Origin of the sequence: Mycolicibacterium lutetiense, assembly GCF_017876775.1 — a bacterium.
GTDB classification, from domain to species: domain Bacteria; phylum Actinomycetota; class Actinomycetes; order Mycobacteriales; family Mycobacteriaceae; genus Mycobacterium; species Mycobacterium lutetiense.
On sequence record NZ_JAGIOP010000001.1, the window covers coordinates 453,516 to 509,185 of the forward strand.

58 protein-coding genes (2 of these 58 cut by a window edge) are annotated in these 55,670 nt (G+C 66.5%); 35 read left to right on the top strand and 23 right to left on the bottom strand.

Features of this window, described 5'->3' with window-relative positions; translation table 11 throughout:
* The 3 genes from JOF57_RS02265 to JOF57_RS02275 all read right to left on the bottom strand — a co-directional run.
* A protein-coding gene (locus tag JOF57_RS02265; protein WP_209915727.1) for an alpha/beta hydrolase crosses the window boundary here: on the bottom strand, positions 1–1,301 show its 5' portion. It extends 340 nt beyond the left edge of the window; 1,301 of the gene's 1,641 nt are visible here — the first part of the coding sequence; it begins with the start codon at positions 1,299–1,301; the stop codon falls past the left edge of the window.
* Positions 1,302–1,379: 78 nt separating this feature from the next.
* The gene (locus JOF57_RS02270; RefSeq protein ID WP_209913233.1) at positions 1,380–2,156 is read right to left on the bottom strand and encodes an enoyl-CoA hydratase; all 777 of its coding nucleotides are present in this window, start codon (positions 2,154–2,156) and stop codon (positions 1,380–1,382) included.
* The gene (locus JOF57_RS02275; protein ID WP_209913235.1) at positions 2,153–3,202 is read right to left on the bottom strand and encodes an enoyl-CoA hydratase/isomerase family protein; all 1,050 of its coding nucleotides are present in this window, start codon (positions 3,200–3,202) and stop codon (positions 2,153–2,155) included. Before JOF57_RS02275 ends, JOF57_RS02270 begins: the two co-directional genes overlap by 4 nt.
* Positions 3,203–3,377: 175 nt before the next feature.
* Between JOF57_RS02275 and JOF57_RS02280 the strand changes: the two genes are divergently transcribed.
* Entirely contained in the window at positions 3,378–4,220 is an 843-nt protein-coding gene (locus JOF57_RS02280; protein ID WP_209913237.1) for a Bax inhibitor-1/YccA family protein, read from the top strand.
* Between the two features lie 234 nt (positions 4,221–4,454).
* Positions 4,455–5,315 carry a DUF559 domain-containing protein gene (locus JOF57_RS02285; protein WP_209913239.1) on the top strand — a complete coding sequence of 287 codons (861 nt, stop codon included), beginning with the start codon at positions 4,455–4,457 and terminating at the stop codon, positions 5,313–5,315.
* A gap of 73 nt (positions 5,316–5,388) precedes the next feature.
* Here JOF57_RS02285 and JOF57_RS02290 read toward each other — a convergent pair whose 3' ends face one another.
* Positions 5,389–6,606: an acetyl-CoA C-acetyltransferase gene (locus tag JOF57_RS02290; protein ID WP_209913241.1), complete on the bottom strand. Its 1,218-nt coding sequence runs from the start codon at positions 6,604–6,606 to the stop codon at positions 5,389–5,391.
* 42 nt (positions 6,607–6,648) lie between these two features.
* The gene (locus tag JOF57_RS02295) at positions 6,649–7,599 is read right to left on the bottom strand and encodes an SGNH/GDSL hydrolase family protein (protein WP_209913243.1); all 951 of its coding nucleotides are present in this window, start codon (positions 7,597–7,599) and stop codon (positions 6,649–6,651) included.
* Between the two features lie 193 nt (positions 7,600–7,792).
* Between JOF57_RS02295 and JOF57_RS02300 the strand changes: the two genes are divergently transcribed.
* From JOF57_RS02300 to JOF57_RS02320, 5 genes are all read left to right on the top strand, one after another.
* Complete coding sequence (locus JOF57_RS02300; protein WP_209913245.1) at positions 7,793–8,830, top strand: alpha/beta hydrolase; 1,038 nt, start codon at positions 7,793–7,795, stop codon at positions 8,828–8,830.
* A gap of 29 nt (positions 8,831–8,859) precedes the next feature.
* Positions 8,860–10,266: a cystathionine beta-synthase gene (locus tag JOF57_RS02305; protein ID WP_209913247.1), complete on the top strand. Its 1,407-nt coding sequence runs from the start codon at positions 8,860–8,862 to the stop codon at positions 10,264–10,266.
* Positions 10,267–10,444: 178 nt separating this feature from the next.
* A complete protein-coding gene (locus JOF57_RS02310) occupies positions 10,445–11,437 on the top strand; it encodes a DUF2189 domain-containing protein (RefSeq protein WP_209913249.1) in 993 nt (330 codons plus the stop codon).
* 147 nt (positions 11,438–11,584) lie between these two features.
* Positions 11,585–12,118, top strand: coding sequence for a TM2 domain-containing protein (locus tag JOF57_RS02315; protein ID WP_234937687.1), 534 nt, complete (start codon positions 11,585–11,587; stop codon positions 12,116–12,118).
* A gap of 44 nt (positions 12,119–12,162) precedes the next feature.
* On the top strand, positions 12,163–13,320 hold the full coding sequence (locus tag JOF57_RS02320) for a cystathionine gamma-synthase (protein ID WP_209913253.1): 1,158 nt from the start codon (positions 12,163–12,165) through the stop codon (positions 13,318–13,320).
* A gap of 9 nt (positions 13,321–13,329) precedes the next feature.
* Here the strand turns inward: JOF57_RS02320 and JOF57_RS02325 are convergent, their stop codons facing one another.
* The 3 genes from JOF57_RS02325 to JOF57_RS02335 all read right to left on the bottom strand — a co-directional run bounded on the left by JOF57_RS02325 (position 13,330) and on the right by JOF57_RS02335 (position 15,192).
* Positions 13,330–14,001: a GOLPH3/VPS74 family protein gene (locus JOF57_RS02325; RefSeq protein WP_209913255.1), complete on the bottom strand. Its 672-nt coding sequence runs from the start codon at positions 13,999–14,001 to the stop codon at positions 13,330–13,332.
* 35 nt (positions 14,002–14,036) lie between these two features.
* Positions 14,037–14,531 carry a transcription elongation factor GreA gene (gene greA, locus JOF57_RS02330; protein WP_209913256.1) on the bottom strand — a complete coding sequence of 165 codons (495 nt, stop codon included), beginning with the start codon at positions 14,529–14,531 and terminating at the stop codon, positions 14,037–14,039.
* A 238-nt stretch (positions 14,532–14,769) separates the two neighbouring features.
* Positions 14,770–15,192, bottom strand: coding sequence for a DUF4307 domain-containing protein (locus JOF57_RS02335; RefSeq protein ID WP_209913259.1), 423 nt, complete (start codon positions 15,190–15,192; stop codon positions 14,770–14,772).
* 127 nt (positions 15,193–15,319) lie between these two features.
* Between JOF57_RS02335 and mca the strand changes: the two genes are divergently transcribed.
* Genes mca through JOF57_RS02355 form a run of 4 tightly spaced genes read left to right on the top strand, consistent with a single transcriptional unit; the run spans position 15,320 to position 18,878 of the window.
* The gene (gene mca / locus JOF57_RS02340; RefSeq protein ID WP_209913260.1) at positions 15,320–16,186 is read left to right on the top strand and encodes a mycothiol conjugate amidase Mca; all 867 of its coding nucleotides are present in this window, start codon (positions 15,320–15,322) and stop codon (positions 16,184–16,186) included.
* A complete protein-coding gene (locus tag JOF57_RS02345) occupies positions 16,183–16,497 on the top strand; it encodes a hypothetical protein (protein WP_209913262.1) in 315 nt (104 codons plus the stop codon). The genes mca and JOF57_RS02345 overlap by 4 nt, the downstream gene beginning before the upstream one ends.
* On the top strand, positions 16,478–18,496 hold the full coding sequence (locus JOF57_RS02350) for a thioredoxin domain-containing protein (protein ID WP_209913264.1): 2,019 nt from the start codon (positions 16,478–16,480) through the stop codon (positions 18,494–18,496). Before JOF57_RS02345 ends, JOF57_RS02350 begins: the two co-directional genes overlap by 20 nt.
* Positions 18,497–18,506: 10 nt before the next feature.
* On the top strand, positions 18,507–18,878 hold the full coding sequence (locus tag JOF57_RS02355; RefSeq protein WP_209913265.1) for a nuclear transport factor 2 family protein: 372 nt from the start codon (positions 18,507–18,509) through the stop codon (positions 18,876–18,878).
* Between the two features lies 1 nt (position 18,879).
* Here JOF57_RS02355 and trhA read toward each other — a convergent pair whose 3' ends face one another.
* A complete protein-coding gene (trhA, locus tag JOF57_RS02360) occupies positions 18,880–19,623 on the bottom strand; it encodes a PAQR family membrane homeostasis protein TrhA (RefSeq protein ID WP_209913267.1) in 744 nt (247 codons plus the stop codon).
* 56 nt (positions 19,624–19,679) lie between these two features.
* Between trhA and JOF57_RS02365 the strand changes: the two genes are divergently transcribed.
* The 5 genes from JOF57_RS02365 (at position 19,680) to JOF57_RS02385 (ending at position 24,563) form a co-directional block, all read left to right on the top strand.
* Positions 19,680–20,474 (top strand): (2Z,6E)-farnesyl diphosphate synthase, encoded by a 795-nt coding sequence (locus tag JOF57_RS02365; protein ID WP_209913269.1) that lies wholly within the window; start codon positions 19,680–19,682, stop codon positions 20,472–20,474.
* A gap of 12 nt (positions 20,475–20,486) precedes the next feature.
* Entirely contained in the window at positions 20,487–21,860 is a 1,374-nt protein-coding gene (locus JOF57_RS02370) for a hypothetical protein (RefSeq protein ID WP_209913271.1), read from the top strand.
* Positions 21,861–21,997: 137 nt separating this feature from the next.
* On the top strand, positions 21,998–22,423 hold the full coding sequence (locus tag JOF57_RS02375; protein WP_209913273.1) for a hypothetical protein: 426 nt from the start codon (positions 21,998–22,000) through the stop codon (positions 22,421–22,423).
* Between the two features lie 119 nt (positions 22,424–22,542).
* Positions 22,543–22,956 (top strand): hypothetical protein, encoded by a 414-nt coding sequence (locus JOF57_RS02380; protein ID WP_209913275.1) that lies wholly within the window; start codon positions 22,543–22,545, stop codon positions 22,954–22,956.
* A gap of 134 nt (positions 22,957–23,090) precedes the next feature.
* The gene (locus tag JOF57_RS02385; RefSeq protein WP_209913276.1) at positions 23,091–24,563 is read left to right on the top strand and encodes an NAD(P)/FAD-dependent oxidoreductase; all 1,473 of its coding nucleotides are present in this window, start codon (positions 23,091–23,093) and stop codon (positions 24,561–24,563) included.
* Here the strand turns inward: JOF57_RS02385 and coaA are convergent.
* The gene (coaA, locus tag JOF57_RS02390; protein ID WP_209913278.1) at positions 24,535–25,473 is read right to left on the bottom strand and encodes a type I pantothenate kinase; all 939 of its coding nucleotides are present in this window, start codon (positions 25,471–25,473) and stop codon (positions 24,535–24,537) included. The two genes, JOF57_RS02385 and coaA, sit on opposite strands and share 29 nt — an antisense overlap.
* 30 nt (positions 25,474–25,503) lie before the next feature.
* On the opposite strand from coaA, the gene JOF57_RS02395 reads away from it, so the two are divergent.
* From JOF57_RS02395 to JOF57_RS02455, 13 genes are all read left to right on the top strand, one after another.
* Positions 25,504–26,751 carry a DUF885 domain-containing protein gene (locus tag JOF57_RS02395; RefSeq protein WP_209913279.1) on the top strand — a complete coding sequence of 416 codons (1,248 nt, stop codon included), beginning with the start codon at positions 25,504–25,506 and terminating at the stop codon, positions 26,749–26,751.
* A gap of 189 nt (positions 26,752–26,940) precedes the next feature.
* Positions 26,941–27,399, top strand: a complete 459-nt coding sequence (locus JOF57_RS02400) for a hypothetical protein (protein ID WP_209913280.1) — start codon at positions 26,941–26,943, stop codon at positions 27,397–27,399.
* A gap of 304 nt (positions 27,400–27,703) precedes the next feature.
* Entirely contained in the window at positions 27,704–28,030 is a 327-nt protein-coding gene (locus tag JOF57_RS02405; RefSeq protein WP_209913282.1) for a hypothetical protein, read from the top strand.
* Between the two features lie 67 nt (positions 28,031–28,097).
* Entirely contained in the window at positions 28,098–28,631 is a 534-nt protein-coding gene (locus JOF57_RS02410) for a hypothetical protein (protein WP_209913284.1), read from the top strand.
* 24 nt (positions 28,632–28,655) lie between these two features.
* Positions 28,656–30,119 (top strand): glycine hydroxymethyltransferase, encoded by a 1,464-nt coding sequence (locus tag JOF57_RS02415; protein WP_209913286.1) that lies wholly within the window; start codon positions 28,656–28,658, stop codon positions 30,117–30,119.
* Between the two features lie 65 nt (positions 30,120–30,184).
* The gene (locus tag JOF57_RS02420) at positions 30,185–31,012 is read left to right on the top strand and encodes an acyl-ACP desaturase (protein WP_209913290.1); all 828 of its coding nucleotides are present in this window, start codon (positions 30,185–30,187) and stop codon (positions 31,010–31,012) included.
* A 200-nt stretch (positions 31,013–31,212) separates the two neighbouring features.
* Entirely contained in the window at positions 31,213–32,526 is a 1,314-nt protein-coding gene (locus tag JOF57_RS02425) for an RNA 5'-3' helicase PhoH2 (protein ID WP_307869946.1), read from the top strand.
* A 78-nt stretch (positions 32,527–32,604) separates the two neighbouring features.
* The gene (locus tag JOF57_RS02430) at positions 32,605–33,489 is read left to right on the top strand and encodes a polysaccharide deacetylase family protein (protein ID WP_209913292.1); all 885 of its coding nucleotides are present in this window, start codon (positions 32,605–32,607) and stop codon (positions 33,487–33,489) included.
* A gap of 77 nt (positions 33,490–33,566) precedes the next feature.
* Complete coding sequence (locus JOF57_RS02435; RefSeq protein WP_209913294.1) at positions 33,567–34,547, top strand: Acg family FMN-binding oxidoreductase; 981 nt, start codon at positions 33,567–33,569, stop codon at positions 34,545–34,547.
* 9 nt (positions 34,548–34,556) lie between these two features.
* The gene (locus JOF57_RS02440; protein WP_209913296.1) at positions 34,557–34,991 is read left to right on the top strand and encodes a universal stress protein; all 435 of its coding nucleotides are present in this window, start codon (positions 34,557–34,559) and stop codon (positions 34,989–34,991) included.
* A 10-nt stretch (positions 34,992–35,001) separates the two neighbouring features.
* Positions 35,002–35,640, top strand: a complete 639-nt coding sequence (gene dosR / locus JOF57_RS02445; RefSeq protein WP_209913298.1) for a hypoxia response regulator transcription factor DosR/DevR — start codon at positions 35,002–35,004, stop codon at positions 35,638–35,640.
* Positions 35,641–35,730: 90 nt separating this feature from the next.
* A complete protein-coding gene (locus JOF57_RS02450; protein WP_209913299.1) occupies positions 35,731–36,153 on the top strand; it encodes a pyridoxamine 5'-phosphate oxidase family protein in 423 nt (140 codons plus the stop codon).
* 42 nt (positions 36,154–36,195) lie between these two features.
* Positions 36,196–37,920, top strand: a complete 1,725-nt coding sequence (locus JOF57_RS02455; RefSeq protein ID WP_209913301.1) for a sensor histidine kinase — start codon at positions 36,196–36,198, stop codon at positions 37,918–37,920.
* Between the two features lie 63 nt (positions 37,921–37,983).
* Here the strand turns inward: JOF57_RS02455 and JOF57_RS02460 are convergent, their stop codons facing one another.
* Positions 37,984–39,393: a class II fumarate hydratase gene (locus tag JOF57_RS02460; RefSeq protein WP_209913303.1), complete on the bottom strand. Its 1,410-nt coding sequence runs from the start codon at positions 39,391–39,393 to the stop codon at positions 37,984–37,986.
* Positions 39,394–39,411: 18 nt separating this feature from the next.
* Entirely contained in the window at positions 39,412–40,440 is a 1,029-nt protein-coding gene (glpX, locus tag JOF57_RS02465; RefSeq protein WP_209913306.1) for a class II fructose-bisphosphatase, read from the bottom strand.
* A gap of 55 nt (positions 40,441–40,495) precedes the next feature.
* Between glpX and JOF57_RS02470 the strand changes: the two genes are divergently transcribed.
* Positions 40,496–41,134, top strand: a complete 639-nt coding sequence (locus JOF57_RS02470) for a DUF4245 domain-containing protein (protein WP_209913308.1) — start codon at positions 40,496–40,498, stop codon at positions 41,132–41,134.
* A 23-nt stretch (positions 41,135–41,157) separates the two neighbouring features.
* The gene (locus JOF57_RS02475) at positions 41,158–41,961 is read left to right on the top strand and encodes a dienelactone hydrolase family protein (protein WP_234937688.1); all 804 of its coding nucleotides are present in this window, start codon (positions 41,158–41,160) and stop codon (positions 41,959–41,961) included.
* Here the strand turns inward: JOF57_RS02475 and JOF57_RS02480 are convergent.
* From JOF57_RS02480 to JOF57_RS02495, 4 genes are all read right to left on the bottom strand, one after another.
* Complete coding sequence (locus JOF57_RS02480) at positions 41,958–43,169, bottom strand: AI-2E family transporter (RefSeq protein WP_209913312.1); 1,212 nt, start codon at positions 43,167–43,169, stop codon at positions 41,958–41,960. The two genes, JOF57_RS02475 and JOF57_RS02480, sit on opposite strands and share 4 nt — an antisense overlap.
* Positions 43,170–43,234: 65 nt before the next feature.
* The gene (locus JOF57_RS02485) at positions 43,235–44,080 is read right to left on the bottom strand and encodes an SDR family NAD(P)-dependent oxidoreductase (protein WP_209913314.1); all 846 of its coding nucleotides are present in this window, start codon (positions 44,078–44,080) and stop codon (positions 43,235–43,237) included.
* Positions 44,077–44,841, bottom strand: a complete 765-nt coding sequence (locus tag JOF57_RS02490; RefSeq protein ID WP_209913316.1) for an SDR family NAD(P)-dependent oxidoreductase — start codon at positions 44,839–44,841, stop codon at positions 44,077–44,079. The genes JOF57_RS02485 and JOF57_RS02490 overlap by 4 nt, the downstream gene beginning before the upstream one ends.
* Positions 44,838–45,917 carry a cholesterol dehydrogenase/isomerase gene (locus tag JOF57_RS02495; protein WP_209913318.1) on the bottom strand — a complete coding sequence of 360 codons (1,080 nt, stop codon included), beginning with the start codon at positions 45,915–45,917 and terminating at the stop codon, positions 44,838–44,840. The genes JOF57_RS02490 and JOF57_RS02495 overlap by 4 nt, the downstream gene beginning before the upstream one ends.
* A 398-nt stretch (positions 45,918–46,315) precedes the next feature.
* Here JOF57_RS02495 and JOF57_RS02500 point away from each other — a divergent pair, with 398 nt between their 5' ends.
* Positions 46,316–46,591, top strand: a complete 276-nt coding sequence (locus JOF57_RS02500; RefSeq protein ID WP_234937689.1) for a hypothetical protein — start codon at positions 46,316–46,318, stop codon at positions 46,589–46,591.
* An 11-nt stretch (positions 46,592–46,602) separates the two neighbouring features.
* On the opposite strand, the gene JOF57_RS02505 is transcribed toward JOF57_RS02500, so the two are convergent.
* The gene (locus JOF57_RS02505) at positions 46,603–47,802 is read right to left on the bottom strand and encodes a cytochrome P450 (protein WP_209913321.1); all 1,200 of its coding nucleotides are present in this window, start codon (positions 47,800–47,802) and stop codon (positions 46,603–46,605) included.
* A 165-nt stretch (positions 47,803–47,967) separates the two neighbouring features.
* Here JOF57_RS02505 and JOF57_RS02510 point away from each other — a divergent pair, with 165 nt between their 5' ends.
* Positions 47,968–48,522: a TetR/AcrR family transcriptional regulator gene (locus tag JOF57_RS02510; RefSeq protein WP_209913323.1), complete on the top strand. Its 555-nt coding sequence runs from the start codon at positions 47,968–47,970 to the stop codon at positions 48,520–48,522.
* Here the strand turns inward: JOF57_RS02510 and JOF57_RS02515 are convergent.
* The 3 genes from JOF57_RS02515 to JOF57_RS02525 all read right to left on the bottom strand — a co-directional run bounded on the left by JOF57_RS02515 (position 48,519) and on the right by JOF57_RS02525 (position 51,930).
* Positions 48,519–49,403: a formylglycine-generating enzyme family protein gene (locus JOF57_RS02515; protein WP_209913326.1), complete on the bottom strand. Its 885-nt coding sequence runs from the start codon at positions 49,401–49,403 to the stop codon at positions 48,519–48,521. The two genes, JOF57_RS02510 and JOF57_RS02515, sit on opposite strands and share 4 nt — an antisense overlap.
* A gap of 78 nt (positions 49,404–49,481) precedes the next feature.
* Positions 49,482–50,375 carry an HAD family hydrolase gene (locus JOF57_RS02520; RefSeq protein WP_209913329.1) on the bottom strand — a complete coding sequence of 298 codons (894 nt, stop codon included), beginning with the start codon at positions 50,373–50,375 and terminating at the stop codon, positions 49,482–49,484.
* Between the two features lie 4 nt (positions 50,376–50,379).
* Complete coding sequence (locus tag JOF57_RS02525) at positions 50,380–51,930, bottom strand: arylsulfatase (protein ID WP_209913332.1); 1,551 nt, start codon at positions 51,928–51,930, stop codon at positions 50,380–50,382.
* A 143-nt stretch (positions 51,931–52,073) separates the two neighbouring features.
* Here JOF57_RS02525 and JOF57_RS02530 point away from each other — a divergent pair, with 143 nt between their 5' ends.
* Together JOF57_RS02530 and JOF57_RS02535 are read left to right on the top strand one after the other, a co-directional pair.
* Complete coding sequence (locus tag JOF57_RS02530; protein WP_209913334.1) at positions 52,074–53,156, top strand: tellurite resistance/C4-dicarboxylate transporter family protein; 1,083 nt, start codon at positions 52,074–52,076, stop codon at positions 53,154–53,156.
* On the top strand, positions 53,149–53,424 hold the full coding sequence (locus JOF57_RS02535; protein WP_163668383.1) for a dsRBD fold-containing protein: 276 nt from the start codon (positions 53,149–53,151) through the stop codon (positions 53,422–53,424). The genes JOF57_RS02530 and JOF57_RS02535 overlap by 8 nt, the downstream gene beginning before the upstream one ends.
* A gap of 7 nt (positions 53,425–53,431) precedes the next feature.
* On the opposite strand, the gene JOF57_RS02540 is transcribed toward JOF57_RS02535, so the two are convergent.
* From JOF57_RS02540 to xseA, 3 genes are all read right to left on the bottom strand, one after another.
* Positions 53,432–54,511, bottom strand: a complete 1,080-nt coding sequence (locus JOF57_RS02540; protein ID WP_209913336.1) for a 3-beta-hydroxysteroid dehydrogenase — start codon at positions 54,509–54,511, stop codon at positions 53,432–53,434.
* Positions 54,512–54,574: 63 nt separating this feature from the next.
* Complete coding sequence (locus JOF57_RS02545; protein WP_019347571.1) at positions 54,575–54,787, bottom strand: exodeoxyribonuclease VII small subunit; 213 nt, start codon at positions 54,785–54,787, stop codon at positions 54,575–54,577.
* Between the two features lie 19 nt (positions 54,788–54,806).
* Positions 54,807–55,670, bottom strand: the 3' portion of a protein-coding gene (gene xseA, locus JOF57_RS02550) for an exodeoxyribonuclease VII large subunit (protein ID WP_209913338.1). Its footprint extends 366 nt past the window's final position; only the last 864 of its 1,230 coding nucleotides appear in the window; its start codon lies beyond the right edge, outside the window; its stop codon occupies positions 54,807–54,809.

The window sequence follows — 55,670 nt, forward strand, 5'->3', positions numbered from 1 at the left end:
TCCAGATTCTCGGCTTTCGCGCTGAACCGCACGTTCTGGCCGTTGTCGTAGATCGGCAGCCACTCCGGCGAACCGGCGTCGCGGTCGCGGGTCAGCGTCGTCCAGATCGTGTTCTTGAACGTCGGACCCGAGAACAGCGCACCGTCGGTACGGGCGATGAGATTGTTCAGCGACAGGAAGGGCGTCTCGCCACCGAACGACCCGAGGCTCTCCCCGAACACCACCAGCTTGGGACGCTTTTCCTCCGGCATCGCGCGCACCAAGGCGTCGACGGCCTCGAACAACGCCTGCCCGGCCTGCCGGGCGTTCTCCTGGTCGACCAGGAACGACAACCAACTCGGCAGGAATGAGTACTGCATCGACACGATCGCGGTGTTGCCGTTGTACATGTACTCAAGCGCCGAGGCCTCCGCCTCGTTGATCCAGCCGGTACCCGTAGTGGTGGCCACCGCGACCACGGCACGGTTCAGGCCGCCGGTGCGCTGCAACTCCCTGGCCGCCAACTCAGCGGTGGCCTTGATGCCGTCAGCGGAATGCAGGCCCGCATAGGCGCGGATCGATTCGGTCGCGGGTTTGCCGTTGAACCGCGAAAGCTGTTGCACGGTAGGGCCTGCCGAGACGAAGATCCGGCCCTGATGCCCCAGCGACTCCCAGCTGGCCAGCGACTGGGGGCCGCCCGAGCGCAGGGGCGACATGGGGGCGGGGAAGTCGGGATCGCTCTCGTCGTTGACCGACGCGAACGTCCGGTTGATGGTGTCCATCGCCACCCGGACCACTACGCCGTTCAGCAGGGCGATGGACAGCGCCAGCAGCAATGCCACCGCGACCACGGCCGAAACTCGCGGCGGCAGAAAGCGATCCAGCTTCAGGTCCAGGAAACGCACCAGCTTGCGGACCAATTGTCCGATCTCGACGAACGCGAACAGCACCACGATCGACAGCACGGCGGTCAGCGGGTGATCCCAGAACTTCAGCCGGGGCACACCCATGAAGTCCCGGACCTCGTCCTGCCAGATGTGGAAGTAGACGATCATCAGGATCTGCCCGACGACACCGACGACGAGCAAGGTCAGCCAGGCCCACTTGGGGGCCCTCGGGCTGGTCTCCTTGGATCGCATGTATCGAACCAGCCACACCCCGAAAACGCCGAGGCCGTAGCCGGTTGCGCCGGCCCCGCCGCTGACCAGGCCCTGGAACAGTGGCCCTCGGGGCAGCAGCGACGGGGTCAGCGAGAACCAGATGAACACCAGACCCACCGCGGTGCCGAAGAACGTGTAGTGGCGCGCCCACCACACCGGCATGGCATCCGGTTCGGTGGCAACTTCGTCGACGGGATCGGCGGCCGGTGCGGGTGAGTCGGTCTCGGTCACCCGTCGACCTTAGCGATGGGTGAAGTTCGCGGCGCGCTTCTCGGAGAACGCCGCCATGCCTTCCTTCTGGTCGGCGGTGGCGAAGGCCGAGTGAAACAGCCTGCGCTCGTAGAGCAATCCTTCGGTCAGGCTGGACTCGAACGCGCGACTGACCGCTTCCTTGGCCATCCGCGACGCCGACAGCGACATCCCCGCGATGGTCGCGGCCACGGCCAGAGACTCGTCGATCAGGGTGTCGGCGGGCACCAGTCGCGACACCAGTCCGGCGCGCTCGGCCTCGACGGCGTCGATGGTGCGGCCGGTGAGGATCAGGTCCATCGCCTTGGCCTTGCCGATCGCCCGGGTCAACCGCTGGCTGCCGCCCATCCCCGGCAGCACGCCCAGCTTGATCTCGGGCTGACCGAACTTCGCCGAGTCCGCGGCGATCAGGATGTCGCACATCATCGCCAGCTCACAGCCGCCGCCCAACGCGTATCCGGCGACCGCGGCGATCGTCGGAGTGCGGGTGGCGGCGAACTTCGACCACAGTTCGAAGAAGTCGGCCGAGTACACGTCGGCGAACGACAGCTCGGCCATCTCCTTGATATCGGCGCCGGCGGCGAACGCCTTCTCATTGCCGGTGACGATGATCGCACCGACGCTCGGGTCGCCGTCGAGTTCGGCTGCGGCCGTCGTTACCTCGGTCATCACCTGGGTGTTGAGCGCGTTGAGCGCCTTGGGCCGGTTCAACTTGATGGTGGCGACCCGGTCGGTGCGGGTCACCAGGATCGTCTCGAACTCACTCATTGGTTGTCCTCCTGGAAGGTCAGATCAGGGCTGGTCGGAACGAAGTACGCCTCGATGTCGGCGGGGGTGACCGCTGCGACCGAGGCCGGGGACCATTGCGGGTTGCGGTCCTTGTCGACGAGTTGAGCGCGGATGCCCTCGACGAAGTCATGAGATTTCACCGAGGCGGACGAGGTTCGGTACTCCTGGCGCAGCACGTCCTCCAGTGTCGCCAGCTCGGCGGCCCGGCGCACCGCTTCCAGCGTGACGGCCAGGGCGATGGGGGAGCGGGTGGCGATCAGATCCGCAGCAGCGTGCGCGGCCGGTTCGTCGTGCCCGCGCAGTGCGGCGATGATGTCGGCCACGGTGTCACCGGCATAGCACTCGTCGATCCAGCCGCGCTGTTCGAGCAGTGGGCTGGCCGGCGGTTCGGTGGCGTAGGTGGCCAGGGCGTTCTTCACGCCGCCGTTGACGATGGCCTCGGCGAAGTCGGCCAGCTGGTCGTGCGACACGTAATGGTCGGCGAAGCCCATGGCGATGGCGTCGGCTCCGGAGAACGGGGCGCCGGTGAGCGCGGCGTGCAGGCCGAGCGCGCCGGGGGCGCGCGAGAGCAGATAGGTGCCGCCGACGTCGGGGATGAAACCGATGCCGACCTCGGGCATCGCCATCTTGGTGGTGTCGGTCGCGACCCGGACGCTGCCGTGGGATGCGACGCCGACGCCGCCGCCCATCACGATGCCGTCCATCAACGCGACATATGGTTTCGGATAGCTACCGATATAGGCGTTGAGCAGGTATTCGTCGTACCAGAACCGCTGCGCAGCCCCGTCGTCGGCCTTCGCGCTGTGATAGAGCGCCACCACGTCACCACCCGCGCACAACCCGCGTTCGCCGGCACCGGTCAACAGCACGGTGTGGATGGAGTCGTCGTCCGCCCAGGCGTGCAGCGCTTCGGAGATGCCCGCGACCATGGCGTCATTGAGCGAGTTGATCGCCTTGGGCCGGTTCAGCGTGAGGATGCCGACGCCGTTGCGGACACTTACTAGGACGTCCTCGTTTTCTGTCACGAGTTGCAATCTAGTTCGGACCCCCTGTTGTGGTGCGCTACGGGTAGGGTTTGCCTCAAGATCAAACCTGGACGTTTCCTGAAAGCTTTCTGGAGTCGACGGGAACCCAGCCGGACCATTGATCGTTGAGCTACTAGTTCGTACTCGAACACATCTCATCAGAGAGGACCCGACGGTGCGCGAAACCAGCAACCCGGTATTCCGCAGCCTGCCAAAGCAGCAGGGCGGATACGCACAATTCGGTACCGGAGCCGCCGGCTTCGGTGCACAGCAAATGCAGCAGCATGCGCCGGAGTACTTGGACCAGCAGCAGGCCGGCGTTTCTCGCCCGCTGACCATTGATGACGTCGTCACCAAGACCGGCATCACCCTGGCCGTGCTGTCGGCCGTCGCGGTGGTGTCCTACTTCCTGGTGTCGGGCAACCTGGGCCTGGCGACGCCGTTCGCGCTGATCGGCGGTCTCGGCGGCCTGGCGCTCGTCCTGGTAGCCACCTTCGGCCGCAAGCAGGACAACCCGGCGATCGTGCTGAGCTACGCGGCGCTGGAGGGCCTGTTCCTCGGTGCGGTGTCGTTCATCATCGCCAACGTCGCCTCGGTCGGCGGACCCGGCATGATCGCGCAGGCGGTTGTCGGGACCATGGGTGTGTTCTTCGGAATGCTCGTCGTCTACAAGACCGGGGCCATCCGCGTCACGCCGAAGTTCACCCGCATGATCGTGGCCGCCATGTTCGGCGTCCTGGCACTCATGCTGCTCAACTTCGTGTTGGCGATGTTCGGCGTTGGCGGCGGTGCCGGTATGGGCCTGCGCGACGGCGGCATGATGGCCATCATCTTCTCGCTGGTGTGTATCGGCATCGCGGCGTTCAGCTTCCTGATCGACTTCGACGCCGCCGACCAGATGGTCCGTGCCGGTGCTCCGGAGAAGGCCGCGTGGGGCATCGCCCTGGGCCTGACCGTCACCCTGGTCTGGCTGTACATCGAGATCCTCCGGTTGCTGTCGTACTTCAACAACGACTAGCAACCCTGCCCCGAGAAAGGCGTCCGCGATTGCGGGCGCCTTTTTCTTTTGGGTTTTGGCGACCGAGCCTGCGCTGACGGCACCGAGTCTGCACTCAGGGCGTGAAATCGCACGAATCCGCACTCCGAGCGCAGGCTCGACGCCCTGTACACAGAGTCGATTTCATCCACAGCTGTGGCTCGCCGACGCCTTCGTGAATGCCCGCTGTCGGAGATGGCTCGCAACGTCGACACCATGACCATCTTCGACAGTCCGTTCATCGGTTCAGAAGCGTTGCGGGCCGGTCTGATCCGCAAGCATCAGTTGCGCGCGAATTTCCGCGCCATCCTGCCCGACGTCTATGTGGCCCGGGACTTCAGTCCGGGGCTGCTTGATCGGGCCAGGGCAGCATGGCTGTGGTCGCACCGCCGGGGAGTGCTGGCAGGTGCCACCGCTGCAGCGTTGCACGGGGCGAAATGGGTCGACGATTCCGCGCCGGTTGAGTTGATCTGGACCAATGCCAGGAGCCCGCTCGGCGTGCGGACATCCGCAATGCGCTTGCAGCCGAACGAGATCGGACAGGTCCGCGAACTGCCCGTGACGACACCCGAGCGGACTGCGTTCGACATCGGCCGCACGCCAGGCCTCGGTCGCGCGGTGGCCCGGCTCGATTCCCTCGTCAGGGCAACGGGATTGAAGGTTCGCGATGTGGAACAAGTGGCGGCCCGGTATCGCGGAGCGCGCGGACTGCGCCAAATCGAGAGGGCGCTTCCGATGCTCGATGCCGGGTCGCAATCTCCGAAGGAAACCTGGCTGCGCCTGCTCCTCATCGATGATGGTCTACCGCGCCCGCAGACTCAGATCCCAGTGATCGGGGCAAACGGCTATGCGTTCGCCTACCTCGATATGGGCTGGACCGAATGGATGGTCGCGGTGGAGTACGACGGGGACCAACATCGCAGTGATCGCATGCAATACGTGAAGGACATCCGCCGGACAGCCGAGCTGGAGCGGATGGGCTGGATCATCGTCAGGGTGGTGGCAGAGGACCGGCCGTCCGACATCCTAAGAAGAGTGCGGGCAGCGATCGCCAGTAGGCAAGTCACGCTGCTCTGAGTACAGCGAGTCTGCGCACAGATCGCGAAATCGCGTGAAATCGCGATCTGTACGCAGACTCGGCGAGAAGCAATTAGGAGAGACGCTCCACAACCATCGCCATACCCTGGCCGCCGCCGACACACATCGACTCGATGCCGAAGGTCTTGTCGTAGGTCTGCAGGTTGTTCAGCAGCGTGGCGGTGATGCGGGCACCGGTCATGCCGAACGGGTGGCCCAGCGCGATCGCGCCGCCCGAAACGTTCAGCTTGTCCTCGTCGATGCCGAGCTCACGAGCCGAACCGATCACCTGGACGGCGAAGGCCTCGTTGATCTCGACCAGGTCGATATCGGAGATCTTCTTTCCGGCCTTGGCGAGCGCCCTCTTGATGGCCTCGATCGGACCCAGGCCCATGATCTCCGGCGACAGGCCGGACACCCCGGTGGACACGATCCGAGCCAGCGGGGTCAGGCCCAGCTCCTTGGCCTTGGTGTCGCTCATGATGACGACGGCGGCAGCGCCGTCGTTCAGGGGACACGCGTTGCCGGCGGTGATCGTGCCGTTGGCCCGGAACACCGGCTTGAGCTGGCTGATCTTCTCGTACGACGTGCCGGCACGCGGGCCGTCGTCGGTGGAGACGACGGTGCCGTCGGGCAGCGTCACGGGTGAGATCTCGCGCTCGAAGAAGCCGCTCTTGATGGCTTCCTCGGCGCGGTTCTGCGAGCGCACGCCCCAGCGGTCCTGGTCCTCGCGGCTGATGCCGGTGTAGGTGACGACGTTCTCGGCCGTCTGGCCCATGGCGATGTAGACGTCGGGGATGAGGCCGTCCTCGCGCGGGTCATGCCACTTGCTCTCGTCCTCAGCCTGCTTGAGGGTGCGCGCCTGTGCCTCGTCGAACAGCGAGTTCTTCGAGTTCGGCGCACCGTCGGCGGCACCGACGCCGAACCGCGACACCGTCTCGACACCTGCGGAGATGAACACGTCACCCTCGCCGGCCTTGATGGCGTGGAAAGCCATCCGGGTGGTCTGCAGCGACGACGAGCAGTACCGGTTGACGGTGGTGCCGGGGAGGAAGTCGTAGCCGAGTTCGACGGCCACCGCGCGAGCGATGTTGTAGCCGGCCTCACCGGCGGGCTGGGCGCAGCCCATCATCAGGTCGTCGATGTGCCGGGGATCCAGGGACGGCACTTTGTCCAGAACGGCTTTCACCATCTGCGCGGCGAGGTCGTCGGGACGCATGGTGGCCAGCGACCCCTTGACGGCGCGGCCGATCGGTGAGCGGGCGGTGGCAACGATGACGGCTTCAGGCATGACGGCTCCTGCTAATCGAATGGCTTGAAAACTCAGTTGAAACTAGCCCGCGGGCACCACGATGGGTGCGGGCACCCCGGTTGAGCGGCGCCACAGCCGGCTGACACTGCCCAGTCGGGTCCACAGGGCTCCGTTATGCGCGGTCGCGGATTCCAGTGCCTCGTCGCCGTCCCATTCGCCCAGGACGCTGCACAGCGCGGGCAGCAGCTGCGTGGCCGCAAGTGCATATCCGGCCGCCGACGGATGGAACATGTCCTCGGAGAACAGCAGGTCAGGGGCTTTGTGGAACTCCGGAGTCAACAGATCCGAGAATGGCACCGGGACGCCTCCCGCGGCCCGTACGGCAGCGGCCTGGGCGCGGGCCAGCCGTAGGCCACGGGCGCGGGTGAAAGCGCGCAAGGGCTGCGGGATTGCGGTGATCACCCCGAAATCCGGGCAGGTGCCGACCACGACGACGGCTCCTGCCGCCCGCAGTCGGCGCACTGCGTCGCCGAGTCGGCGGGCCGACGGACCGAGGCCGTTGGGTTTGGTGATGTCGTTGGCGCCGATCATGATCACGGCGGCGTCCGGTGGTGGGCCCGCCACGAACATGGCATCGATTTGGCCGGACAGCCCCTTCGACGTGGCGCCGACGATCGCCTTCGTGCTCAACCGGATTCGTTTGTCGAACTGATCGGCCACACCCCGGGCGATCAACACCCCGGGCACCTCGTCGGCAACCCGGCAGCCGTATCCGGTGGCGGTCGAGTCGCCGAAGATCATCAGGTGCAGGTCGAAGGGGACGTCGCGCTCCCACTTCTCCACCGGCCCGCCACCGGCGAGGTACACGCCGTCGGCGCGGGGCGGGACGTCCCAGGACTTGGGGATGACCTGCCGGGCCTTGTCCGCCTGCCCGCTCAACAGATTGCGCGCACCGATGTAGGCCGAAGCCGTAGATGCCACCACCGCAGCGGCGAGGCTAATGGTCGACCGACGCGCCATGCGTATGCCCACGAGCTGAGTCTAGGCGGATGCCACGGGTTGTCCGCGTGGCGCATCGCCCGTGCCGGTCACGGTGCTGTATCAAGTCCGGTATCAAATCAGTTTATTTGACTGTTGAACTGTTTACGAATGTCAAGCTAAGTTACCCGGGTTGTCTGAGTGACGAAGCTCACCTAGCACTACAAAGACGTAGGAAGTGGTGACCATGACTGCACCGAGCAAGGTATCCAGGGCCCATCATGCTGGCATAGGCCCAGCTAGGCCCTATCGCGGGCGTAGGTTTCCGGTCAGTGATGGCGCCCCCGTCGAGGTGGTCGAGGACGGCCCGAGCCTGGCAGGCCGATTGGCTTCGCTGGCGGCGACGCTGACAATCAAGCCGGCCTTGGCAATCGGTAGCCACGTACCGCATCTGCCGTGGCCGTTCGGGCTGATCAATTTCGCCGCGCGGCTGATCCGGCCGGCACCCGGGACCATCAAAGCGACCATCGCGCTGCCGCACTGCACCGCGCATCTGGTGCGCGCCGACGGTGTGCTGCCCGCCGACGGGAAGCGCAGCGTGATCCTCTATCTGCACGGCGGTGCGTTCCTGGCCTGCGGGGCCAACACGCACTCGGGCGTCGTCACGGCGCTGTCCGAGTACGCCGACAGCCCGGTGCTCGTGGTGGATTACCGGATGGTTCCCAAGCACTCGGTCGGCACCGCGATCGAGGACTGTTACGACGGCTATCAGTGGCTGCGCCTGCGTGGCTACGAACCGGATCAGATCGTCCTGGCCGGTGACTCGGCGGGCGGCTACCTGTCGCTGGCGCTGGCCGAGCGACTGGTCGATGAAGGCGAGATGCCCGCGGCTTTGGTGACGATGTCACCGCTGTTCGAGATCGACAACGAGTCACGGGCCAACCACCCCAACATGCACACCGACGCGATGTTCCCGCCCAAGGCGTTCGACGCCCTCGTCGAACTCATCGAGCGCGCCGCCGAGCGCAAGGGCGAGGACGTCTACGAGCCCCTCGACCACATCGAGCCCGGTCTGCCGCGCACGCTGATCCACGCGTCGGGCTCGGAGGTTCTGCTCAGCGATGCACGAAAGGCCGCGCACATGCTGGCCGCTGCCGGGGTTCCCGTCGAGCTCCGGATCTGGCCCGGTCAGATGCATGTCTTCCAGCTCGCGTCGCCGGTGGTGTCCGAGGCGAAGCGCTCATTACGCCAGATCGGCGAATACATTCGAGAGGCCACCTGGTAAGCGATTCTCGGGCCTGAGACCATTGACGTATGCGCATCGCCAGGCACATCAGTGAGCTCATCGGCAATACTCCGCTGGTACAGCTGAACTCGGTTGTCCCCGAAGGCTCAGGCATGGTCTTGGCCAAGGTCGAGTACCTGAACCCCGGTGGCAGCTCCAAGGACCGCATCGCCGCCAAGATGATCGACGCGGCCGAGGCCAGCGGCGAGCTCAAGCCCGGCGGCACGATCGTCGAGCCGACGTCCGGCAATACCGGTGTGGGTCTGGCGATGGTCGCCCAGACCCGCGGCTACCGGTGCATTTTCGTCTGCCCTGACAAGGTCAGCGAGGACAAGCAGAACGTGATGCGCGCCTACGGCGCCGAAGTGGTGGTGTGCCCGACGGCTGTGGCCCCGGAGGATCCGGACAGCTACTACAGCGTGTCCAACCGCCTGGTCGAGGAGATCGACGGCGCCTGGAAGCCCGATCAGTACTCCAACCAGATGGGTCCGGCCAGCCACTACGAGACGACGGGCCCGGAGATCTGGGCCGACACCGAAGGCAAGGTCACCCACTTCGTGGCCGGGGTCGGCACCGGCGGCACCATCACGGGCACCGGGCGCTACCTGAAAGAGGTATCGGCCGGCCGTCCGGGAGGTCCGGTCCAGGTGATCGGCGCCGACCCGGAGGGCTCGGTGTACTCGGGCGGAACCGGACGCCCGTACCTGGTGGAAGGTGTCGGCGAGGACTTCTGGCCTTCGGCGTACGACCCCTCGGTTCCCGACGGGATCATCGCCGTCTCCGACGCCGATTCGTTCGATATGACGCGGCGGCTGGCGCGCGAAGAGGCGCTGCTGGTTGGTGGGTCCTGCGGCATGGCGGTCGTCGCCGCACTCGAGGTGGCCCGCAAGGCCGGGCCCGACTCGATCGTCGTGGTGCTGCTGCCTGACGGCGGACGCGGTTACCTCTCAAAGATTTTCAACGACTCGTGGATGTCGTCATACGGATTCCTGCGCAACCGGCTCGACGGTTCGATCGAGCAGTCGACCGTCGGCGACGTCCTGCGCGGCAAATCCGGGGCGCTGCCCGACCTGGTGCACACCCACCCGGCGGAGACGGTGCGCGACGCGATCGGCATCCTGCGCGAGTACGGCGTCTCGCAGATGCCGGTGGTCGGCGCCGAGCCTCCGGTGATGGCGGGCGAGGTGGCCGGCAGTGTGTCCGAGCGGGAACTGCTGTCCGCGGTATTCGAGGGACGGGCCAAGCTGGCCGACGCGGTCGCCGAACACATGGGCCCGCCGTTGCCACTGCTCGGCGCGGGGGAGTTGGTCTCCACAGCAGCCAAGACATTGCGCGAATGCGACGCGGTGATGGTCGTCGAGGACGGCAAGCCGGTCGGCGTGCTCACTCGCCACGATCTGCTGGGGTTCCTGTCCGAGGCCGGTGGGCGACACTAGACCCGGCTGGCTGCATTGTGCCGGCCCATTGTGCCCGGCGAACACGCTCGTTTTTGTCCTGCCAAAGGGGGTTGCCGGTGCGTAATCTTCCTGTGGAGCAGTCTGTCCATCTAGGTGCCGGCAGAACGTAGCGTCCGTCCGCGCGGAGCGCTATCGGCAGACGAGGAGAGCTTTCGACGTGACCGATCAACCGCCCCCGCCCGGGAACTACCCGCCGCCGCCGGAGGGTGGCTACCCGCCTCCGCCGCCGCAGCAGGGTGGCTATCCGCCGCCCCCCGGCGGCAGCTACCCGCCTCCGCCTCCCGGCGGTTACCCGCCCCCACCCCAGGGTGGCGGCTACGCGCCTCCGCCTCCCAGTGGCGCCGGTGGCTACCCAGCCCCGGGCGGCTACCCGCCTCCCGGCGGTTACCCGCCGCCCGGTGGATTTCCGCCTGCCGGCTACGGGGCCCCCGGCTACCCGCCCGCGGGCGGACCCGGATTCGGCGGCGCTCCCTACAGCGTGGGTGACGCCTTCTCGTGGGCCTGGAACAAGTTCACCAAGCATCCGGTCGAAATCCTGGTGGCGACGCTGGTGTACGGAGCCATTTACGGTGTGCTGCAGTTCATCTTCCGGATGATCGAGGCTCCGTTCACCGAGGTGGACAGCTCGGACCCGGACAGCTTCACCTTCTCGATGGGCGCCACCGGCCTCCTCGTCTCACTGGTGCTCGGCCTCGTGGGTGTGGTGATCGGCGCGGTGATCCAGTCCGCCTACATCGGCGGCATGCTCGACATCGCCAACGGTGCACCGGTGACGATCGGATCGTTCTTCCGTCCGCGCCAGGTCGGCAATGTCATCATCGCCTCGGTGGTGTCGTCGATCATCATCCTTATCGGTGTTGTCCTGTGCATCATCCCGGGCTTCATCGCCGCGATCATGCTGATGTTCACCACGGTTGCCGTACTTGACCGCAACCTGCCGGGTACCGAAGCCGTCAAGACCAGCTTCAACCTCTCCAAGGCGAACTTCGGACCGGTGGCATTGACCTGGCTCGTCACCGTCGCCCTCACCATCGTCGGCATCCTGCTGTGTGGTGTCGGCATGCTGGTGGCCTACCCGGTGGTCTCGCTGATCACGATCTACGCTTGGCGTCGGCTCAGCGGCGTCTCGGTGGCACCGCTGACCCCGTAGGAGAACCGACCTCAGCGCCCACGGCGCGTACGGCAGAAATGCCTGCGCCGTGGGCGCTGTGTTCCGTGACATCATTTCAGCTAGCCTGCCGACGCCGAATCCATTTCGGAGTTCGGCGTATTCGAGAAAGTCGGGGCCCTAATGTCGATGCCGAATCCGCCCGGGGATTTCTACGGGAAGCCGCCTCAGGGGATCCCGCCCCAAGGTTTTCCGCCCCAGGGGACTCCTGCCCAGGGAATGCCGCCGCAGGGTTTTCCGCCCCAGGGGATGCCTCCGCAGGGTTTTCCTCCGCAGGGCGCGCCGCAATACGGTGGATACCCGCCCCAGGGCGCGCCGGCCGGGTACCCGGGCCAGCCGCAGCCCTACGGTGCCTATCTCGCCGATCCGGCGGCGCCGTTCGGTCGCGATCCGCTCACCGGGGAGCCGCTCTCTGACAAGACCGCGATGACCGCCGGCCTGCTGCAATTCTTCCTGGGCGCTTTTGGTGTCGGACGCTTCTACCTCGGCTACACCACGATCGGCGCGATCCAGCTGGGGCTGACCCTCCTCGGCCTCATCACGTCGATCCTGATCGTCGGAATCTTCATCTGCCTCGGTGTCGGAGTCTGGGCTCTGGTGGATGCGGTCATGATGTTCACCCGATCGATGCCCGACGCGCAGGGGCGCAAGCTGCGTAGCTGACCGGCGGGGCGCGCTCGCGCCCATCCGGATAGGCTCGACACGTTATGAGTGAACAGCGCAGGTGGCACGGTCTGGCCACAAAAGCCATCCACGCCGGTTACCGACCCGACCCGGGCACCGGAGCCGTCAACACCCCGATCTACGCCAGCTCGACCTTCGCCCAGGACGGCGTCGGCGGATTGCGTGGCGGATTCGAGTACGCCCGTACCGGGAATCCCACCCGGCAGGCGCTGGAATCAGCGCTGGCCGCGGTCGAGGAAGCCGCCTACGGGCGCGCCTTCAGCTCGGGCATGGCCGCCACCGACTGTGCCCTGCGCGCGGTGTTGCGGCCCGGCGACCACGTGGTGATTCCCGATGACGCCTACGGCGGTACGTTCCGGCTCATCGACAAGGTGTTCTCGCAGTGGGGGATCACCCATACCCCGGTCCCGCTGAGCGACCTGGACGCGGTGCGTTCGGCGCTCACCCCGCGGACCCGGTTGATCTGGGTGGAGACGCCCACCAACCCGCTGCTGAGCGTGGCGGACATTCCCGGGATCGTCCAGATAGCGTCGGCCTCGGGCGTCAAGGTGCTGGTGGACAACACGTTTGCCTCACCGGCGCTGCAGCAGCCGCTGCTGCTGGGTGCCGACATCGTGCTGCACTCGACCACCAAGTACATCGGTGGGCACTCGGATGTGGTGGGCGGTGCGCTGCTGACCAACGACGAGGAACTCGACGCGGCATTCGCCTTCCTGCAGAACGGCGCCGGAGCCGTACCGGGACCGTTCGACGCGTACCTGACCATGCGTGGGCTCAAGACGTTGGTGCTGCGGATGCGCCAGCACAGCGAAAACGCCGCGCTGATAGCCGAATTCCTCGACGGCCACCCCGCCGTCGAGACCGTGCTCTATCCCGGTCTGGCCAGTCACCCCAACCACGATGTGGCGGCGCGGCAGATGTCCGGTTTCGGCGGCATGGTGAGCCTGCAACTACGTGGTGGACCCCGGGCGGCGCGTGAGTTGTGCTCGCGCACTGAGCTTTTCATTCTCGCCGAGTCGCTCGGCGGGGTGGAGTCGTTGATCGAGTACCCGGGTGCGATGACGCATGCGTCGACCGCGGGTTCGCAACTGGAGGTGCCCGACAACCTGGTGCGCCTGTCGGTAGGCATCGAACATGCTGCCGACCTGCTGGCCGACCTGGAGCAGGCGCTCGGGAAGTAGCGCCGAGCGTCAGGCCATCAGGGCCGGACGCAGCGCCGACGTCGTCACTGCCAGATTCATCTCGGGCAGTGCCGACGCGGTCTCTTCCACCCAGATGCCGGTGGCGATTTCGGTGGACCGCGCATGTACCCAGCGCCAGCCCCGGTCGTTGAGGCTCAGGATCGCGCCGAGTCCGTCGACCGCATGCAGCAGGCAGATGATCGCGGCGATGGCCGGCACCGGATTGTGGCCGTCGAACAGGGTGGCCATCAGGGCCGCCCGCGCCCGGCTGACCCGGTCCCGGTTGGTCAGCGGCCAGCAGTAGACCGGCTTGCCCGGAAACCCTTTGCCGGGCATGCGGACCCGACGGATCTCACCGACGCGTTCGAGATGCTGCTCAAGGTTGAGCTGGGTGTGCTTGCTCAGCTTGTTCAGCGCGGCCTCGGCCGAAATCGGCCGGCGTTGCAGTAGTTCGAACGCCGGGTCTCCGATCGGATCGGCGGGCCAATTGCCGGCCAGTGCGATCAACCGGCCGGCCTCGATCGGTTCGCCTGCCATGGCAGGGCGGACCCGGCAGGCGTACGCCAGGTCCAGCAGTACTGCGGCGCTGAGTACTTTCTCCCTGCGATGGCGGTCAAGCCCGGGCTGCGCGGCTGCGTTGTCCAGCAACAGCAAAAACAGGTCTTCGGCGATTTGCGCCATTTCCCCGACTGTAGTGCGTCCCCCGTGCCGACCCGTCAGTCGTGATAGGGCTCGGCGCTGACCAGGGTGACCTTGACGGTGTTGCCGTTCGGCACGGTGTAGGTGCGCGACTCGCCGACCTTGGCGTCGATCAGTGCACTGCCCAGCGGTGAGTTGGGGGAGTACACCTCGAGCTTGCCGACGCTGATGCCCTCCTGGCGGGTGGCGATCAGGAACGTCTCGGTGTCCTTCTTGTCGTCGTCGTAGTACACCTTGACGACCGAACCGGGCAGCGCGACACCGGACTGCTTGGGTGCCTCACCGACCTTGGCGTTGTTCAGGAGCTCCTGCAGCTGGCGGATGCGGGCCTCCTGCTGGCCCTGCTCCTCGCGGGCGGCGTGGTAGCCACCGTTCTCGCGCAGGTCGCCCTCTTCGCGACGGTCGTTGATCTCGGCGGCGATCACCGGCCGGTTGGCGATCAGCTGATCCAGCTCCACCTTCAACCGGTCGAATGCATCCTGAGTGAGCCAGGTGACCTGAGTATCGGTCATATTCTTGTGCTCCTGTCTGTTCTGGTCATGCGGCGCTCCCGCGCCTTCCTCGCACGCGAAGTCGTCGTTTCCGGGCCGGGCGCGGGTGCGTGTATTGCCGCGAGCGTCAGTACCTAACCGAGTGCTAATGCAGCAATACACGGCCCCAGCGAGGAACCGTGTATCGAATAATCGTACCACCGCACAGCCGACGAATCTTCATCTAATCGCTGTCGGACGTTTGTTGCAGGCGTCGAGATCAGGGCGCTACCAGGTAGGACGGCACATCCGTCCCGCAACCGTAGACATCGCCGATCACGGGGCGTTGGCTGGATTTCACGTCCGCGGTCACCTGCACCACCATTTGATCGGACGGGCCGACCAGGATCTCGCGCCTGCCGGTCTCGCTTCCGTCGATCGAGCGCGCCCGGACGATGCACACCACCGGTATCGATGGATCGGGACGGGTCACCCCGATTGTCACCGACACCGTCTGGTTGTCGACCAGTTTGTAGGCCGAGAGCTCGCCTTTGACCTCGCCGGTGCCCAACCGTTGGAACGCCACGACCGCAAGGATCACACCCGCCGTCACCACGAGGCCTACCAGTGCGAACGTGATCCACCGCCGGGTCCGGCGGGACAATTGGCGGGATCCGTAGCGGGCGGCGGGGCGTTCGATCATCAGAACTGGAACTATAGGGCGAGGCGGGTTGGCCACCGACGCCCAGGGAGCGGATCGACGGGTTGAGGGCGGCTACGGGTAGGTATCGGGCATAGGTCAGGGGGCTCCGTAGTTAGATGAAAGCGAAATGAGTGAACTGCGGTTGATGGCGGTGCATGCCCACCCGGACGACGAGTCCAGCAAGGGTGCGGCTACCACCGCGCGCTATGCGGCTGAAGGTGTGCGCGTCATGGTCGTGACGCTCACCGGTGGCGAGCGCGGCGACATTCTCAATCCGGCAATGGACCTCCCCGAGGTACACGGCCGGATCACCGAGGTGCGCCGCGACGAGATGGCCAAGGCCGCCGAGATCCTCGGCGTCGAACATCGCTGGCTGGGATTCGTCGACTCGGGCCTGCCCGAGGGCGACCCGATGCCCCCGCTGCCGGACGACTGCTTCGCCTGTGTGCCGCTGGCCGAGCCGGTCAGCCGCCTGGTCCAGGTGATCCGGGAGTTCCAGCCGCACGTGCTGACCACCTACGACGAGAACGGTGGCTACCCCCACCCCGACCACATCCGCTGCCATGAAGTCTCGGTCGCGGCCTATGAGGCAGCCGCCGACCACCGGCTGTACCCCGAGGTCGGGGCGCCGTGGAACGTCTCGAAGCTGTACTACAACCACGGCTTCCTCCGTGAGCGCATGCAACTGCTGCAGGACGAGTTCGCCAAGAATGGTCGGCTGGGCCCCTTCGGTAAATGGCTGGAACACTGGGACCCGGACCACGACCCGTTCGCCAAGCGGGTCACCACCCGTGTTGAATGCTCGAAGTACTTCAGTCAGCGTGACGATGCGCTGCGCGCACATGCGACGCAGATCGACCCGAAAGGCGATTTCTTTCATGCGCCGATCGAGTGGCAGCAGCGGCTCTGGCCGACTGAAGAGTTCGAGTTGGCGCGGTCGCGTGTGCCGGTGAACCTGCCGGAAGACGACCTGTTCACCGGGATTGAGAAATGATCGACACTTTGACCGCAGTGATCACACTGCTCGCCGACGAGCCGCGAAATACCGGCCCGGAGTTCGGTAAGGCGACCCCGCTCGGCCTGCTGGTCACGGTGGCGCTGCTGATCGGCACCTTCGGACTGGTGTGGTCGATGAACCGCCACCTGCGCAGGCTGCCCGAGTCCTTCGACCGGGAACACCCCGAGCCCGACCAGGCTGCCGACGAAGGCACCGCCGACGATTCCGCCGACGGTTCCGGTGACGGCGCCGCGAACAGCACCCCCGATGACCATCAGGGTCCGCCCCGTGAGCCCGGTAGCGGGTAACACGCTCGGCGGGTCCACCAGCCCGTACCTGCGCCAGCACGCCGACAACCCGGTGCACTGGCGCGAATGGACGCCCGAGGCGCTCGCTGAAGCTGCCTCCCGGGACGTCCCCATCCTGCTGTCCATCGGATATGCGGCGTGCCACTGGTGTCACGTGATGGCGCACGAATCGTTCGAAGATGCCGACGTGGCCGCGGTGCTCAACGACGGATTCGTCTGCATCAAGGTCGACCGCGAGGAGCGACCGGATCTGGACGCGGTCTATATGAACGCCACCGTCGCGCTCACCGGGCAGGGCGGCTGGCCCATGACCTGCTTCCTGACCCCGGCCGGTCGGCCGTTCTTCTGCGGCACCTACTACCCGAAGCTCGGGTTCCTGCAACTGTTGGACGCGGTCGGCGAAACGTGGCGGGACCGGCGAGACGAGGTCGAGCGGGCCTCCGATCAGATCGCCAACGAGCTGCGCTCGCTGTCCGCCGGGCTGCCCGGCGGCGGGGAGCCGCTACGGCACGAGTTGTGCGATCACGCAGTGGCCGCCGTACTGAACGAAGAAGATATGGCGTACGGCGGCTTTGGCGGTGCGCCCAAATTCCCGCCCTCGGCATTGTTGGAAGGGCTGCTGCGCCACCACGAACGCACGGGTTCGGCAGCGGCCTTGGCGGCTGTCGAGCGTACGTGTGTCGCGATGGCCCGCGGAGGCATCTACGACCAGTTGGCCGGGGGCTTCGCTCGTTACAGCGTCGACCCGCACTGGGTGGTGCCGCACTTCGAGAAGATGCTCTACGACAACGCGCTGCTGTTGCGGGCGTACGCGCACCTGGCGCGGCGTACCGGGGATCCGTTGGCGCGCAGGGTAACTGCGGAGACGGCCGCGTTCATCATGTCGGATCTGGGTGCGGATGCCATGTTCACCTCCTCGCTGGATGCCGACGCCGGTGGGCGCGAAGGGCTGACCTACGTGTGGACGCCGGCTGAGCTGCGCTCCGTTCTGGGTGAGGACGACGGGGCTTGGGCGGCTTCGCTTTTCGGTGTCACCGCACGCGGCACGTTCGAACACGGCGCTTCGGTGCTGCAACTGCACCGCGATCCCGACGATGATGCGCGGTTCGCATCGGTGCGTGCGGCATTGTCGGCGGCTCGCGCCCGGCGGCCCCAGCCGGCCCGCGACGACAAGGTGGTGTCCGCCTGGAACGGCCTGGCCATCACCGCGCTGGCCGAAGCCTCTGTGGCACTCGATCAGCCCGTATTGCTTTCTGCGGCAGTGGAATGCGCGCGCCATCTGCTGGACCTACACGTGGTGGATGGTCGGTTGCGCCGGGCCAGCCTGGGCGGCAGGGTCGGCGCGAGCGCGGCGATTCTGGAGGACTACGCGGCGCTGGCCACCGCACTGCTGACGCTGTACCAGCTCATCGGGTTCGGGCTGGAAGAGGCCGTTGGCCTGCTGGATGTCGCACTCGAACATTTCGCCGATCCCGATCAGCCGGGCCGTTGGTTCGACACCGCCGACGACGCCGAGCAGTTGATGGTGCGTCCCGCGGACCCGATCGACGGTGCGACACCGTCGGGCGCCGCGCTGGTCGCCGAGGCACTGCAGGCGGCGGGTTACCTGACCGGCTCGCAGCGTTATGTGGATGCGGCACAGGCGACTTTGTCGTCGGCCACACCGATCCTGGCCCGCGCGGCGCGCTCCGGCGGGCACTGGCTGGCGGTGGCCGAGGCGCAGGTGCGCGGGCCGATCCAGATCGCGGTGGCCGGCGATCCGTCGTCGCCGCTGTTGGATGCCGCGCGTCGGTTGGCGCCCGGTGGGGCGCTGGTGATCGGCGGCGCCCCAGGTTCCACCGACTCCTCGCCGTTGCTTCAGGGACGCGACCGGGTGGACGGCGCCGACGCCGCCTACGTGTGCCGCGGGACGGTGTGCGATCTGCCGGTCACGACGGTCGGGGATCTCGCCGTCTCGCTGGGCGGCCAACCGCGGGACTGCGGAAGTGGCGGCGTGTAGCCTCGCGGCCATGAGCCACGATGCCGCAACCCTGGAGTCCTTCGTCAAGCGCTATCTCGACACCGTCGCCGGCGGTTCCGCTGCCGCGGTCGCCGCGCTGTACACCGATGACGCGACGCTGGAGGATCCGGTGGGTAGCGGCGAGGTTCACATCGGACGCCAGGCGATCGAAGGCTTCTACAAGAACATGGAGGCAGCCGGCAGCATCGGCACCGAGCTGCTGCAGTTCCGTCCGGGCGGACACGAGGCGGCGTTCCTGTTCGCGATCACCATCGCCGGCGCGATGCGCATCGAGCCCATGGAGGTCATGACCTTCGACGCTGACGGGCAGATCACCACGATGAAGGCCTACTGGTCGGCCGCCGACATCACCCAGCTGTAGCTCAGAAGACTGCGAACCACATGGCGATGTAGTGGCAGATCGCCGCTACCGCCGTGCAGGCGTGGAAGAACTCGTGATGGCCGAATGTGGTCGGCCACGGGTTGGGCCATTTGAGCGCGTAGAGCACGCCGCCGATGCTGTAGAGCGCGCCGCCGACGATCAACAGCACAACCGCGGCCACACCGGCCCCGTGCATGATCGGCCCGATGAACCAGGCCGCCACCCAGCCCAGCAGGATGTAGAGCGGGACGCCGAGCCAGCGTGGTGCTGACGGCCAGAACATCTTGAGCAGCACACCCGCGATCGCACCACCCCAGACGATCCAGAACAGCACCATCCCTTTGGATTCGGGCAGGGCCAGCAGTGCGAACGGGGTGTAGCTGCCGGCGATGAAGATGAAGATCATCGAGTGGTCGAGGCGCTTCATCCACTTGCGGGCGTTCGCCGATTTCCAGTTCACCCGGTGATAGGTGCCGCTGACGGTGAACATCGCCACGATCGTGAAGGTGTAGAGCAGGGTCGACAGGCCCGCACGGGTGGACTCCACCGACCATGACACCGACACCAGGGCTGCCCCGGCGATGAATGCGACGATGGCCGAGTACACGTGGATCCAGCCCCGCGCGCGGGGCTTGCCCAGGAACTGGGCGACACCTTCGGCGACAGCCTCCGGCAGATCTTCTGCGGGCCGACTCCGTGCGGCCGCTGAACGGTAGGGCTTGGTGCTACCCGTAGGCGAAGACATGTCACCTCCATTGCGAACCGTGGTGTACCCCGTCGCTCACAGTAGTCTGGACTCTCGTGGACATCATTCCCCCGCGGCTCAAGGAACCGGCCTATCGGCTCTACGAGATGCGGTTGCGTCAGGAACTGGCGCAGTCCAGATCCGAACTGCCCCGCCATATCGCGGTGCTGTGCGACGGGAACCGCCGCTGGGCACGTGACGCAGGTTACGACGATGTCAGCATCGGCTACCGGATGGGCGCGGCCAAGATCGCCGAGATGCTGCGCTGGTGTCAGGCCGCAGGCATCGAGATGACGACCGTCTACCTGCTCTCGACCGAGAACCTGCAGCGCGACCCCGAAGAACTATCCGCCCTGATCGAGATCATCACCGACGTGGTGGAGGAGATCTGCGCCCCGTCGAACACGTGGAGTGTGCGCACCGTCGGTGACCTGGGGTTGTTGGGGGATGAGACGGCCCGGCGGTTGCGTGACGCGGTGGAGAGCACGACGCCGGCGAATGCCGCCACTTTTCATGTGAACGTCGCCGTCGCGTACGGCGGACGTCAGGAGATCGTCGACGCGGTGCGTGCACTGCTGTCCAAGCAATTGGCCGACGGTGCGACGGCTGAACAACTCGTGGAAGCGGTCACGGTCGAAGGGATCTCGGAGAACCTCTACACCTCAGGCCAACCCGACCCCGATCTCGTCATCCGCACCTCGGGTGAGCAACGCCTGTCCGGATTCCTGTTGTGGCAGAGCGCATATTCGGAGATGTGGTTCACCGAGGCGCACTGGCCCGCGTTCCGCCGCGTCGACTTCCTGCGCGCCCTGCGCGATTACACCGCCAGGCATCGTCGCTTCGGAAAGTGAGACACTGGGGCCATGGCTGCGCTGTCGGCAGTGGTCTTCACGCTCAGTTGGTGGCTGGGCCTCTACCTGCTTGCCCGCGACCCGCGTAAGCCGGTCCTGGTCCTCGCGGCGCTCGGGCTGACCAGTTTCGCGCTCGTCGTCGCGCTCGACGCGGTCCGGCTGGTCACCGGATCGGAAGTGCTCAGCCGTGTCGAGATCTATCTGGTGGCGCTGCCGGGCATCGCCTGGTTCGCGGTGATGGTCGAGCTTGCGCGGCCGGCGGATTCCTTCCGGTCCCGTGCGGGTGAGATCGCGGCGATCTTCACCGTTGCCGTGCTGGCCTTGGCCGGGGCGGCATTGGCAGGCAGCGTCGACGGGCCGCTACGGACCGGACACTGGGTGATGTTCGCGGTCATCTCGCTGTCTTCGCTGGGCGCCATGGTCAAGGCGGTGCTCGGCGGCGCCAAGCCAGGGTCGGTGGTGGGGTTCATCATCGTCGCGACGTTGTTCTTCGCATTGGGCAACGCGATCCTGGTGATCCCGCTCGGACTGGTACCCAGCTGGCTGGCCCTGGCCTCCACGGGATTCGACGTCGCGCTGCTCGGGGTGGCGGTCGCGATCTGGGACGCCTTCGACGAAGGTCAGGCGCTGCGGGCCGACATGCGCCGCTCGATCATCGGCACGCTGGTGATTGCGGTGCCATTCGCCGCTCAAGCCCTGATCGGGATGATCGTGCTCGACGCCGGGACCGGCCGCACTGTCATGACGATCCTGCTGTTCACCAGTTTGGCCGTCGCGGTCGCGGTGGAAGTACTGGCCGATCCGCTGGCCGGCCTGTTCGACCGGCTGGCCTTCTCCCGCTCTCCGGACCTCCGTGCCGATCGCGAAGTGTTGCGCCAGACCGAGGCTGCGCTGCCGCTGCGATCGGTTCACCCGTTGGGTGGTATCGATAACGACGCCTTCACCCGGCTCACCCGGCGGGCTCTGGGCCACTACGGCGATCTCTCCAAGCTGGTCGCCAGCCCGTTGACCTCGCTGCCCGCCATCGACGCCCGGCTCGCCCGGCGCGGGGCACCCGATCAGCCACTGGAACGCGCGAACGAACTCAAGGCCTTGCTGGCCGACCGCATTTCCGCGCTCAAGCCCCGCGACAGCGGGGACTTCGGCACCACCGAGCAATGGCGCCACTACAACTCGCTGTACTTCCCGTACGTCGTCGGGGTCCGCGCCTACGCGCAGAACGCCACCGCCGCGGGGCTCGACCCGGTGGCGCGGCAAGCCTGGCAGTGGTTCGTCACCGAGGTGCCGCAGCGGTCGCTGCACAACTGGCAGAACGCCGCGGCGCGGGTGATCGCCGCGGACCTGCGTGGTGATCTGGCGCCGGCAGTCGGCTCCGCCGGCCGATAGGGAGTTCCCACTCCAGAAACGGTGCTGACCTGGGCTTGGCAGTCCCTGGCAGTGATTGGTGTCGATCTGGCAGCTTCCGGTGAGCAGGGTCGGAGGTGTTCCACCAATCGACCCCCCTCATCGCTGAGGAGCCCGACATGACGGCCACCCTGCACCATCCACTGACCGACTCCGCCGCCGGCGTCGCTCCGGAGGATTTCCTGCTGCGATTCGCTTTGCGCGCCGACGCCACCGTGTGCGCCGGCGTCGGCCTGCTGGTGGCCATGGCCGCCGATCAATTGGCCCGCATCGCAGGTCTGTCGGCCACCGCCGGGTGGTTCGTCGGCGTCGCCCTCGTCGGCTACGGCGTTCTGCTGTACGGCCTCGCCGCGGCCCGGCACGTCTGGCGGGTGGGCGTCACCGTCCTCGTCGGCAACGTGGCCTTCGCGATCGCCACGATCGTCGCGATCGTGACCGGTTGGTTGCCGTTGACCGGGACCGGTATCGACTTGGTACTCGGATTCGTCAGCGCCACCGTCGTGTTGGCCTGGCTGCAATACCGCGGAGTGCGCCGTCTGGCGTGACTCCTTGCTGAGCCGGTGCGGGGTGCCGCCGGAAGAGGTTACGGCGAGTATCCCCGCACCGTGCTCCACCGCCCGAAATGAATGAACACCGGAAATCACCACCGAGAAGAAGGAGAACCATGTCCGCCATCACCGCCACCGGAGCCGCAGGCACCCGGAAGGCAAACGACTCGCTGCTGCGTCTGGCCATGCGGGTCGACGCAGTATTCGTGGGCATCGTCGGGATCGTGCTGCTGGCCGCGGCCGGGTACTTCGCCGACCTCACCGGGCTACCGAAATCCGTCGAATACGGCGTCGGCATCTTCTCGGTTGTCTACGGCATCGCGGTGTTCGCGCTCGCGGGCATCGAGCGGGTGCGTCCCGCCGGCATCGGCACCGTGATCGCCAACGCGGCCTGCACGGTGATCGCCCTGATCGCCGTCTTCACGATGGCACTCACCACCGCGGGCGTCGTGGTCGTCATCGCCACCGGCATCTACACGCTGGCGATGGCCGAGTGGCAGTACGTCGGGGTCAAACGGATCCCGGCCTGACCAACTGCCGGTACAGCGCCCAGAGCCCAGGCTCTGGGCGCTGTCTGTGATCGCCGATTCGGGTAGCCGACTACTCGCGACCATCGCGAGCCAGGGTCGGAGACTGGCCTCAAACGGTGTCACTGGAGGCTGCGATGACCACAACTGCTGCGGACAGCTGCGATGTCTGCATTGTCGGCGCCGGCTTGGCCGGCATGAATGCCTTGTTCGTCGCCAGCAGATATCTCAGACCCGACCAGACGATCGTCCTGATCGACCGTCGCCCGCGGGTCGGTGGCATGTGGGTGGACACCTACCCGTATGTGCGGCTGCACCAGCCTCACCCGATGTTCACCGCCGGTGACATCGAGTGGACGCTGGGCCGTGAACCGTCCTACCTGGCCACCAAACCGGAGGTGCTCGATCACTTTGCGTACTGCCTGCAGCAGATCAAACAGCGGGTGCGGGTGGAGGAGCGGTTCGGCTGGGATTTCGAATCAGGTGAAGCCGTCGGTGGCGCCGTGCACATCGCGTGTCGCGACGGCGACGGGCAACCACACACCATCCGGGCCGCCCGGTTGATCAAGGCCTACGGCGTGCGGGTGACGCCGAACGATGCCCTGCAGCTGTCCAGCGATCGGGTGCGGTCGGTGTCACCTGATACCTGCGATGTGCGCTCCGGGGAGATCTACGACAGCGACACCCCGGTGTGGGTGATCGGCAGTGGCAAGACCGCCATGGACACCGTGCACACCCTGATCACAACGTATCCGGGCCGCGACGTGAACATGGTGGCCGGATCGGGAACCTTCTTCTCCAGCCGGGACCGACTGTTCCCCGCCGGTGTCCAGCGCTGGTGGGGTGGAGTCGAATTGACCAAGATGGCCATCGAGATGACCCGCCGCTTCGACGGCACCAACGAGAACGAAGTGGCGCGGTGGTTTCGGTCTGCCTACGGCACGTGCCCGACCCCGCGAGCCGCCAACTTCATGGCCGGCGTGCTCTCCGAAGCCGAGAACGCCACGATCGCCGCGGGGCTGAATGACGTGGTGATGGACCACCTGGTCGATGTCGTCGACGACGACGGCTCCGTCGATCTGGTGTTGCGCAGCGGGGCGCGGAAGCCCGTCAAGCCGGGCAGCTGGATCGTGAACTGCACCGGCTACCTCATCGGTGACGAGCATCCCTACGAGCCGTATCTGTCCGGTGCGGGATCTATTCTGTCGATCCAAATTCGTTCCGCAACTTTGCATCTGACGTCGTATGCGGCCTACTTTGCGACGCACCTGATGTTCCTCGACAAGCTCAACACAGTGCCGCTGTACCAACTCGACCTGGAGGACCTGTCGAGAAAGTCCAAGACGACATTGCCGTACGCGATGTTCACGCTGGCCCAATACAACCTGAGCTTGCTATCGGATGCACTGCCGGTCAAGGTGTTCCGTGAATGCGGCCTGGACTTCAACCGCTGGTATCCGAAACCGCGCCAGTTGGTTTCCACCGCCCGGTTCCTGGCGACTCACCACCGCGACCGCGAGCATCTGCGTCGCACACTGGACACGGTGGGGGAGCGCTTCGATGTCCGTTGCGGACCGCTGATCACAACTTCCGCAGTCGCAGCCGGTTGATCGCGTGGTCGGCATCCTTGCGCAGCACCAGGGTGGCGCGCGGCCGGGTCGGCAGGATGTTCTCGATCAGATTGGGCCGATTGATGGAATGCCAGATGTCACGCGCGGCAAACACGGCCTGATCATCGGTCAGGGTCGAGTAGTGATGGAAGTGTGACGCCGGATCGGCGAACGCTGTCGAGCGCATCGTCAGGAACCGCGAGATGTACCACTTTTCGATGTCCTCGATACGTGCGTCGACATACACCGAGAAGTCGAACAGGTCCGAGACCATCAGCGCCGGCCCGGTCTGCAGGACGTTGAGGCCTTCGAGGATCAGGATGTCCGGATGTCGCACCACCTGCTTCTCGCACGGCACGATGTCGTACAGCAGGTGTGAGTACACCGGCGCACAGACTTCGTCGGCGCCGGATTTCACCGCGGTGACGAACCGCATCAACCCGCGCCGGTCATAGCTCTCCGGGAAGCCCTTGCGGTGCATGAGGTTCCGGCGGTTGAGTTCCTTGTTGGGGTAGAGAAACCCGTCGGTGGTGACGAGGTCGACCCGGGGGTGGTGGCCCCAGCGGGCCAGCAGGGCCTGCAGCACACGGGCGGTGGTCGATTTTCCGACTGCCACGCTGCCCGCCACGCCGATGACGAACGGCACTGGTCGGTCCGGATTCTGCTGCGGCTCACCGAGGAACTCTGACGTTACGGCGAACAGACGCTGCCGGGCGGCCACCTGAAGGTGGATCAATCGGGCCAGCGGCAGATAGACCTCTTCGACCTCGAGGATGTCGAGCTTCTCGCCCATACCGCGCAGGCGCAGCAGTTCGTCCTCGGTGAGTTTCAGCGGTGTCGACATGCGCAGTGCACGCCATTGACTTCGGTCGAACTCCACATAGGGGCTCGGCTCGCTCGGCCGCGGCATCCGATCAGTCTTACATCTACGGTTGGGGGCATGGATAACGGGATCGAGAAAAAGGCGGGCTCCGGAACCGGCACAGTGACGGACTCGGCCGCTCTGATTCGCGAATATCTGCTCCTCGGCCTGCGCTTCGACCGGGTTGAGGACGGCTACGTCGACTCTTTCACCGGTGACCCGCAGCTGCGCCGTGCGGTCGAGAACGAGCCCACACCCGACCCGGCCGAGCTGGCTCGGCAAGCGGATCGGCTGCTGGCCCAGATCCCAGACGACCTCGATCGGGACCGTGCCGAATACATTGCCGCGCATCTGCGGGCGCTCAACTGCGCGGGCCGTAAATTCGCCGGTGAGCAGGTCGGTTTCGTCGACGAGGTGCAGGCCTATTTCGACGTGCGGATCAGCAAGGGTGACCCGGAGAAGTACCGGCAGGCCCACGCCAAACTCGACGACGCACTCGGTGGAACCGGTCCACTGGCCGAGCGTATTCAGGCGCACCGCACCGGAGACGAGATCCCGCCGGCCCGGCTGGAGGAGTGCCTCCACGCGTTCTCCTCGGCCCTGCGCGACAAGGTGCGCGCTGCCTACCCGCTGCCGGAAACGGAGACCATCACCTACGAAGTGGTCACCGACAGACCGTGGTCGGGATTCAACTACTACCTCGGTGACTACAAGTCCACCGTCGCGATCAACGCCGACCTCAAACAACAGATGGCCAACCTGCCCCGGCTGGTGGCCCACGAGTCCTACCCCGGTCATCACACCGAGCACTGCCGCAAGGAAGCAGGGCTGGTGGCCGGTCAAAATCAACTCGAACAGACGATCTTCCTCGTCAACACCCCGCAATGCCTGATGGCCGAGGGCCTGGCCGATTTGGCGTTGCATGCCATCGTCGGGCCGGGTTGGGGGGCGTGGGCCGCCGATATCTACGCCGACCTGGGACTTCGGTTCGACGGGGAGCGCGCCGAGGCGATCTCGGAGGCGGTGGCCGGCCTGGCCGACGTACGCCAGGACGCCGCGCTGATGCTGCACGACGAGCATCGTGACGTCGACGAGGTGGTCGAGTTCCTCAAGCGCTGGCTGCTGGTCGACGACGATCGGGCCCGGCAGAGCCTGCGGTTCCTGTCCTCGCCGTTGTGGCGGGCCTACACCAGCACCTACATCGAGGGGTACCGGCTGCTGCGGGGGTGGCTCGACGACCGGCCCGATGGCGTCACGTTGCCCCAGCGCTTCGGGCGGCTGCTCGATGAGCCGCTGATCCCGTCTACCCTCCGGAGCGCGTCGTAGCAAACTCCTCGACGTGATTCACCACGTCGCCGACGCCGTAGCGCAGCGGTTTGCCAATTGAGTGGCGTACGTCGCTGTTTCTGCACCCGGTGAACTCTGTCTCAAACCCTTGAACGGCCTTGTTACTGATCGGTAACATGGTTGCCGAGGGGCCCGGTGAAGAAGCCGGGTCGCGGCAAGGGAATGAACATGTCAGCAACACCTGGGAAACGGAACAGCATCAAGCGCATCGTCGGCGCCGTCGTAGCGGCCGGCGCGATGGGGCTCGCCGCCATCGTCGGCCCCGCCGCGGTCGCCGATGCCAGTCCCGTCACGAAGGTCGGTAGCGATCCAGTGGCCCCGGCCCAGCCCGGCGGCAAAAAAGCGCCAGCCACAAAGGTCGGTAGCGATCCGGTGACGTCCATCGTCACTGGCATCGCCGGCGCGTCCGGAATCCCCGGCGTCCCCAGTGTCCCTGGCGTCCCCAGCGTCGAGATCCCGCCGCTGGTCAGCCCGTGGCCCGGCGGTGCATGGGCCGGTCACGACTGGAGCAAGGGATGGCCCGGCGGCGGTTACGCCAACGGCACGGCAGGCGGCGGTTTCGCCAACGGCAAAGGTGGCGGCGCGCTGATCCGCGGCAAGGCCGGCGGGGCGTGGTTGCACCGCTGACAACTGCGAAACCAGGCGAACCGATGGGTCCGCCTGGTTTTCTGCGCGGTGCCGGTCGTCGGCACAGTTGTTCGGGATTTGCTGAGGGCGGCCTCTGGTGTTCCGTAGCCGGATCCGCCGACTTTGTTGCGCCTGCGGTGGGCCGGTTCATGAAAGCGCAGTTGAAAAGGCAAGTAATGACCTTGATTCGCTACTCGTCGGGCGCTGGGTCCCGGCGCGGCCGTAGCTTGATCGGGCTCGCTGGCCGAGCGTAAAATATTTGCTGAGCATCGTGCGACGTACCGAGCGGCAGCAAGGGGTCGACATGACTACAACGAGCACGAAATCGAACCGGGTCAAGCGCATGGCCGGTGTGGTCGTGGCGGTGGGCTCGATGGGCCTGGCCGGGTTGCTGGCCGGACCTGCGATGGTGACCAATGCCGATCCCGTCGTGGTCTTGAACGGCGAGACGGTGGCCCCGCCGAAGCCTCCTCCCCTCGTGAGCCCGTGGCCCGGCGGCGCGTGGGCCGGCTGGGACTGGAGCAAGGGGTGGCCTGGCGGCGCCTGGGCCGGTCACGACTGGAGCAAGGGGTGGCCCGGCGGCGGTTATGCCAACGGCAAGGCCGGTGGCGCGTGGAGCCACAAAAAGTGATCTGACCACCAACGCTTCCTGCGATGAGCTGCTCTTCCCGTCGACATCGCAGGCTTAGGGTCCGAGGGTGTCTGAACTTCGGTTGTATGTCCCCGCGTTGGCCATGCCGCTCAACATGCTCTTGTTGGTGTGGATGGTGATCGGCCGGGGACTGTTTGCGCAGCTCGGGTGGATGGTGGTGTTCGGTGTCCTCGCCGCACCGTGGCTGGCGCTTTGCCTGGTATTCACGAGCAGGTTGATGCGTAAGCAGCCGGGCGGGGAACTCACCTCCGGGCAGGCCTGGGCCCAGGTCATCCTGTGGGCGTCGATGTTCGTGTTCGGGCTTGCCTGTGTCGACGGCGGGGACAGCCCCGGCGGATTCCCGTCGGTCCTGATGAAGGTGATCGGTGACGGACCGCCCATGGAAACCGTCAGCAACCTCCTGTGGGCCGGATCGGTGATCGTCGGGGTTGCCGCCTGGTTCGTGTTGCTCACCAAGCTCACCCGGGGCCTCGCTGTCCCGCCGCCGACCCAACCGCCCTATCCCTACCCCGGATACCCACCGGCCTATCCCTACCCCGGATACCCGCCGGGTCAACCCGGCCCGGGACCGTCGAGCTGACCCGCTCCGACTAGGCTGAATGCCATGGCAGCAGACCCGTCCTCCACCTTGCCCGCGGCTTCCGGCGCTGATTACGCCGACACCTCAAGCGCCGCGTACCAGGCCGCATTGCAGGTCATCGAGTCCGTCGAGCCCCGGGTCGCCGCAGCTACCCGCAAAGAGCTTGCCGATCAACGCGATTCGCTCAAGCTGATCGCGAGCGAGAATTACGCCTCCCCGGCCGTGCTGCTCACCATGGGCACCTGGTTCTCCGACAAGTACGCCGAGGGCACCGTCGGGCACCGCTTCTACGCGGGCTGCCAGAACGTCGACACCGTAGAGGCACTGGCGGCCGAGCACGCCCGCGAGCTGTTCGGCGCCCCCTACGCCTACGTTCAGCCGCACTCCGGCATCGACGCCAATCTGGTTGCCTACTGGGCCATCCTGGCGACCAAAGTGGAGGCCCCCGGCCTGGCCGAACTCGGCGCCAAACACGTCAACGACCTGTCCGAGGCGGACTGGGAGAAGCTGCGCGCCAAGCTCGGCAACCAGCGTCTGCTGGGCATGTCCCTGGACGCCGGCGGACACCTGACGCACGGCTTCCGGCCCAACATCTCCGGCAAGATGTTCCATCAGCACAGCTACGGGACCAACCCCGAGACGGGTTTCCTGGACTACGACGCCGTGGCCGCCGCGGCACGCGAGTTCAAGCCGCTGGTGCTGGTCGCCGGCTACTCGGCCTACCCGCGCCGGGTGAACTTCGCCAAGATGCGCGAGATCGCCGACGAGGTGGGCGCCACGCTGATGGTCGACATGGCGCACTTCGCCGGCCTGGTCGCGGGCAAGGTGTTCACCGGTGACGAGAACCCGGTGCCGTACGCCCACGTCACCACGACCACCACGCACAAGTCGCTGCGCGGCCCGCGCGGCGGCATGGTGCTGGCCACCGAGGAATTCGCCCCGGCTGTCGACAAGGGCTGCCCGATGGTGCTCGGTGGGCCGCTGAGCCACGTCATGGCGGCCAAGGCCGTCGCGCTGGCCGAGGCGCGCCAGCCGGCGTTCCAGACCTACGCCCAGGCGGTCGCCGACAACGCCCAGGCGCTGGCCGACGGCTTCGTCAAGCGGGACGCGACCCTGGTCACCGGTGGCACCGACAACCACCTGGTGCTGCTCGACGTGCGTTCGTTCGGACTGACCGGCCGCCAGGCCGAGTCCGCGCTGCTGGACGCGGGCGTCGTCACCAACCGCAACGCGATCCCGGCCGACCCCAACGGCGCCTGGTACACCAGCGGTGTGCGGCTGGGTACGCCCGCGCTGACCAGCCGCGGATTCGGCGCCGACGACTTCGACCGGGTGGCCGAATTGATCGTCGACGTCCTGTCCAACACGCAGGCCGAAGGTACTTCCAAGGCCAAGTACAAGCTCGCTGACGGCACCGCCGATCGGGTACACGCCGCCTCGGCGGAGCTGCTCGATGCGAACCCGCTGTACCCGGGCCTCACCCTCTGAGTCGGCGCTCGACATCACATCGAGCTGACTTTTAGAAATGTGTGTACACGGGTTACAGTTACCGCATGGCACAGAAACCTGTCGCTAATGCGCTGACCCTGGAGCTCGAGCCCGTCGTCGAGGCTGAGCTGCGTCGACACCTGGATACCGAGGATCTCTGGTATGCGCACGATTACGTGCCGTTCGACCAGGGTGAGAACTTCGCCTTCCTCGGTGGACAGGACTGGGATCCGTCGCAGGTGACGTTGCCCAAGAACATCACCGACGCCTTGGAGATCCTGCTGATCACCAAGGACAACCTGTCCGGCTACCATCGCGAGCTCGTCGAGCACTTCATCCTCGAGGACAAGTGGGGCCGTTTCCTGGGCCGCTGGACCGCCGAGGAGCACCTGCACGCCGTCGCGCTGCGCAACTACCTCGTCGTCACCCGCGAGATCGACCCGACGGCCAACGAGGACGTCCGCGTCGAGCACGTGATGAAGGGTTACCGCGCCGACAGCTACAGCCAGATCGAGACGCTGGTGTTCATGGCGTTCTTCGAGCGTGCGCACGCGGTGTTCACCCGCAACCTGCGGGGCCAGATCACCGAGCCGGTGCTGGGCTCGATGGTCGACCGCATCGTCCTCGACGAGGAGCGCCACGAGCTGTTCTTCGCCAACCTGGTCTCGCACCTGCTGAGCACCCACCGCGACGAGACTGTCGCGGCCATTGCCGCCCGCGCCCGCGAGCTCGATGTGATCGGCGCGGACATCGACGCATACCAGGACAAGGTCGCACTGGTGGCCGAGACCGGCATCTTCGACAAGGCCGCGCTGGCGAAGGTCATCTCCGACCGAATCACCGCCTGGGGCCTGGCCGACGAAGCCGCGCTCCAGGAGTTCATCAACACGTAACGCGCCCGGCGTCGTACCCCCGGCGCGCCAGCCAGCAACCCCGTCACCGCGGGAGTAGCGTCCAATCCGATGGCTAGCGACATGCTCTGCTGTCCGGACGGTACCGATCGGTTAGATCACGAGAGGACCGGCTCCGGTCCTGGTGCCGCAGTGTCCACCGAGCAACTCGTGTGGGGCCGCGCGGGTTCTAGGAGCGCCACGTGACTGATAACGCTGTCCGTACCTATGTGCTCGACACCTCCGTGTTGCTGTCCGATCCATGGGCATGCACCCGGTTCGCCGAGCATGAAGTGGTGGTCCCGCTGGTCGTGATCAGCGAGCTCGAGGCCAAACGGCATCACCACGAGCTGGGTTGGTTCGCCAGGCAGGCGCTGCGGATGTTCGATGATCTGCGGCTTGAGCATGGACGGCTGGATCAGCCGATTCCTGTTGGCGCAGAGGGCGGTTCGCTGCAGGTCGAGTTGAATCACATCGACCCGTCGGTATTGCCTTCAGGTTTCCGCACTGACACCAACGACACCCGGATCCTGGCGTGTGCAGCCAATCTCGCCGCAGAGGGCAAGCACGTCACGCTGGTGAGCAAGGACATCCCGCTGCGAGTCAAAGCGGGCGCGGTGGGTCTGCCCGCCGATGAATACCACGCACAGGACGTCGTGGTGTCCGGCTGGACCGGCATGACCGAGTTGGACGTGGCTGCCGAGGAAATCGACGCCCTGTTCGCCGACGGCGAGATCGATGTGGCGGAAGCTCGGGATTTGCCCTGCCACACCGGAATTCGGTTACTCGGCGGCAGCTCGTCAGCACTCGGACGGGTCAATGCCGAGAAGCGGGTACAGGTGATCCGCGGTGATCGCGAAGTGTTCGGCCTCCGGGGAAGGTCAGCCGAACAGCGCGTCGCCCTTGATCTACTGCTCGACGAATCCGTGGGCATCGTCTCGCTGGGCGGCAAGGCCGGCACCGGCAAATCCGCGCTCGCTCTGTGCGCGGGCCTGGAGGCGGTGCTGGAACGTCGAACTCAGCGCAAGGTCGTGGTGTTCCGTCCGCTGTATGCGGTCGGTGGACAGGATCTCGGCTACCTGCCGGGCAGTGAGAGCGAGAAGATGGGGCCGTGGGCCCAAGCCGTCTTCGACACCCTCGAAGGGCTGGCCAGCCCGGCGGTACTCGACGAAGTGCTGTCCCGCGGAATGCTTGAAGTGCTTCCGCTGACCCACATTCGGGGCCGTTCGCTGCACGACTCATTCGTCATCGTCGACGAAGCGCAGTCACTGGAACGCAATGTGCTGCTGACCGTGCTGTCGCGGCTCGGCGCGGGGTCGCGGGTGGTGCTGACCCACGACGTGGCCCAGCGGGACAACCTGAGGGTGGGCCGTCATGACGGTGTCGCGGCAGTGATCGAGAGGCTCAAGGGTCATCCGTTGTTCGCTCACGTCACGTTGCAGCGCAGCGAACGTTCACCGATCGCCGCGCTGGTCACCGAGATGCTGGAGGAGTTCAGCCCCGGCGCCCTGCCCTGAGTCGGAGTGATTCGGGTGCGTTTAGCGGCGCTCACCGCCGGTAAACGCACCCAAATCCCAGGCCGGTAGGCTGCCGGAGTGGTGAGGCTTCCCAACAGTCAGGCGTGGCGGTGGACTGCGGTCGGCGTGGTTGCCGCGGTGGTGGTCCTGGTGGTGGGGGTGCTCACCGGGCACATCCGTCGTGACGATCCCGACCACGTGGACTGCGCGACAGAGAAGTGCATCGCACTGACCTTCGACGACGGGCCGGGCCCGTACACCGACCGGCTGCTGCAGATCCTCAAGGACAACGACGCCAAGGCCACCTTCTTCCTGATCGGCAACAAGGCCGCCGCCAACCCCGAAGGCGCCAAGCGCATCGCGGAGGCCGGGATGGAAGTCGGCAGCCACACCTGGGAACACCCCAACATGACGACCATCCCGCCCGAGGAGATCCCGGCGCAGTTCAGCAGGGCCAGCGACGCCATCGAGGCCGCGACGGGCCAGCGGCCGAAGCTGGTACGCACCGCGGGCGGATTGATCAACGATCAGGTGCTCGCCGAGGCGCGCAAGCAGGGCTTGGCCGACATCAACTGGGACGTCATCCCGTTCGACTGGGCCAACGACGCCAACATCGCCGCGACCCGCTACATGCTGATGACGCAGATCAGGCCCAACAACGTGGTGTTGTTTCATGACACCTACTCGTCCACCGTGGACCTGGTGCAGCAGTTCATCCCGGTGCTCAAGGCCAACGGCTACCACCTGGTGACCGTCAGTCACATGCTCGGTGAGCGGGAGCCGGGCACCAGTTACGGCAGCCGGGACAACGGCCCGCCCGTGCCGCCGGCCGAGGCGCTCAAGGACATTCCGCCGGAGGAGATCCCGACGCTGCCCGCGACACCGTCGCCCGCGCCGATGCCGAACTTCCCGATCACCGACATCCCCGGAGCGAATTCGGGTGGCCCCAACAACGGGGCCTGACAACTGAGATGCACATCGCGTCGGGTTGAGGACCAAAGACCCTAACCGACGGGCCCGGGCACGACGAGGCTTGAAGCATGCCCGAGACGATGTTCGATTCTGCGACCCTCACCAGTGCGGTGCAGCTGGCATCGCGTGCACCTTCGCTGCACAACACCCAACCCTGGCGGTTGGTGGTCGACGGCAAGGGCGTGCATCTGCACCTGGACCCCAGTCGGGTGGTGAACGCGACGGATCGATCGTCGCGTGAGGCGATCGTCAGCTGCGGGGTGCTGCTGGACCATCTGCGGGTCGCCATGGCCGCAGCCGGATGGGCCACCAGCGTCGACCGCTTCCCGAATCCGAATGATCGCGATCATCTGGCGACGCTGCAGTTCTCGCCGATGGACTTCGTCACCGATGCGCATCGCCGGCGGGCCGATGCGATCCTGGCCCGGCGTACCGACCGCTTGCCGATGGCGGGGTACGCGGGCTTCGATGCTCTCGAGGCCCTGCTGCGAGTGCGGTTGGCCGACGGCCCGGTGCACCTGGATGTGCTGGCCGAGGACAGCCGCGCCGACGTGGCCGAGGCAGCTGCGCTGACCGAGACACTGCGTCTGTACGATTCCGCCTACCATTCCGAACTTGCTTGGTGGACAACACCGTTCGCGACCGAGGATGGCATTCCGCAGAGCGCCCTGGTCTCGGCTGCGGAAAGTGAGCGGGTCGCGGTGGCACGAACCTTCCCGGTCACCTCGCACACCGATCGACGGCCCGCCGTCCGCGACGATTCGGCAACCCTGGTGGTGCTGTCCACCGACGGGTACAGCCGGGCAGATGCCCTCGACGCGGGCGAGGCGCTCTCGGCCGTGCTGCTGGAATGCACGCTGTCGGGTCTGAGTACCTGCCCGGTGAGCCACGTGACCGAGTTGCATGCCAGCCGCGACATCATCGGCGCCCTGATCGGCCGGGATGCCTGCCCGCAGTTGCTGGTCCGGATCGGCATCGCTCCGGCGCTCACCGAGACACCACCGCCGACACCGCGCCGCGGCGTCGACACCTTCCTGACCTTCGAATAGGAGATGACCATGACCGACACCCTGACCGCCCCCGCCCCCGCCGGTGCGGCCGTTCTGGTCGAAGCCGACGGCCGCGCCGCCAGCAACGACGCGCTGCACGCCGCGATCGAGGAGGCCGTGGGACGCGGCGCGCCGCTGCGGGTGCTGACCACCTGGGGAGTCCGGCATCGCGAGATGTACGACGCGACCGCCGTCGCCGAGCGTGACCGGTTGTCGGCAGCGCAGCTGGAGCGCCGGTTGGCCCGCGCGCTGAAACGATCCCCCGAACTCGACGTGCAGACCGTCGACGGCTACGGCAGCGCTGCGGATTACCTGACGGCCCACCCGGAGTCGGCCCAAATGCTCGTGCTCGGCGCCGACCACCCCGATTCACCCGGGTTGCAGACCGCGTTGGCTTCCTCGGGCTGCGCGGTGCGCACTTGCGATCGGCGCGACCGATTGTGAGACTCGGGGAATGATCAGACTCTTTCTGGTCGATGACCATGAGGTGGTTCGGCGCGGGCTGATCGACCTGCTCAGCGCCGACCCGGAGCTGGACGTGATCGGTGAGGCCGATTCGGTGGCCCAGGCGCTGGCCCGGGTGCCGGCCCTCAATCCGGACGTCGCGGTGCTCGACGTCCGGCTGCCCGATGGCAACGGCATCGAGCTGTGCCGGGAACTGTTGTCGCGCATGCCCGATCTGCGCTGCCTGATGCTGACGTCGTTCACCTCCGACGAGGCGATGCTTGACGCAATCCTGGCCGGCGCCAGTGGTTACGTGGTCAAGGACATCAAGGGGATGGAGCTGGCCCAGGCGATCAAGGACGTCGGGGCCGGGAAGTCACTGTTGGACAATCGTGCCGCCACGGCGCTGATGGCGAAACTGCGCAGCGACGCCGAGCGGTCCGACCCGTTGGCCGGGCTGACCCAGCAGGAGCGGGTGCTGCTCGATCTGCTGGGGGAGGGGCTGACCAACCGGCAGATTGCGGCCCGGATGTTCCTCGCCGAGAAGACCGTCAAGAACTATGTGTCGCGGTTGTTGGCCAAGCTGGGCATGGAACGTCGCACGCAGGCCGCGGTATTCGCCTCGACCCTGGACCGTCCGCGTCCGTAGCTGCCAGAGTCTTTGGTCCCTGAGGGATAGGGCTTTCGCCCGTCGTGCCGCGAAGTGAACGGCGATAGCGTCTTCGCTATGGAAACCGGAATGTCAACGCGCAGTGTGCCGGTCGATATTCTTTCCGAGCGGGAGTGCTGGGACCTGCTGGGCGGGATGTCGCTGGGTCGACTCATCACCGCGGTGGACGACGAAGCACACATCTTCCCGGTCAACTTCGCGGTGCAGAACCGCACTGTCCTGTTCCGGACCGCAGCGGGGACGAAGCTGATCAGCGCGGCCATCAACAACCACGTGTTGTTCGAAGCCGACGATCACGACGCGGCCGAAGGTTGGAGCGTGATCGTGCAAGGCGTCGCACGCACCCTGCGCACCGACGAGGAACTGGCCGAAGCGGACCGGGCGCAGTTGCTGCCGTGGACGGCGACGTCCAAGACGCACTATGTGCGGGTGTCACCGGTGCGGGTCACCGGCCGTCGGTTCCGGTTCGGACCCGAACCGGAGGCGCAGTGACGACGTCGGCTGGCTTGGTACGCCGCGGCCGGTAGTGCCAGCATGGTGGACGTGACTGGTCACGGTGTGCAGCCCGACGACGAACAGCGAACTCCGCCGTTGCGGAACACTCTCGCGCAGTTGCGCTTGCGTGAATTGCTCACCGAGGTCCAGGACCGGGTCGAGGAGATCATCACCGGCCGCGACCGGATCGACGGCCTGGTCGAGGCCATGCTGGCGGTGACCTCGGGCCTGGACCTTGAGGTCACGCTGAGCACCATCGTGCGGACCGCGATCGACCTGGTCGATGCCCGCTACGGCGCGCTGGGTGTCCGCGGCGACGACCATGAGCTGACCCAGTTCGTCTACCAGGGCATCGATGACGCCACCCGCGCCGTGATCGGGGATCTGCCCGAGGGGCGTGGTGTGCTCGGCGTGCTGATCGATGACCCGAAACCGATCCGCCTCGACGACATCCGCGAACATCCCGCGTCGGTCGGGTTCCCGCCCAACCACCCGCCGATGCGGACCTTTCTCGGTGTGCCGGTGCGGATCCGCGACGAGGTGTTCGGCAACCTCTACCTCACTGAAAAGACCAACGGACAGCCGTTCAGCGAGGACGACGAGGTGCTCGTGGAGGCACTGGCTGCCGCCGCAGGCGTTGCGGTGGAGAACGCCCGGCTCTACCAGCTCTCCCGCGACCGGCAGGCCTGGATCGCGGCCATCCGCGACATCGGCACCGAACTGCTCGGCGGCACCGACCCGGCCAGGGTGTTCCGCATGGTGGCCGATGAGACGCTCAAACTGACCGGGGCCGACCGCATCGTGGTCGCGGTGCCCGGCAGCGAGGTCCCCGCCGGCGAGGCCGATGCCCTCGTCGTGGCCGCCACAGCCGGCCGTCCGACCACCATCGACTCACTTCCGGTGGGTCCGCAGTCAGCGGAGGGGGCGGTGGGCGCGGCGTTTCACGACGGCACACCGCACCGGCTCGACCGCCTCGAGCTGGACGGCGCGGGCGGCCCGGCGCTGGTGCTACCGCTGCGCGCGACCGACACCGTCGCCGGGGTACTGGTGGCCGTGCGCGCCGACGGCGCCCAGACCTTCACCGCCGAGCAACTCGACATGGCCGCAGCGTTCGCCGACCAGGCCGCGGTGGCCTGGCAGCTGGCCAGCTCGCAGCGCAGCGTGCGTGAGTTGGAGATCCTGGCCGACCGGGACCGCATCGCCCGGGACCTGCACGATCACGTGATCCAGCGCCTGTTCGCGGTCGGACTGTCACTGCAGGGCACGATCCCGCGGGCAGATTCCCCCGAGGTGCAGCAGCGGCTCACCGCCACCGTGGACGATCTCCAGGCGGTGATCCAGGAGATCCGCACCGCGATCTTCGACCTGCATGGAGCCCAGGCCGGCGCGACACGGTTGCGGCAGCGCCTCGATGAGGTGATCGCCCAGTTCGCCGACGCGCCGATACACACCGGCACCCGGTTCGTCGGCCCGCTGTCGGTGGTCGATTCGACCCTGGCCGACCATGCCGAGGCGGTGCTGCGTGAGGCGATCAGCAATGCCGTACGTCATTCGGGGGCAACCGAACTCACCGTGTTCGTGGAGGTGGCCGACGACCTGTCCATCGAGGTGGCCGACAACGGCTGCGGGATCGCCGCCGAGGTCACCGAGAGTGGGCTGGGCAATCTGCGGGCCCGGGCATTGAGCGCGGGTGGCCGGTTCACCATCACCGACCGGCCCGGCGGTGGGACCGTGTTGCGTTGGGCCGCACCGCTTCCTGAGTAGTGCAAATGCAAAGCGCCCCGAAACCGTGCGGTTTCGGGGCGCTCTCGCGAATAGCGGAAGTGGCTACTCCCCGTCCTTCACCTTCGCCATGGCGAGCACGTCGAGGCGCTTGTCCAGCTCGGCCTCCGACAGCTTGTCGCCGATCAGGCCGCGGTCGACCACCGTCTGGCGGATGGTCTTCTTCTCCTTGAGGGCCTGCTTGGCGACCTTGGCGGCCTCCTCGTAGCCGATCGCCGAGTTCAGCGGCGTCACGATCGACGGCGAGGACTCGGCCAGGGTGCGCAGATGATCCTCGTTGGCAATCAGGCCGTCGATGCACTTCTCGGCGAACAACCGAGACACGTTGGCCAGCAGGGTGAACGACTCGAGCACGTTGCGCGCCATCATCGGGATGTACACGTTGAGCTCGAAGGCGCCCGACAGGCCGCCGACGGTGACGGCGGCGTCGTTGCCGATGACCTGCGCGGCCACCTGGGTAACCGCCTCGGGCAGAACCGGATTGACCTTGCCCGGCATGATCGAGCTGCCCGGCTGCAGGTCCGGCAGCTGGATCTCGCCCAGACCGGTCAGCGGGCCGGAACCCATCCAGCGCACGTCGTTGGCGATCTTGGTCAGCGAGACGGCGATCGTCTTGAGCGCACCCGATGCCTCGACCAACCCGTCGCGGGCTGCCTGAGCCTCGAACGCATCTGAGGCGGTACGCAATTCGGCCAGGCCGGTCTGGTTGACCAGCACCTCGACCACCTTGGGACCGAAACCGTCGGGGGCGTTGAGCCCGGTACCCACGGCGGTACCGCCGATGGCGAGCTCACCCAGGCGGGGCAGCGTGGCCTTCACACGTTCGATGCCGGCCTCGATCTGACGGGCGTAGCCCCCGAACTCCTGGCCCAGGGTCACCGGGACGGCGTCCATCAGGTGGGTGCGGCCCGACTTGACCACGGTCTTCCACTGCTTGGCCTTGGCGGCCAGCGACTCATGCAGCACCTCGAGCGCCGGAATCAGGTGGCGCACAGCGGCTTCGGTGGCCGCGATGTGGGTGGCGGTCGGGAACGTGTCATTGGAGCTCTGCGACATGTTCACGTCGTCGTTGGGGTGGACCGTCACGCCGTTGCGGGCGGCGATCGAGGCGATCACCTCGTTGGCGTTCATGTTCGAGCTGGTGCCCGAGCCGGTCTGGAACACGTCGATCGGGAACTGGTCGTCGTGCAGGCCGTCGGCGATCTCACCGGCCGCGGCGATGATGGCGTCGGCCTTCTCGGCGGCCAGCAGGCCCAGGTCCTTGTTGACCTGCGCGCAGGCTGCCTTCAGCAGTCCCAGCGCCCGGATCTGGGTGCGCTCCAGCCCGCGGAAGGAGATCGGGAAGTTCTCCACGGCGCGCTGGGTCTGCGCCCGCCACATGGCGTTGACCGGAACCCGGACCTCGCCCATGGTGTCGTGCTCGATGCGGTATTCGACGTCGGTGTCGGAGCTCATGCTGACCTTTCTGACCAGTTACGGGAGCGGGTAGGCGGCGGTCTTGTCGCCGGTGAAGTCGATGGCGGAGTACTCGTTGAGTTTGGTCAGCCGGTGGTAGGCCTCGATCATCCGGACGGTGCCGGACTTGGACCGCATCACAATCGACTGGGTGGTGCACCCGCCGGGGTAGTACTGCACGCCCTTGAGCAGGTCACCGTCGGTGACGCCGGTGGCGCAGAAGAAGACGTTCTCACCCGACACCAGATCCTCGGTGGAGAGCACCTGGTCCAGGTCGTAGCCGGCGTCGAGGGCCCTCTGCCGCTCGGCGTCGTCGGTGGGGGCCAGCTGGGCCTGGATCGCACCACCCATGCAGCGGATGGCGGCCGCGGCGATGATGCCCTCGGGGGTTCCGCCGATACCGGCCAGGATGTCGGTGCCCGAGTTGGGCCGACAGGCCGAGATCGCCCCGGCCACGTCACCGTCGGTGATCAGCCGGATGCGGGCGCCGGCGGCGCGGGCATCTTGGATCAGCTGGGCGTGCCGCGGCCGGTCCAGGATGCACACGGACAGATCTCCCACCGAAGCGCCGCGCACCTTGGCCACCCGGCGGATGTTCTCGCCGATCGGGGCGGTGATGTCGATGGCGTCGACACAGTCGGGGCCCACGGCGATCTTGTTCATGTAGAACACCGCTGACGGGTCGAACATCGTGCCGCGCTCGGCGACGGCGAGCACCGAGATGGCATTGGGCATGCCCTTGCTCATCAGCGTGGTGCCGTCGACCGGGTCGACGGCGAAATCGCATTCCGGGCCGTCGCCGTTGCCGACCTCTTCACCGTTGAAGAGCATCGGAGCTTCGTCTTTCTCGCCCTCGCCGATCACCACGACACCGCGCATCGATACCGAGTTGACCAGCTCACGCATGGCATCGACGGCAGCCCCGTCGCCGCCCTCCTTGTCGCCGCGACCCACCCAGCGGCCTGCGGCCATGGCGCCGGCCTCGGTTACCCGGACGAGCTCAAGGGCAAGGTTGCGATCCGGGGCTTCCCCCCGCGTGGGACTCATGGCCCAGATTGTCCCAGAACGTGGTCAGGGTTTGGGAGCTGGGATACTGGCAGCCATGTCCGATCAGCCCACCGCCCAGCCGACCCCGGCCCCGAAACCGGCGAAGGCCCGGTTACTGCAGGACGGCCGGGACATGTTCTGGTCGATGGCGCCGCTGGTGGTGGCCTGCATCGTATTGGCCGGGATGCTCGGAATGTGTTCATTTCAGGCGAGTGGACCCGGGGCGGGCCCGGCTCCCGAGTTCGATGCGCCGGCTGCCTTCCAGGCCGACGCCGACGCGCTGAAGATCCCCATCCGGATGCCCCAGCTGCCAGAGGGCTGGCAGCCGAACTCCGGCAGTCGCCACGGCATCGATGGTGGTGTGACCTTGCCCAACGGTCAGCACGGCCGCGCGGTGTCCTCGCGTATCGGCTATCTGGCACCCAACGGGAAGTATCTGAGCCTGACCCAGAGCAATGCCGACGAGGCCGCGCTGGTGGCCTCGATCAAGCCGGATTCGTATGCGTCGGGCACTCAGGACGTCGACGGGGTCACCTGGGTGGTCTACGAGAGCAGCGACCCCGAACCGGTGTGGACTGCGAGGCTGAGTGGGCCGGCGCAGGTGGCGATCACGGGCGCCGGTGGTACCGATGAGTACCGTACGCTGGCGAGTGCGACGCAGAAGCAGTCGCCGCTGCCGATGAAGCGGCCGTGACGCACTAACGGATGGAGCCCGTGTTGTCGTCGCCAGTTGCAGATCTCACCGGGTGGACCGCCACCCCGTTCACAGCCGCCGGCCAGACCTACGACGTGTACCGCAAGGGTGCGGGCCCCGGGGTGGTTCTGATCCCCGAGATCCCCGGCCTGCATCCCGGCGTTCTCGCGCTGGGCAATCATCTGGTGGACAACGGCTTCACGGTGGCAGCGCCGTCGCTGTTCGGTACTCCGGGCGCGGCGGCAGTACGGCCGGGCGCCATCGGAGTCATGGTGAAAGCTTGTGTGACACGAGAGTTTTCAGCATTCGCCACCAACGCCGACCGGCCCGTCGCGCACTACCTACGGGCCCTGGCCCGCGATCTCAATGCCAACACCCCCGGAAAGGGCGTCGGCGTGATCGGGCAGTGCTTCACCGGCGGCTTCGCGCTAGCCGCCGCGGTGGACGACAGCGTGCTGGCTCCGGTGCTCAGTCAGCCGTCGGTCCCCATCGCCCTGACCGCGGCGCAGAAACGCGATCCTGGCATGTCGGAGGCCGAGCTCAAGATCGTCGAGCAACGCGTCGCCAACGACGGCCTGTGCGCGCTGGCCCTGCGGTTCAGCCAGGATAAGTTGGCGCCGGGAGAGCGGTTCGCCACCCTCAAGGCCCGCCTCGGTGATGCGTTCGAGGTGATCGAGATCAACTCGAAGAAGGGCAACCCCGACGGACTGTCGGCGGCGGCGCATTCGGTGCTGACCGATCAGGTCCGCGAGGTCGACGGGCATCCCGCCTATGAGGCGCGCAAGCGGGTGGTGGCGTTTCTTACCGAGCGTCTGAGCGCGAATTAGGCGGAGGTGCGTCTGTCCGACTCGGCTTCGGGTTCGGCCTCGGGTTCGGTTGCGGGTGCCTCGTTGTTGTGCCCGAGCCGCTTCTGAATCCAGCCCCACACTCGTTTCCATGGGGTGGGGCCCGGTGTGTCGGTTTCGTCGGTTTCCAGCTCGACGCCCTTGTACACGGCCAGGTACACCATGACCGTGGTGACGATGATGATCATCAGCACGGGCCCGATCACGATCCCGAAGAAGCCGAACATCGAGATTCCGGAGAACACCGCGAGCAGCATCAGGGCGGGGTCCAACCGGGCCGCTTTGGGCACGAGCCACGGGCGCAGCGCATTGTCGATGTTGGTGACCACCAACAGGTGGAACACCACCACGAAAATTCCGCCGATGACGTTGCCGAAGAACATCATTCCGATGCCGAACGGAATGGTGACAATGCCGCCGCCGAGTGGGATGACAGACAGCGCGGTCAGCAGGATCGCGAAGACGAAGAACCCGTTGTGGAAGCCCGCGATGTAGATCGAGATCGCCCCCGCCACGCCCTGGCAGAACGCGATCACGAACTGGCCCTTGACCGTGCCCTTCACCATGGCGCCGGTTTTTGCCAGGTACAGGTCGGTGATCTCCTCGCCGAGCGGGTTGAGCCGACGGATCAGGGTGGCCAACTCATCCTTGTTGACGAGCATCGAGATGAACACGTACAGGAAGATGATCGACGAGGTGATCGCGCCGACCATGCCGCCGACCGCACCCTGCAGGATGCCGAGCAGCCATTCGCCGAGATGCTGAGACAGCTTGACCACGGTGTCGCGCAACGAATCCGCGGTCAGATGGATGTCGAGGAACGGCACCCGTCCCAGCAGTGAGTTGACGAGTTGCAGGGCCCGGTCGCCGAGAGTGCTGACGTCGGTGTCGCCGATCCACGTGCTGACTGTGTTGACGAGCTGGGTGACCTGGACGATCGCCATGAACACAATGAGGGATATCGGGATGATCACCATGAGGACGGCGACCAACAGCGTCAGCGTGGCCGACAGTCCGGTGCCCAATCGGCGCTGAAACCGTTGGTAGAGCGGGGTGAATAGGTAGGCGCTGACGGCCGCCATCACGATCAGGATGAAGTAGCCGCGCAGGAAGTAGGCCCCGAGTAGCACGGCCAGGACCGTGAAGACGGCCAGGGCCCGCTTCTGGGTGAGGGTGAACTGGTCTTTCATCTCCGCCCCTTCCCGCCGTTGCGCTGACCTTATCGTCACGCCGGCGTGACGGTCGGCATTGAGCGTCACTCCAGCGTGACGTCGGAGCTCGCTGCCGAGGGGCGGGCGGCCTGGCCGGCGCGTTGTGCGGCGACGAAGCGCATCGAGAGCCGCTGCATCAGGCCGGGCGCCAACCGCGCGATGAGCCAGGAGGCATGGGCGCGACGGGGTTTGACCAGGATGGCCTTGTTGCGGGCGATGGCGCGCAGGGTGTCGGCGGCCAGCCGGTCGGCGTCGTAGGCGGTCTTGACGCCCTGGCCCTGCAGGAAGTAGTCGCGCCCGACGAACCCGCCGACCGCGCCCTTGTCCAGGATCGGGGTCTCGACCGCGGCCGGGCACACCGCCAGCACGCCCACCCCATGGGCCGCCGCCTCCGAGCGCAGGGCCAGCGACAACCCGACGACGGCATGCTTGGTCATCACGTAGCTGGTGAGCTGGCCCGCGGCGGCCAGCCCGGCCATCGAGGCGGTGTTGACGATGTGGCCGTGGCCCTGCCGGATCATCTGCGGATACGCCGCGGCGACACCGTGGACGACACCGCGCACATTGATGTCGATGATGGCGTTCCACTGGTCCAGCGTCAGCAGCTCGGTGTCGCCGCCCCAGACGATGCCTGCGTTGTTGAACATCAGGTCAAGCCGTCCGGCCCGCTCGACGACGCCGTCGACTGCGGACTGCACAGCGGTCGCATCGGTGACGTCGAGACGTGCCGACCGTGCGCCGAGCGTTGAGGCGGTGCGGGCCGCCGCATCTTCGTCGATGTCGGTGCACAGCACCTCGGCGCCGGCGGCCACCAGCGCGCGGCACAGGGCCGCGCCGATGCCGGATCCGGCGCCGGTGACCAGCGCCTGCTTTCCGGCGAGGGAGGTCACGCCTGGGCCAGCTTCATGACATGGCCGAGGATGTCCGGGTAGCGCTTGAGGTGTGCGCCGCCGTTGAGATCGAGCACCTCGCCGGTCAGCCACGACGCCTGCGGTGAACACAGGAACACCACCGCGGCGGCGATGTCTTCGGGGGTTCCGCTGCGGCCCAGTGCGGTGTTCTCGATGTAGTCCTCGACCACACCGGGGATCATCGCCGCGGGATCGGTCAGCGGGGTCTTCACGAATCCCGGCGCGATCGCATTGACCCGGATGCCGCGCGGCCCCATTTCCAGTGCCGCCACCTGCGTCAGCATCGACAACCCGGCCTTCGCCGCGCAGTAGGCGCTCATGCCGGCCGCGGGCTGGCGCCCGTTCAGCGACGAAATCGACACCAGGACGCCACCTTCGGGCAGGTTGCGGCCAGCGTGTTTGGCGACGATGAACCCGCCGTTGAGGCAGACGTCGACGACGGAGCGGAAGTCCTCGACCGCCAGGTCGGTGATCAGGCCGATGTTGCTGAACCCCGCGCAGTTGAGCACGATGTCAACGGGTCCTGCCGTCTCGAACAGCTTCTGCACCGCTTCCTCGTCGGTGACGTCGACATAGGCGCTGGTGTGCGGCGCACCGAGCTCGGCAGCTCGGGCCGCGGCGCCGTCGGCGTCACGGTCGGCCACCACGATGCGGCAGCCGTCGGCGGCCAGGGCCTGCGCGCTGGCCCAGCCGATCCCCGAGGCCCCGCCGATGACGATCGCTACCCGTTCGGTGCTCATGCTTGGATCCCATCCGGGCGGTGGTCGCCCCATTTCTTGTCGATGGCGTTCCACGGGTCCGCCAACTGTCCTGGATAGTCCTTGTAGGCGGACTTCGACCGCAGGAACGCGCGGATCAGAGGTGCCGCCAGTCCGATCGGGAAGCGCTTCAGCCCGGCGTTGGCCCTGGTGTCCGCCAGGAGCTGTGGCCACGAGTGATGCTGGAACCCGAGCACTTCCTGCGCCCGGCTGGTGTCCATCCAGTCGGTGGCGAACCAGGCGGCGTCGTCGTCGGGGTTACCGGGCCGGCCGATCGGTAGGCCACCCCTGATGCCCATCGCGCCGGCCGCTTGCGAACCAACTGCCGACTGGATGTGCCGGTGTGTTTCGGCGTCGCCGCCGATCAGCAGCACCTCGTGGTTGGCGGTGTCGGTCGGGACCGTGGTGGCCGCGACGAACGCTGCCGCGACATCGCGCACATCGACGGTCTGCAGCCGCCCGTCGGCGGGCAGCACGCTCTCGAACGAGATCAGGTCGACGTCGATGCCGAGGCTGAATTCGGAGCTCATCACCCCGCCGAGGCGCAGGATCAGCCAGTCCAGCTTCGAGGCCCGGACCAGGGCTTCGGCCTCCACCTTGTGCGCGCCGTAGATATCGGACGCGTTGGTCGGGGTGTCGGGGGTCAGTACGTCGTCGATGTGGTGTGGGTTGCGGGCGCCGTACACGGCGATGCTGGACGCTTGCACGAATCGGGGCGGAATCGGCTGGCCTTCGGCGGCCCGCACCAGCGATGCGGTGGCCTCGACGTTCACCTTGCGGGCCAGCCCGCGGCGCATGTAGCAGAACGGCGGGATGATCGCGGCGAGGTGGATGATCGCGGCCGGGGCAACCGCGGCTACCAGCGCGTCGACGGCGGCAGAATCGGTCAGATCGGCCCAGCGCACCGCCACCGATGCCGGGAGTGCAGCGGCGGCCTTGCGGTTCGCCGGTACGTCGAGATCGGTCGCGACGACCGTGCGTCCGCCGGCGGCCAGCGTCTTCACGACCGCGGAGCCCACCAGACCGAACGCGCCGGTAACCAAAACAGCGTCGGACATAGGCCTCCTCGCTAGAACGTGTTCCAACCCTAGCGAACACGGATGTGGCGTGTGTCACCGCGACCCTGGCCTCGACCGCGGGTTCATCGGAGGCCGTTCGCCCGCGGGTGCTCAGCAACCGGTACATGGGCGTGGTACTGGGGCGGCGGCGGAGAAAGCGAATGTTGCTGCAGTTGCCTCAAAAGCATTGGTCAATGGCGTCGTCGTGGGCCAGATGTGACCAGGGACACGTGATCCGGCTCGGTGTGACCCATTTGCCCGAACGGTGTTCGTTACCGGATTTGGAAATTTGCCCGAGACCTATGCAGGGTGTGGCTGTACGTATCGACGAAAGTGAGCCGATCGCAGGTGATTGTGATGTACTCGGTTGCACGCGTCAGTAATTGGGGAGGTGTGTGATGTCCGAAGATGTCGTGACGGGGGTTAACGACAGTGACTCCGGCGAAATTGCCGCAGACGTTGCTGTGGGATCCTCGGTGATCGTTTATCCGGGAACTGATGACGAACTGCACGGCGTCGTCGTCGAAGATTTCGCCGACTTGGCCGGTACCGCGGTCGAGGTCGCTGGCGAGCAAATCGCGCAACCGGCGCGACGTTGGGCGGTCAACCTCGACGACGGCGGCCTGGTGTTCGTTGACGACGACAGCATCGCGCTCGCTGCGCAAGCGGCCTGAGTTCAGCTAGTTCACCGCACGTCCAGCGGAAGCTGACGTAACCGGCGCACCAACAGGCTGGGCTGCCATTCGGCATCCCCGGCCGGACTGACGGTATTGCCGGTGCACAGCAGGGCTGAGATCACGATGCGGGCTTCGAGCCGGGCCAGTGCGGCCCCGAGGCAGAAGTGGCCGCCCTTGCCGAATGCCAAGTGATTCTTGATATTCGGCCGATCCAGCCGGAACTCGTTCGGATCCCCGAATACCTCCGCATCCCGATTGGCCGCGCCCCACAACAGCAGCAGGTGGCTGTCCGCGGGTAGCGCGACGCCTGCGAGTTCGGCATCGGCCAGGACATGCCGATAGTGGCCCCGAAACGGGGACTCGAACCGCAGTACTTCCTCCAGGAACGGCGTGATCATGGCGGGATCCCGGCGCAGCCGTTCGGCGAGGTCGGGGTGTCGGCTCAGAATCCATACGGCGCTGCCGATCAACGACGCGGTCGATTCGCCCCCCGCGCCCACCAGCTGGATCAGCATGAACGCTGCCGCGTCGCGGGACACGCGTTCGGCCGCGCAGTAGGCCGCAAGGTCTCCCAGTAGGTTCTCTCCCGGATTTGCCGACGCTTCGGTGAACCGTTCGGTCAGATACCCGCCGAGTTCAACGGCTGCGATGCCCGACGCGGTCAGCTGGTCGGCATCGACCAGCCCGTCCAGCAGTTGGGTGCTGGCATAGGCCCACGTCACCAGTCGATCAACGTCCGAGGCAGGCAGCCCCAGCAGGCGCGCCACCACCAGCATGGGCAGCCGGTCCGCCAAGGCCGACATCCACTCGAATTCTCCGTTCGCCCCGGCCAGCAGGTCGGCGGTGACGGCCGCGATGAAGGGTTCCAGTTCGGCTATCCGCTTGGCGGCCATTCGGGGCAGCACCATCTTGCGGTGGGCGGCGTGGGCCGGATCGTCTGCGGTGGCCAACACGTGGATGGGGCTGCCCGGCTCGCCCATGCCGAATGCGGAGACGGTGCCGTCGGGCTGGGACCACATGGTCGCGGTGAGATTCGACGAGAAGTCCTGGGAACGTGCGGTGGCCTCGATGACGGCGTCGAATGATGTCACCACGAAGAACGGGGAGTCGCCGACCTGCGCCACCGGGGCCTGGGCCCGCAGCCGGTCGTAGAGCGGATACGGGTCCTGCAGGCAGGCGGGTTCGAATAGTTCGTGTGCCAGGAGCATTTGGCCAGGTTGGCTGGCGATTCCGGACGCGTCAATGAGGCCGGGGCAGGTTGATACGAGCCTCTGGGGCTCGCGGTGCGGGGGCGTCTCAGGGCAGGGCGGTGACCTGCATGTGCGGTGAGATCAATCCGTGATTCTGTCTCATATTGAGATAGATTCTCAGCTATGTCTCCCAAGGGTGCGGACTGGCTGCTCGGGGGTGACCGACGTGTCGAGGCCGCCGAGCGTATCTATGCCGCGGCGGCCGAGCTGGCTGCCCGCGACGGGTTCGACGCGCTCGACATCGATGCGCTCGCGGCGCGGGTGCACTGCTCGCGTGCGACGGTCTATCGGCATGCGGGCGGCAAGGCGCAGATTCGCGATGCCGTGCTGGCCCGGTTGGCCGCTTCGATCGTGGGGGAGGTGCGACGAGCGGTCGACGGACTGACCGGAGCGCAACGGGTGCTCACTGCCATCACCGTGGCACTGCAACGCATTCGAGCTGATCCGATGTTCGGACTGCTACTCGGCTCACTGCGCAGTGGGGGTGGGATGGCGGACCTGACGCAATCGCCGGTGCCTGCCGCGTTTGCCGCCGAACTCACCGGATTGGACGAGGACGACCCGGCCGCTGCGGCATGGATCGTGCGCCTGGTGCTGTCGCTGTTGGTCTGGCCCGGGTCTGACGAGGCTGCCGAGCAGCAGATACTGATGCGCTTCGTCGCTCCGGCGTTCGGCTAGGGCCGCCTGACGCATCGAAAGCCGATGTGGCTCATGCCGGTATCCACCATCTGGGGTCGCCGTGCCGCCGGGCGATACCGCATGCAGTAGCTGTCGGCACATAGGAACGAGCCGCCCTTGATCACCCTGCGCCCGATCTGGAACTGCGGCTGGTTCGGGTCGTAGGTGTCGGCGGCGCAGCACGGCGTGGTGGCCCGGTCCTCGCCGTACCAGTCCGTGGTCCACTCCCATACGTTGCCGGCCATGTCGAACAGACCGTAGCCATTGGGCTCGAAGCTGCCGACCGGTTTCGTTGTGCCATAACCGGTATCGGGCAAGTAGGGGAATTCGCCATGCCAGTAGTTGGCCAGGCGTTTCCCGGGTTGTTCGGGCTCGTTGCCCCAGGTGTATGCGGCACCGCAGATACCACCACGGGCCGCGGTCTCCCACTCGGCTTCGGTGGGTAGTTTCAGACCGGCCCAGTCTGCATAAGCCGCGGCATCGTCAAAGGCGATGTGCACCACGGGATGCTGCTCGCGACCCTTCAGCGATGACCGGGGCCCGCGTGGGTGGTTCCAGCACGCGCCCGGCGTCCATGCCCACCACTGGTTGAGGTGCCGCAGGTCCACCGGGCCCGCGGTGCGCTGGAACACCATCGAGCCGGGAACCAGATTTTCCGGTGGGGCACCCGGGAAGTCGTTCGGGTTCACCTGACGTTCGGCGACCGTGAGATAGCCGGTGGCGTCCACGAATTCGGTGTACTCGGCGTTGGTCACCTGATGACGTTGGATCCAGAACCCCGCGGTGGCAACCTCACGCGCCGGAGCCTCCTCGGCATAGTGCGCGTCCGAGCCCAGGATTGTCGTCTGTGCCGGAATCCAGACCAGATTGGGTGATGTCATGCGTCGACTCTGCGGTGAGGGCGAGGGTTGCTCGCACTTTTGCGCCGTGGACGCAGAGTCGATGACCTCGGTGCACACTCAGTCAAAGACCGTCGTCCAATCGTCCCGCATGCTCGCCACCGTCCAGTGGCGGTCGGTGGCGAGCCCCAGTACCTTCTCCGCCCCTGCGGTGTAATCGAATTCGCGTTCGGCGTCGTCGTGACGGACCAACAGACCCAGTGACGGGCCGGGGCCGGCGCTGGTGTACTCCAGCATCTGGATATCCCCGTTGGAGTTACCTGCCGCGAAGATCGGGCGCCGACCCGTCCGGCCCCAGATCCGTACGGCTTTGACCGGGCCGTCGTTGAGGAACTCCGGGGTGGCCGTGGTCTTCAGATCACCGTCGACGAAATCGAGCCCCACCGAACTGCCGATCACCCGCTCCGGCGGGATGCCGTACATCGATTCTGTCACCGGGCGCATGAAATCACGGCCGCCCCCGGAGGTGATGTAGTTGGTGAAGCCGTTGGCCTCCAGGTAACGCAGCAGTTCGATCATCGGCTGATAGCCGCACGCGGTGTACGGGCGGCCCAGGGTCGGATGCCGGGCCACCGCGAAGAACTCCTTGACCCGGGCGGCGTGATCCTCGACGGTCAGTCCCGCGTAGGCCGAAAGTATGCCGCCGGCAAGGATCTTGAGGACCGAATCGTCACCGTTGTAATGCTTGGTGACGGCGTCGCCGAACCAGGCCAGGTCCCCGGCCGCGGCGGCCGCGTACGGCTGCTTGTCTTTCAGGGAAGGGTCGGCGGCGGCCTGCTCGGCCAGCCGTCGCACCAGGAAGTCCAGCTGGATGTAAGCCGGCTTCTCACACCACAGCGTGCCGTCGTTGTCGAACACGGCGACGCGCTCCTCGGGCGGTACCTCGGCGGTGGCGCGCGCCACGAAGTCGACGATCGCCGACTTCGTGGCGCCGTCATTCCAGGATTTCAGCACCTGGTCAGTCTCTGGCCAGGAATTCGTGCAGCTTCTCGACCACCTGGTCGACGCTGAAGCTGGCCGGTGGGTGCCGCGGCGGGAACTCCTTGAACGTCTCGAGGAACTTCGTCGCCATCGCCGTCGCGTAGAACACGAAGAAGTCATGCCGCAGCAGCCACTCGTAATACGTGTTCGAGGTGATGTCGGCGTACTCGAACGGGTCGGTCCGCAGGTTGAACAGCTTCGGTACGCGCAGCGGGGTGAACGGTTCGGCCCAGATCCGCAGGGTGCCCTGGCACCGCTGCTCCTGGAAGACGATCTTCCAGTTCTCGAACCGCATGGCGACCAGATCGGCGTCGTCGGAGAAGTAGAAGAACCCGCGTCGGGGACTCTCGTCGGCTTCGCCGGTCAGGTAGGGCAGCAGGTTGTAGCCGTCGATGTGCACCTTGTACTCGGTTTGTCCGTCGGCTCCCGCCTTGTGACCCGTCTTGAGCTTCTCGCTGATGTCGGGGTCGCCTGCGGCGGCCAGCAGGGTCGGCAGCCAGTCATGATGCTGAATGATCTCGTTGGACACCGTGCCCGCCTTGATCTTTCCGGGCCAGCGAATCAGCTCCGGGACCCGGAAGGCGCCCTCCCAGTTGGTGTCCTTCTCGCTGCGGAACGGGGTGGTGCCGCCGTCGGGCCAGGTGTTGCGGTGTGGGCCGTTGTCGGTGGAGTAGATGACGATGGTGTCCTCGGCGATGCCGAGTTCGTCGAGCACGTTGAGCACCGTTCCCACGTTGCGGTCGTGGTCGATCATCGTGTCGTGGTACGGCGACTGCCACAACCCGGCCTGCCCGCGGCTTTCGGGCTTGGTGTGGGTGTAGAGGTGCATGTGGGTGAAGTTGCACCACACGAAGAACGGATTGTCGGCGTCGTGCTGCCGTTTGATGTAGTCGACGGTGGCAGCGGCGATGTCCTCGTCGATGGTTTCCATCCGCTTGGTGGTCAGCGGGCCGGTGTCTTCGATGGTCTGCTTGCCGACGGGTCCGTACTTCGAGTCATCGGGTTCGCCGGACACCTCCGAGGTGGCCTTGCACTTCAAGACGCCACGTGGCTTGGCCAGGTTGTACAGCCTGGGGTAGCGATCCTCGTGCGGGTAGTCGAAATTCTCCGGTTCCTCCTCGGCGTTGAGGTGGTACAGGTTGCCGAAGAACTCGTCGAAGCCGTGGAGAGTCGGCAGATACTTGTTGAGGTCGCCGAAGTGGTTCTTGCCGAACTGCCCGGTGGCGTAACCCATCGGCTTGAGCAACTCGGCGATGGTCGGATCCTCGGCGGCCCAACCGATGTCGGCGCCCGGGATGCCAACTTTGCTCATTCCGGTGCGGTACACACTCTGGCCACTGATGAAGGCCGCCCGGCCCGCGGTGCAACTTTGCTCGCCGTAGGAATCGGTGAATCGCATGCCCTCATTGGCGATGCGGTCGATGTTCGGGGTGCGGTAGCCCATCAGGCCGTCGCTGTAGCAACTGAGATTGCTGATTCCGATGTCGTCACCCCAGATGACCAGGATGTTCGGTTTGCCGTTCGGCATGGTTAGGTCCTTCCGCGCGGAAAATCCTGTGCGAGTTGAACTTTATGCTCAGGTGCGCGATAGCGCCGCGGAACGCGCCTCGAGGCGGACCCGAGATCGCCCACTCAGGCGTGGCTGCGACTGCCAGATGGTAAGACCGGAGCATGAGCCAGGCGAGGGGATCCGAGGCTGTTCGTACCCTGCACCCGGGCTACTTCGCGCTCGTCATGGCCACGGGGATCGTGTCCATCGCGGCGCAGTATCACCGCACCTACGCACTGTCGGTGGTGTTGATGTGGCTGGCGGGGATCTCCTATGTGGTCCTGGTCGTGCTGGTGGCCGTGCGGATCATTGTGTTCCGGCGCGAGTTCATCGAGGATCTGACCGACCCGCGGCGCGGCTTCGCGATGTTCACCTTCGTCGCCGCGACCGGCGTGCTGGGTACCCGGGTGGCCACTGACGATCATTACGGCCTGGCCTTCGGACTGCTGGCGGTCGGGTGGTTGGCCTGGCTGGTGTTGGGGTACGTGGTGCCGTGGACGGCGGTACTCGGGCGCGCGGCCCGACCGGTCCTGCAGAGCGCCAACGGCACCTGGTTCATCTGGGTGGTCGCCAGTCAGTCGATCGCCGTGCTGGCGGCGGCACTGCAACCCCAGATCGCCCAGGGCCGAAGTGAATTGGCGTTGCTGGCCGTGTTTTCCTGGTCCGTCGGGATATTTCTGTACGGGGCGGCCGGCATGTTCGTCGCACTCAGGATGCTGATGTACCCGCTGCGGCCCGAGGACCTCACCCCGCCCTACTGGGTCGCCATGGGGGCCACCGCGATCACCGTCGTGGCCGGTGCCCGGATCGTGGAAATGGCCGACGCCCCGATGGTCGCGGCCACCCGCGGTCTCATCGCCGGTACCTCGGTCTTCTTCTGGGCGTTCGGCACCTGGCTGATTCCACCGCTGATCGCCGCAGGTATCTGGCGGCACGTCGTGCATCGCATCCCGTTGCGGTACGACGCGACGATGTGGAGCGTGGTGTTCCCGCTCGGGATGTACGGCGTCGGTGGCCACTACCTCGGGCAGGCCGATCAGTTGCCGATCGTGGAAAGCATCGGCTACCTCGAGGGCTGGGTGGCGCTGGCGGCGTGGGCGGTGACGTTCGTGGCGATGCTGCGCCACCTTTTCCTCACACTGTGGCCTGGTATCCGCGGCCGATCCGGTGCACCCTTGGAGGTGGAGGGTGATCGACATGTATGACAAGGACCTGACCAACAAATGGCTCGTCGAGATCGAGTTCTCCGAGGACGAGATCCACACCCACGCCACGGCCCGGGCGGAGGTGCGCGATGACACGATGTCCACCACCGGAGATTCCTACCGCAACCCGAGAGACCCGGGTGCACCGATGATCGGTGAGGAGATCGCCGCGGCCCGTGCGCTTATCGCTTTGGGCAGCGATCTACTGCATGCCGCATCGGCGCGCATCGAACAGTCGACGCACCATCCGGTGCATCTGTACCGCTGATTGCCTTCTAGGCAGTCTGCTTGGCGTCGGACGCCATCTCACGGAACAGGTCGACGTAGTAGGGCATGCACTCGGCCATGGCCTGCTCGGTGGTGAACAACGGCTCGTAGCCCAGGTCGCGTTTGGCCTTGGCGATCGAGAAGTAGTTGTTGAGGTAAAGCCGTTCCACCGCAAGGGGTTCGATCAGCGGCTCGGGCAGAGCGAACTTGAAGTGCAGCCACTGCCAGGCCATCATCACCTTGTGCACGAGCTTGCCTGACACGTAGAACGTCGGCAGTGGGCGTCCGCACGCGGCGAGCACCGGGCGGGCGAACTCGAACATGTTGATCGGCTCGCCGTCGTTGATGAAGTAGGCCTGGCCGGGTGCGGTGCCGCCGGGGACCAGATGCTGGCCGGCCAGGATGAACCCGTGGATCAGGTTGTGCACGTAGGAGTTGTCGAGCTTGATGTTCTTGTTGCCGACGAGCACCTTCACGTGTCCGGAGAGCACGTTCTCGAACACCTTGCGGAACATGGTCTGGTCGCCACGACCCCAGATGCCGCTGGGCCGGATGGCGCACGTCAGCATGTCGTGCTTGCCGTTCTCGCTGAGCACGAACTTCTCGGCGACGACCTTGGTCTCGGTGTAGAGGTCGTTGAACCGGGTCGTGTACGGCATGGTCTCGTCGCCGTTGACGATGTCCTGCCCACCCATCACGACGCTGTTGGACGCGGTGTAGACGAAGCGCTTGACGCCCGCCTCCTGTCCCGCGTGCACGAGGTTCTTGGTGCCCTCGACGTTGACGGCGAAGCTGCGCTGCCGGTATTCCTCGGTGACCGAGGCGCCGCCCATCAGGTCGATGATGGCGGCGGTGTGGATGATCGTGTCGATGTCCTTGACGGCTGCGGCCACGGTCGGCTTGTCGCAGATGTCGCCCTCGATGACCTCAAGGCCGGCGTGATCGCCCAGTGGCGACGGCGCGCGGTCGAAGGAACGCACCGTGTATCCGCGGTCGAGCAGTTCGGTCACCAGATTGGCCCCGACGAAGCCGGAGCCGCCGGTCACCAGGACGCGGCCGAGTTCAGTGGTCAGAGATGCGTCACCCATGACGGGCAGCTTAACTGAAACAGGTTCCAGTTTCGAGGGTGATCGGCAAGCGTGGTTGCTGGGTCAGTCCTCGTCGGACTCGCGGGCCGCCAATGCCTGCTCGACGCGCTGCCGTGCTCCGGCTAAATGTTCTTCGCAGCGTTGTGCCAGCTTCTCGCCTCGTTCCCAGAGGTTGAGCGAAGCATCGAGGTCGAGCCCACCCTGCTCCAACTGCTGCACGACGGCGATCAGCTCATCACGGGCCTCTTCATAGCCAAGTTCACTAATAGGCTTAATACTCACGCTGTTCACACCCTTACTCGCTACCGTCGCTGACCGCTGAGATGACGCCGTCGGGGACCCGCACCCGCAGGCGGGTGCCGATCGGCGCGTCGGACACCGACCGAAGAACCGATGGCGACCCGGACGCCGGGACCGCCTGGACCACCGCATACCCGCGGGCCAGGGTGGCCGCCGGACCGAGCGCGGTCAGCCGTGCCGACAGGTGGCCGACGGTATCGGTCTCCGCGGCGATGAGCCGCGTGATGTCACGTTGGGCGGTGGTCCTGGCGCGCGCGATCTCGTCGGCGCGGGCAGTCAGCGCCGCCAGGGGTTGCGCGAGTACCGGGCGGCTTCGCAACTGCTCCAGGTGATGCTGCTCGCGATGCACCCAGTTGCGTAGCGCGCGGGCGCTGCGTCGGTGCAGATCGGTGATCAAAGCCTGTTCGGCGGCCGCGTCGGGGACGATCCGTTTGGCCGCGTCGGTCGGGGTGGCCGCGCGCAGGTCGGCGACGAGATCAGACAGGGGAGTGTCGGGTTCGTGGCCGATCGCGCTGACCACAGGGGTGCGGCAGGCGGCGATGGCCCGGCACAGCGTCTCGTCGGAGAACGGCAGCAGGTCCTCGACGCTGCCGCCACCGCGGGCCAGGACGATGACGTCGACGTCGGGATCGGCGTCCAACTCCGCGAGCGCCTCCACGATCTGGGGAACGGCATTGGGCCCCTGAACGATCGTGTTGCGGATCGCGAAGCGCACCGCGGGCCAGCGGGTGGTGGCGACCGTCGTCACGTCCCGCTCGGCGGCCGAGGCGCGTCCGGTGATGAGGCCGATGGTGTTGGGGAGGAACGGGATCGGCCGTTTGAGGCGTGGGTCGAACAGCCCCTCGGCCTCCAGCAGCCG

Bases quoted from the DNA above. Each gene is read 5' to 3' on its own strand.
- JOF57_RS02440 (WP_209913296.1), top strand. From the start codon at position 34,557: ATGACCGACACCCTGACCGCCCCCGCCCCCGCCGGTGCGGCCGTTCTG.
- JOF57_RS02480 (WP_209913312.1), bottom strand. From the start codon at position 43,169: ATGAAAGACCAGTTCACCCTCACCCAGAAGCGGGCCCTGGCCGTCTTC.
- JOF57_RS02300 (WP_209913245.1), top strand. From the start codon at position 7,793: ATGACTGCACCGAGCAAGGTATCCAGGGCCCATCATGCTGGCATAGGC.
- JOF57_RS02500 (WP_234937689.1), top strand. From the start codon at position 46,316: ATGTCCGAAGATGTCGTGACGGGGGTTAACGACAGTGACTCCGGCGAA.
- dosR (WP_209913298.1), top strand. From the start codon at position 35,002: ATGATCAGACTCTTTCTGGTCGATGACCATGAGGTGGTTCGGCGCGGG.
- JOF57_RS02455 (WP_209913301.1), top strand. From the start codon at position 36,196: ATGGTGGACGTGACTGGTCACGGTGTGCAGCCCGACGACGAACAGCGA.
- JOF57_RS02470 (WP_209913308.1), top strand. From the start codon at position 40,496: ATGTCCGATCAGCCCACCGCCCAGCCGACCCCGGCCCCGAAACCGGCG.
- JOF57_RS02355 (WP_209913265.1), top strand. From the start codon at position 18,507: ATGAGCCACGATGCCGCAACCCTGGAGTCCTTCGTCAAGCGCTATCTC.
- JOF57_RS02380 (WP_209913275.1), top strand. From the start codon at position 22,543: ATGTCCGCCATCACCGCCACCGGAGCCGCAGGCACCCGGAAGGCAAAC.
- JOF57_RS02385 (WP_209913276.1), top strand. From the start codon at position 23,091: ATGACCACAACTGCTGCGGACAGCTGCGATGTCTGCATTGTCGGCGCC.
- JOF57_RS02285 (WP_209913239.1), top strand. From the start codon at position 4,455: ATGACCATCTTCGACAGTCCGTTCATCGGTTCAGAAGCGTTGCGGGCC.
- glpX (WP_209913306.1), bottom strand. From the start codon at position 40,440: ATGAGTCCCACGCGGGGGGAAGCCCCGGATCGCAACCTTGCCCTTGAG.
- JOF57_RS02315 (WP_234937687.1), top strand. From the start codon at position 11,585: ATGCCGAATCCGCCCGGGGATTTCTACGGGAAGCCGCCTCAGGGGATC.
- JOF57_RS02420 (WP_209913290.1), top strand. From the start codon at position 30,185: ATGGCACAGAAACCTGTCGCTAATGCGCTGACCCTGGAGCTCGAGCCC.
- JOF57_RS02375 (WP_209913273.1), top strand. From the start codon at position 21,998: ATGACGGCCACCCTGCACCATCCACTGACCGACTCCGCCGCCGGCGTC.
- greA (WP_209913256.1), bottom strand. From the start codon at position 14,531: ATGACCGATACTCAGGTCACCTGGCTCACTCAGGATGCATTCGACCGG.
- JOF57_RS02495 (WP_209913318.1), bottom strand. From the start codon at position 45,917: ATGTCCGACGCTGTTTTGGTTACCGGCGCGTTCGGTCTGGTGGGCTCC.
- JOF57_RS02505 (WP_209913321.1), bottom strand. From the start codon at position 47,802: ATGCTCCTGGCACACGAACTATTCGAACCCGCCTGCCTGCAGGACCCG.
- JOF57_RS02345 (WP_209913262.1), top strand. From the start codon at position 16,183: ATGATCGACACTTTGACCGCAGTGATCACACTGCTCGCCGACGAGCCG.
- JOF57_RS02460 (WP_209913303.1), bottom strand. From the start codon at position 39,393: ATGAGCTCCGACACCGACGTCGAATACCGCATCGAGCACGACACCATG.
- trhA (WP_209913267.1), bottom strand. From the start codon at position 19,623: ATGTCTTCGCCTACGGGTAGCACCAAGCCCTACCGTTCAGCGGCCGCA.
- JOF57_RS02395 (WP_209913279.1), top strand. From the start codon at position 25,504: ATGGATAACGGGATCGAGAAAAAGGCGGGCTCCGGAACCGGCACAGTG.
- coaA (WP_209913278.1), bottom strand. From the start codon at position 25,473: ATGCCGCGGCCGAGCGAGCCGAGCCCCTATGTGGAGTTCGACCGAAGT.
- JOF57_RS02305 (WP_209913247.1), top strand. From the start codon at position 8,860: ATGCGCATCGCCAGGCACATCAGTGAGCTCATCGGCAATACTCCGCTG.
- JOF57_RS02530 (WP_209913334.1), top strand. From the start codon at position 52,074: ATGAGCCAGGCGAGGGGATCCGAGGCTGTTCGTACCCTGCACCCGGGC.
- JOF57_RS02290 (WP_209913241.1), bottom strand. From the start codon at position 6,606: ATGCCTGAAGCCGTCATCGTTGCCACCGCCCGCTCACCGATCGGCCGC.
- JOF57_RS02525 (WP_209913332.1), bottom strand. From the start codon at position 51,930: ATGCCGAACGGCAAACCGAACATCCTGGTCATCTGGGGTGACGACATC.
- JOF57_RS02335 (WP_209913259.1), bottom strand. From the start codon at position 15,192: ATGATCGAACGCCCCGCCGCCCGCTACGGATCCCGCCAATTGTCCCGC.
- JOF57_RS02400 (WP_209913280.1), top strand. From the start codon at position 26,941: ATGTCAGCAACACCTGGGAAACGGAACAGCATCAAGCGCATCGTCGGC.
- JOF57_RS02405 (WP_209913282.1), top strand. From the start codon at position 27,704: ATGACTACAACGAGCACGAAATCGAACCGGGTCAAGCGCATGGCCGGT.
- JOF57_RS02450 (WP_209913299.1), top strand. From the start codon at position 35,731: ATGTCAACGCGCAGTGTGCCGGTCGATATTCTTTCCGAGCGGGAGTGC.
- JOF57_RS02535 (WP_163668383.1), top strand. From the start codon at position 53,149: ATGTATGACAAGGACCTGACCAACAAATGGCTCGTCGAGATCGAGTTC.
- JOF57_RS02540 (WP_209913336.1), bottom strand. From the start codon at position 54,511: ATGGGTGACGCATCTCTGACCACTGAACTCGGCCGCGTCCTGGTGACC.
- JOF57_RS02320 (WP_209913253.1), top strand. From the start codon at position 12,163: ATGAGTGAACAGCGCAGGTGGCACGGTCTGGCCACAAAAGCCATCCAC.
- JOF57_RS02515 (WP_209913326.1), bottom strand. From the start codon at position 49,403: ATGACATCACCCAATCTGGTCTGGATTCCGGCACAGACGACAATCCTG.
- mca (WP_209913260.1), top strand. From the start codon at position 15,320: ATGAGTGAACTGCGGTTGATGGCGGTGCATGCCCACCCGGACGACGAG.
- JOF57_RS02490 (WP_209913316.1), bottom strand. From the start codon at position 44,841: ATGAGCACCGAACGGGTAGCGATCGTCATCGGCGGGGCCTCGGGGATC.
- JOF57_RS02325 (WP_209913255.1), bottom strand. From the start codon at position 14,001: ATGGCGCAAATCGCCGAAGACCTGTTTTTGCTGTTGCTGGACAACGCA.
- JOF57_RS02415 (WP_209913286.1), top strand. From the start codon at position 28,656: ATGGCAGCAGACCCGTCCTCCACCTTGCCCGCGGCTTCCGGCGCTGAT.
- JOF57_RS02370 (WP_209913271.1), top strand. From the start codon at position 20,487: ATGGCTGCGCTGTCGGCAGTGGTCTTCACGCTCAGTTGGTGGCTGGGC.
- JOF57_RS02510 (WP_209913323.1), top strand. From the start codon at position 47,968: ATGTCTCCCAAGGGTGCGGACTGGCTGCTCGGGGGTGACCGACGTGTC.
- JOF57_RS02435 (WP_209913294.1), top strand. From the start codon at position 33,567: ATGCCCGAGACGATGTTCGATTCTGCGACCCTCACCAGTGCGGTGCAG.
- JOF57_RS02270 (WP_209913233.1), bottom strand. From the start codon at position 2,156: ATGAGTGAGTTCGAGACGATCCTGGTGACCCGCACCGACCGGGTCGCC.